56 protein-coding genes (1 of these 56 cut by a window edge) are annotated in these 55,492 nt (G+C 66.6%); 24 read left to right on the top strand and 32 right to left on the bottom strand.

Going from position 1 to position 55,492, the window contains the following annotated elements; all coding sequences use genetic code 11:
- On the top strand, positions 1-531 hold the 3' end of the coding sequence (locus tag GO488_RS15295) for a VWA domain-containing protein (RefSeq protein WP_162318720.1). The gene continues 1,560 nt to the left of window position 1, outside the view; only the last 531 of its 2,091 coding nucleotides appear in the window; its start codon lies beyond the left edge, outside the window; it ends in the stop codon at positions 529-531.
- A gap of 75 nt (positions 532-606) precedes the next feature.
- On the opposite strand, the gene GO488_RS15290 is transcribed toward GO488_RS15295, so the two are convergent.
- From GO488_RS15290 to cbiT, 13 genes are all read right to left on the bottom strand, one after another.
- Complete coding sequence (locus tag GO488_RS15290; protein ID WP_162318719.1) at positions 607-957, bottom strand: (2Fe-2S) ferredoxin domain-containing protein; 351 nt, start codon at positions 955-957, stop codon at positions 607-609.
- Positions 957-1,760, bottom strand: a complete 804-nt coding sequence (locus GO488_RS15285; protein ID WP_162318718.1) for a CbtA family protein — start codon at positions 1,758-1,760, stop codon at positions 957-959. Before GO488_RS15285 ends, GO488_RS15290 begins: the two co-directional genes overlap by 1 nt.
- A 1-nt stretch (position 1,761) precedes the next feature.
- Entirely contained in the window at positions 1,762-1,950 is a 189-nt protein-coding gene (locus GO488_RS15280) for a CbtB domain-containing protein (RefSeq protein ID WP_162318717.1), read from the bottom strand.
- A gap of 105 nt (positions 1,951-2,055) precedes the next feature.
- A complete protein-coding gene (locus tag GO488_RS15275; protein ID WP_162318716.1) occupies positions 2,056-2,427 on the bottom strand; it encodes a DUF3209 family protein in 372 nt (123 codons plus the stop codon).
- A gap of 27 nt (positions 2,428-2,454) precedes the next feature.
- Positions 2,455-3,675: a CbiX/SirB N-terminal domain-containing protein gene (locus GO488_RS15270; RefSeq protein ID WP_162318715.1), complete on the bottom strand. Its 1,221-nt coding sequence runs from the start codon at positions 3,673-3,675 to the stop codon at positions 2,455-2,457.
- Positions 3,672-4,331, bottom strand: a complete 660-nt coding sequence (locus GO488_RS15265) for a cobalamin biosynthesis protein (RefSeq protein ID WP_162318714.1) — start codon at positions 4,329-4,331, stop codon at positions 3,672-3,674. Before GO488_RS15265 ends, GO488_RS15270 begins: the two co-directional genes overlap by 4 nt.
- Positions 4,328-4,642, bottom strand: a complete 315-nt coding sequence (locus tag GO488_RS15260) for a ferredoxin (protein ID WP_162318713.1) — start codon at positions 4,640-4,642, stop codon at positions 4,328-4,330. Before GO488_RS15260 ends, GO488_RS15265 begins: the two co-directional genes overlap by 4 nt.
- A gap of 2 nt (positions 4,643-4,644) precedes the next feature.
- A complete protein-coding gene (cobJ, locus tag GO488_RS15255) occupies positions 4,645-5,619 on the bottom strand; it encodes a precorrin-3B C(17)-methyltransferase (RefSeq protein WP_162318712.1) in 975 nt (324 codons plus the stop codon).
- A gap of 3 nt (positions 5,620-5,622) precedes the next feature.
- Complete coding sequence (locus GO488_RS15250) at positions 5,623-6,555, bottom strand: precorrin-3B C(17)-methyltransferase (RefSeq protein ID WP_162318711.1); 933 nt, start codon at positions 6,553-6,555, stop codon at positions 5,623-5,625.
- A complete protein-coding gene (gene cbiG, locus GO488_RS15245) occupies positions 6,552-7,523 on the bottom strand; it encodes a cobalt-precorrin 5A hydrolase (RefSeq protein ID WP_162318710.1) in 972 nt (323 codons plus the stop codon). Before cbiG ends, GO488_RS15250 begins: the two co-directional genes overlap by 4 nt.
- A 399-nt stretch (positions 7,524-7,922) precedes the next feature.
- Positions 7,923-8,807, bottom strand: a complete 885-nt coding sequence (locus GO488_RS15240; RefSeq protein WP_162318709.1) for a cobalt-precorrin-4/precorrin-4 C(11)-methyltransferase — start codon at positions 8,805-8,807, stop codon at positions 7,923-7,925.
- Positions 8,804-9,640 (bottom strand): cobalt-factor II C(20)-methyltransferase, encoded by an 837-nt coding sequence (locus GO488_RS15235; RefSeq protein ID WP_162318708.1) that lies wholly within the window; start codon positions 9,638-9,640, stop codon positions 8,804-8,806. The genes GO488_RS15240 and GO488_RS15235 overlap by 4 nt, the downstream gene beginning before the upstream one ends.
- Entirely contained in the window at positions 9,637-10,203 is a 567-nt protein-coding gene (cbiT, locus tag GO488_RS15230) for a precorrin-6Y C5,15-methyltransferase (decarboxylating) subunit CbiT (RefSeq protein WP_162318707.1), read from the bottom strand. Before cbiT ends, GO488_RS15235 begins: the two co-directional genes overlap by 4 nt.
- Before the next feature lie 146 nt (positions 10,204-10,349).
- Here cbiT and GO488_RS15225 point away from each other — a divergent pair, with 146 nt between their 5' ends.
- The 3 genes from GO488_RS15225 to GO488_RS15215 all read left to right on the top strand — a co-directional run bounded on the left by GO488_RS15225 (position 10,350) and on the right by GO488_RS15215 (position 13,386).
- Positions 10,350-11,165: a DUF7839 domain-containing protein gene (locus tag GO488_RS15225; protein WP_162318706.1), complete on the top strand. Its 816-nt coding sequence runs from the start codon at positions 10,350-10,352 to the stop codon at positions 11,163-11,165.
- Positions 11,166-11,317: 152 nt separating this feature from the next.
- Positions 11,318-11,902 carry a TetR/AcrR family transcriptional regulator gene (locus GO488_RS15220; protein WP_162318705.1) on the top strand — a complete coding sequence of 195 codons (585 nt, stop codon included), beginning with the start codon at positions 11,318-11,320 and terminating at the stop codon, positions 11,900-11,902.
- Positions 11,899-13,386 (top strand): MATE family efflux transporter, encoded by a 1,488-nt coding sequence (locus GO488_RS15215; protein WP_162318704.1) that lies wholly within the window; start codon positions 11,899-11,901, stop codon positions 13,384-13,386. Before GO488_RS15220 ends, GO488_RS15215 begins: the two co-directional genes overlap by 4 nt.
- 293 nt (positions 13,387-13,679) lie before the next feature.
- Here the strand turns inward: GO488_RS15215 and xacF are convergent, their stop codons facing one another.
- Positions 13,680-15,122: a 2,5-dioxovalerate dehydrogenase gene (xacF, locus tag GO488_RS15210; protein WP_162318703.1), complete on the bottom strand. Its 1,443-nt coding sequence runs from the start codon at positions 15,120-15,122 to the stop codon at positions 13,680-13,682.
- A gap of 92 nt (positions 15,123-15,214) precedes the next feature.
- On the opposite strand from xacF, the gene GO488_RS15205 reads away from it, so the two are divergent.
- Entirely contained in the window at positions 15,215-16,081 is an 867-nt protein-coding gene (locus GO488_RS15205; RefSeq protein ID WP_162318702.1) for a fumarylacetoacetate hydrolase family protein, read from the top strand.
- 261 nt (positions 16,082-16,342) lie between these two features.
- Here GO488_RS15205 and GO488_RS15200 read toward each other — a convergent pair whose 3' ends face one another.
- The 3 genes from GO488_RS15200 to GO488_RS15190 all read right to left on the bottom strand — a co-directional run bounded on the left by GO488_RS15200 (position 16,343) and on the right by GO488_RS15190 (position 18,981).
- Positions 16,343-16,603, bottom strand: a complete 261-nt coding sequence (locus tag GO488_RS15200; RefSeq protein WP_162318701.1) for a DUF7968 family protein — start codon at positions 16,601-16,603, stop codon at positions 16,343-16,345.
- Positions 16,604-16,701: 98 nt separating this feature from the next.
- On the bottom strand, positions 16,702-17,799 hold the full coding sequence (locus GO488_RS15195; protein WP_162318700.1) for a Gfo/Idh/MocA family protein: 1,098 nt from the start codon (positions 17,797-17,799) through the stop codon (positions 16,702-16,704).
- Between the two features lie 6 nt (positions 17,800-17,805).
- The gene (locus GO488_RS15190) at positions 17,806-18,981 is read right to left on the bottom strand and encodes a mandelate racemase family protein (protein WP_162318699.1); all 1,176 of its coding nucleotides are present in this window, start codon (positions 18,979-18,981) and stop codon (positions 17,806-17,808) included.
- Between the two features lie 130 nt (positions 18,982-19,111).
- On the opposite strand from GO488_RS15190, the gene GO488_RS15185 reads away from it, so the two are divergent.
- From GO488_RS15185 to GO488_RS15170, 4 genes are all read left to right on the top strand, one after another.
- Positions 19,112-19,918 (top strand): SDR family NAD(P)-dependent oxidoreductase, encoded by an 807-nt coding sequence (locus GO488_RS15185; protein ID WP_162318698.1) that lies wholly within the window; start codon positions 19,112-19,114, stop codon positions 19,916-19,918.
- 4 nt (positions 19,919-19,922) lie between these two features.
- Positions 19,923-20,795, top strand: coding sequence for an amidohydrolase family protein (locus GO488_RS15180; protein ID WP_162318697.1), 873 nt, complete (start codon positions 19,923-19,925; stop codon positions 20,793-20,795).
- Between the two features lie 71 nt (positions 20,796-20,866).
- A complete protein-coding gene (locus GO488_RS15175) occupies positions 20,867-22,033 on the top strand; it encodes an enolase C-terminal domain-like protein (protein ID WP_162318696.1) in 1,167 nt (388 codons plus the stop codon).
- A 76-nt stretch (positions 22,034-22,109) separates the two neighbouring features.
- On the top strand, positions 22,110-22,565 hold the full coding sequence (locus GO488_RS15170) for a universal stress protein (protein ID WP_162318695.1): 456 nt from the start codon (positions 22,110-22,112) through the stop codon (positions 22,563-22,565).
- Between the two features lie 13 nt (positions 22,566-22,578).
- Here GO488_RS15170 and GO488_RS15165 read toward each other — a convergent pair whose 3' ends face one another.
- A complete protein-coding gene (locus GO488_RS15165; RefSeq protein WP_162318694.1) occupies positions 22,579-23,376 on the bottom strand; it encodes an ATP-binding cassette domain-containing protein in 798 nt (265 codons plus the stop codon).
- A gap of 130 nt (positions 23,377-23,506) precedes the next feature.
- Between GO488_RS15165 and GO488_RS15160 the strand changes: the two genes are divergently transcribed.
- Both GO488_RS15160 and GO488_RS15155 read left to right on the top strand, forming a co-directional pair.
- Entirely contained in the window at positions 23,507-24,493 is a 987-nt protein-coding gene (locus GO488_RS15160) for an ABC transporter permease (protein WP_162318693.1), read from the top strand.
- Between the two features lie 72 nt (positions 24,494-24,565).
- A complete protein-coding gene (locus GO488_RS15155; RefSeq protein WP_162318692.1) occupies positions 24,566-25,651 on the top strand; it encodes a substrate-binding domain-containing protein in 1,086 nt (361 codons plus the stop codon).
- Positions 25,652-25,667: 16 nt separating this feature from the next.
- On the opposite strand, the gene gfo6 is transcribed toward GO488_RS15155, so the two are convergent.
- The 5 genes from gfo6 to GO488_RS15130 all read right to left on the bottom strand — a co-directional run bounded on the left by gfo6 (position 25,668) and on the right by GO488_RS15130 (position 30,530).
- Positions 25,668-26,750: a D-xylose 1-dehydrogenase Gfo6 gene (gene gfo6, locus GO488_RS15150; RefSeq protein ID WP_162318691.1), complete on the bottom strand. Its 1,083-nt coding sequence runs from the start codon at positions 26,748-26,750 to the stop codon at positions 25,668-25,670.
- A gap of 66 nt (positions 26,751-26,816) precedes the next feature.
- The gene (locus GO488_RS15145) at positions 26,817-27,575 is read right to left on the bottom strand and encodes an HpcH/HpaI aldolase family protein (protein WP_162318690.1); all 759 of its coding nucleotides are present in this window, start codon (positions 27,573-27,575) and stop codon (positions 26,817-26,819) included.
- Positions 27,576-28,027: 452 nt separating this feature from the next.
- On the bottom strand, positions 28,028-28,789 hold the full coding sequence (locus GO488_RS15140) for an IclR family transcriptional regulator (RefSeq protein WP_162318689.1): 762 nt from the start codon (positions 28,787-28,789) through the stop codon (positions 28,028-28,030).
- A gap of 72 nt (positions 28,790-28,861) precedes the next feature.
- A complete protein-coding gene (locus GO488_RS15135) occupies positions 28,862-29,833 on the bottom strand; it encodes a carbohydrate kinase family protein (protein WP_162318688.1) in 972 nt (323 codons plus the stop codon).
- 25 nt (positions 29,834-29,858) lie between these two features.
- Positions 29,859-30,530 carry a transaldolase family protein gene (locus GO488_RS15130; protein ID WP_162318687.1) on the bottom strand — a complete coding sequence of 224 codons (672 nt, stop codon included), beginning with the start codon at positions 30,528-30,530 and terminating at the stop codon, positions 29,859-29,861.
- Positions 30,531-30,742: 212 nt separating this feature from the next.
- On the opposite strand from GO488_RS15130, the gene GO488_RS15125 reads away from it, so the two are divergent.
- The 4 genes from GO488_RS15125 (at position 30,743) to GO488_RS15110 (ending at position 34,786) form a co-directional block, all read left to right on the top strand.
- The gene (locus GO488_RS15125) at positions 30,743-31,960 is read left to right on the top strand and encodes a sugar ABC transporter substrate-binding protein (protein WP_162318686.1); all 1,218 of its coding nucleotides are present in this window, start codon (positions 30,743-30,745) and stop codon (positions 31,958-31,960) included.
- Between the two features lie 24 nt (positions 31,961-31,984).
- Positions 31,985-32,992 carry an ABC transporter permease gene (locus GO488_RS15120; protein ID WP_162318685.1) on the top strand — a complete coding sequence of 336 codons (1,008 nt, stop codon included), beginning with the start codon at positions 31,985-31,987 and terminating at the stop codon, positions 32,990-32,992.
- Positions 32,989-33,819 (top strand): ATP-binding cassette domain-containing protein, encoded by an 831-nt coding sequence (locus tag GO488_RS15115; RefSeq protein WP_162318684.1) that lies wholly within the window; start codon positions 32,989-32,991, stop codon positions 33,817-33,819. The genes GO488_RS15120 and GO488_RS15115 overlap by 4 nt, the downstream gene beginning before the upstream one ends.
- Positions 33,820-33,892: 73 nt before the next feature.
- Positions 33,893-34,786, top strand: coding sequence for an SMP-30/gluconolactonase/LRE family protein (locus tag GO488_RS15110; RefSeq protein ID WP_162318683.1), 894 nt, complete (start codon positions 33,893-33,895; stop codon positions 34,784-34,786).
- 20 nt (positions 34,787-34,806) lie between these two features.
- Here the strand turns inward: GO488_RS15110 and GO488_RS15105 are convergent, their stop codons facing one another.
- Positions 34,807-35,772, bottom strand: a complete 966-nt coding sequence (locus GO488_RS15105; protein ID WP_162318682.1) for a mannonate dehydratase — start codon at positions 35,770-35,772, stop codon at positions 34,807-34,809.
- Between the two features lie 106 nt (positions 35,773-35,878).
- Between GO488_RS15105 and GO488_RS15100 the strand changes: the two genes are divergently transcribed.
- A complete protein-coding gene (locus GO488_RS15100; protein WP_162318681.1) occupies positions 35,879-36,223 on the top strand; it encodes an L-rhamnose mutarotase in 345 nt (114 codons plus the stop codon).
- 41 nt (positions 36,224-36,264) lie between these two features.
- Here the strand turns inward: GO488_RS15100 and GO488_RS15095 are convergent, their stop codons facing one another.
- The 3 genes from GO488_RS15095 to GO488_RS15085 all read right to left on the bottom strand — a co-directional run bounded on the left by GO488_RS15095 (position 36,265) and on the right by GO488_RS15085 (position 38,855).
- Positions 36,265-36,723, bottom strand: a complete 459-nt coding sequence (locus tag GO488_RS15095; protein ID WP_162318680.1) for a MaoC family dehydratase — start codon at positions 36,721-36,723, stop codon at positions 36,265-36,267.
- A gap of 76 nt (positions 36,724-36,799) precedes the next feature.
- Entirely contained in the window at positions 36,800-37,810 is a 1,011-nt protein-coding gene (locus GO488_RS15090; protein WP_162318679.1) for an aldose 1-epimerase, read from the bottom strand.
- A 43-nt stretch (positions 37,811-37,853) separates the two neighbouring features.
- A complete protein-coding gene (locus GO488_RS15085; RefSeq protein WP_162318678.1) occupies positions 37,854-38,855 on the bottom strand; it encodes an LLM class flavin-dependent oxidoreductase in 1,002 nt (333 codons plus the stop codon).
- Between the two features lie 90 nt (positions 38,856-38,945).
- On the opposite strand from GO488_RS15085, the gene GO488_RS15080 reads away from it, so the two are divergent.
- A complete protein-coding gene (locus GO488_RS15080; RefSeq protein WP_162318677.1) occupies positions 38,946-39,608 on the top strand; it encodes an RraA family protein in 663 nt (220 codons plus the stop codon).
- Positions 39,609-39,644: 36 nt separating this feature from the next.
- Here the strand turns inward: GO488_RS15080 and GO488_RS15075 are convergent, their stop codons facing one another.
- From GO488_RS15075 to GO488_RS15065, 3 genes are read right to left on the bottom strand one after another with little or no spacing between them, the layout of a single operon-like run.
- Complete coding sequence (locus GO488_RS15075) at positions 39,645-40,433, bottom strand: SDR family NAD(P)-dependent oxidoreductase (RefSeq protein ID WP_162318676.1); 789 nt, start codon at positions 40,431-40,433, stop codon at positions 39,645-39,647.
- A 54-nt stretch (positions 40,434-40,487) separates the two neighbouring features.
- Positions 40,488-41,549, bottom strand: coding sequence for a mannonate dehydratase (locus tag GO488_RS15070; RefSeq protein WP_162318675.1), 1,062 nt, complete (start codon positions 41,547-41,549; stop codon positions 40,488-40,490).
- A 44-nt stretch (positions 41,550-41,593) separates the two neighbouring features.
- On the bottom strand, positions 41,594-42,829 hold the full coding sequence (locus tag GO488_RS15065; RefSeq protein WP_162318674.1) for an ABC transporter substrate-binding protein: 1,236 nt from the start codon (positions 42,827-42,829) through the stop codon (positions 41,594-41,596).
- Between the two features lie 89 nt (positions 42,830-42,918).
- Between GO488_RS15065 and GO488_RS15060 the strand changes: the two genes are divergently transcribed.
- The 3 genes from GO488_RS15060 to GO488_RS15050 all read left to right on the top strand — a co-directional run bounded on the left by GO488_RS15060 (position 42,919) and on the right by GO488_RS15050 (position 47,081).
- Positions 42,919-44,115, top strand: coding sequence for a CaiB/BaiF CoA transferase family protein (locus tag GO488_RS15060; RefSeq protein ID WP_162318673.1), 1,197 nt, complete (start codon positions 42,919-42,921; stop codon positions 44,113-44,115).
- A 69-nt stretch (positions 44,116-44,184) separates the two neighbouring features.
- The gene (locus GO488_RS15055; protein ID WP_162318672.1) at positions 44,185-45,369 is read left to right on the top strand and encodes a glycoside hydrolase family 88 protein; all 1,185 of its coding nucleotides are present in this window, start codon (positions 44,185-44,187) and stop codon (positions 45,367-45,369) included.
- Positions 45,366-47,081, top strand: coding sequence for an AMP-binding protein (locus GO488_RS15050; RefSeq protein ID WP_162318671.1), 1,716 nt, complete (start codon positions 45,366-45,368; stop codon positions 47,079-47,081). Before GO488_RS15055 ends, GO488_RS15050 begins: the two co-directional genes overlap by 4 nt.
- A 20-nt stretch (positions 47,082-47,101) precedes the next feature.
- Here the strand turns inward: GO488_RS15050 and GO488_RS15045 are convergent, their stop codons facing one another.
- Both GO488_RS15045 and GO488_RS15040 read right to left on the bottom strand, forming a co-directional pair.
- Positions 47,102-47,740, bottom strand: coding sequence for a DUF4864 domain-containing protein (locus tag GO488_RS15045; RefSeq protein ID WP_162318670.1), 639 nt, complete (start codon positions 47,738-47,740; stop codon positions 47,102-47,104).
- A gap of 304 nt (positions 47,741-48,044) precedes the next feature.
- Positions 48,045-50,273: an AAA domain-containing protein gene (locus tag GO488_RS15040; protein ID WP_162318669.1), complete on the bottom strand. Its 2,229-nt coding sequence runs from the start codon at positions 50,271-50,273 to the stop codon at positions 48,045-48,047.
- 936 nt (positions 50,274-51,209) lie between these two features.
- Between GO488_RS15040 and GO488_RS15035 the strand changes: the two genes are divergently transcribed.
- The 4 genes from GO488_RS15035 to GO488_RS15020 all read left to right on the top strand — a co-directional run bounded on the left by GO488_RS15035 (position 51,210) and on the right by GO488_RS15020 (position 55,375).
- Positions 51,210-51,992, top strand: coding sequence for an SDR family NAD(P)-dependent oxidoreductase (locus GO488_RS15035; RefSeq protein ID WP_162318668.1), 783 nt, complete (start codon positions 51,210-51,212; stop codon positions 51,990-51,992).
- Positions 51,993-52,053: 61 nt separating this feature from the next.
- Complete coding sequence (locus tag GO488_RS15030) at positions 52,054-52,893, top strand: class I fructose-bisphosphate aldolase (RefSeq protein WP_162318667.1); 840 nt, start codon at positions 52,054-52,056, stop codon at positions 52,891-52,893.
- A 75-nt stretch (positions 52,894-52,968) separates the two neighbouring features.
- The gene (gene glpR, locus GO488_RS15025) at positions 52,969-53,748 is read left to right on the top strand and encodes an HTH-type transcriptional regulator GlpR (protein ID WP_162318666.1); all 780 of its coding nucleotides are present in this window, start codon (positions 52,969-52,971) and stop codon (positions 53,746-53,748) included.
- 202 nt (positions 53,749-53,950) lie between these two features.
- Positions 53,951-55,375 carry an extracellular solute-binding protein gene (locus GO488_RS15020; RefSeq protein ID WP_162318665.1) on the top strand — a complete coding sequence of 475 codons (1,425 nt, stop codon included), beginning with the start codon at positions 53,951-53,953 and terminating at the stop codon, positions 55,373-55,375.
- Positions 55,376-55,492: the final 117 nt, after the last annotated feature.

The following is a 55,492-nucleotide window of genomic DNA, read 5'->3' as shown; positions in this document are numbered from 1 at the left end:
GGCGACGCCGGCACGCTGGTCGTCTTCGCCGTCGACGCCAGCGCGTCGATGCGGCCGGCGATGCGGGCCGCGAAGGGCTGCGTCCTCGAACTGCTGAGAGACGCCTATCAGGCCCGCGACGAGGTGGCCGTCGTCACCTTCGCCGGCGAGGACGCCGACGTGGTCCTCCCGCCGACCGACAGCGTCTCGCTGGCCGCTCGCCACCTGAAGGACCTGCCCACCGGCGACCGGACGCCGCTCCCGGCCGGCCTCTCGACCGCCGCCGAGGTGCTGACCCGAGCGGACCCCGAGGCGGCCGTCGCCGTCGTCGTCACGGACGGCAAGTCCAACACCGCCGAGGGGAGTCCGACGGCGGCGACTCGGGACGCGGCCGACCGACTCGGAGCGGTCGCCGACCGGACGGTCGTCGTCGACGCCGGGGCGGAGACGCGGGCGGGGCTGACCGACGCCGTCGCCTCGGCCACCGACGCCGCCGTCGTCCCGCTCTCGGCGCTGACCGCCGAGCGGATCGACGCGGTCGCCGAGCGGTGACTCGTCGACGCGGTGTCGGACAGTTGGAAGTCCGAAAGCGGGGATAGAGGCGATCAATCGAGCGCTATCGCGCTGTCACTCCCGATTGTTCGCGGTCTCGACGCCGAGTCGGGACGCGTCCTCGCCGAACTCGGCGCGGAGCAGCTCGGGAACTTCGCCGGGACGGACATCGGAGTACCAGCGGTTGCGCGGGTGGACGGCGACGGCGGTGCCGTCGGCGCTGCAGAGCCCGAGGCAGCTCGTCTCCGCGACGTGGACGTGAGACCAGAAGACGTCGCGGTCGCGGAGCCACTCGCGTACCGCGTCGTAGACCGCCGGACCGTGAGCGTCGGCGCAGGCCGCGTACTCGGAGTCCCGGCCGTTCGTACAGACCAGCACGTGGTCGGTGAACCCCCGTTCGCGGACCGCTTTCGTGCGGTCGCGCATCAGTCCGCCGTGACGACCGGCCGAGAGTCCGTCGTCGAGCGGTCCGACCCCGACGGCTCGCCCGACCGCAGCTGCGCGTGTGCGACCGAGAGGATCAGCCACAGCACGACCTGTCCGAAGGCGAACAGCCCGACCAGTCCGTTCCGTAGCGCCGGCGAGAGCGCCCCCTGTACCGCGTTCGCCGGTGCGAGTGCGGCCGGTACCGCGAGCAGGCACAGGGAGAGCGACGCGCCGAGCGTCGCGAGTATGCGTCCGTTCGACTCGGCGAGTCGGTTGTACGCGTAGCCCGCGAGCAGGCAGGCGACCGCACCGGCGACCATCATGCCGGCGTAGAGCGGGAGGCGAGTCGCGACCGCCAGCGACTGCTCTGCGCCCGGCGACGCCGGGGGTAACACCAGCCACGGCGCGCCGGAGACGGTGACGAACCCGGCGGCCCCGAGCAGATAGCTCTTGGTCGCGCCGGTACCGGGGATCGCGGGTTCGAGGAAGTAGAAGGCGAGACCGAAGAAGACGCCGCCGAGCGCGACGGCCCACGCCACGCCGGCGAGGACGCTCACGACTCCGGCGACCGCCGCCGAGACGGCCGTCTCGTGGTGACCGCCTCCCTCGCTACCGTCTGCCCCGTGGCCGTGCGCGTCGGGGTGATGCTCGGCGTCGACGCCGTGGTCCGGTTCGCCCGCGGCGTGGTTCACCGCGTCGGCGTGGGCGACGAGCGGGTTCGCGGCGACCGCCACGAACAGCCCGAAGACCAGTCCGGCGACGACGCCCGCTTTCACCCCCCGCGTCAGGTACTCGGCGAGCATCTCAGTGACAGGCGATGCCCGCCGCGTGGCGGAAGTTGTGCATCGAATCGTGGACGAGCGGGTCCTGCGCGAACAGGAACGTGACGCCCAGCGCGGCGACGAACAGCAGGCCGGCGGCCAGCTGTGTCGGCGTGAGTTCCGTGCGCGCGCTCTCGATACGACCGTGAACGGTGGTGGGTGCGGCAGCCATTGTAACTACACTTGCAAAAGAACAAGATTGGTTGTAAAACTTTCGAGGGCCGTCGCCGGTGACCGGACTGACGGGGCCTCGCCCAGCGACGCAGTCGGGACCCCGCTACTCATCGACGGGAAACGCCTCGTGGAGCACGTCGTGGGCCTCGCCGAGGCCCGAGAGGACGTCCTCGCCCTGCGTCGTGATCCGGCTCACCGCCCGCTCGGCGTCCCGAACGGCGACGAGTCGCCCGCGCATGTAGTCGTACTCGTCGGCGTCCGCGTCCGTCCGCGCGATCTCCTCCTCTAGGTCCACGAGCGCGGCGTCGAGGTGGCGCTCGACGGCCGCGAGCGTCTCCGCGTTCGCCAGCGCCTCGATAGGGCCGCTCTCGTGGCCTTCCAGCTCTCGTTCCGCGTGCCGGCGCGCGTGTTCGTCTTCGGTACCGAGGACGTTCATGAGGCCCAGTCTGAGGGCCTCGATCTCGTAACAGCTCATGTGTCGTGTCAGGGTGGTTGGAACGGCTCACAGCGTCTGGTCGACCAGTTCGCTCACGATGCGGTCGCGGTCGAGGTGCGACGAGACGACGGTCTCGGCGTCCGCCTCGTCGAGGTCGCCGTACCAGACGCCGTCGGGGTAGACGGCGGCCATCGGTCCCTCGCCGCAGCGGCCCAGACAGGACGACCGCGTGATTCGGGCGTCGCACCGGTCGCTGTCGCGGGCGGCCTGCCGCAGTCGTTCGAGGACCGCGGGCGCGCCGTCGGCGGCGCAGGTCTGGTTCGTACAGACGGCGACGTGCTTCTCGGGGGCGTCGTGGACGTGCGGGTCGTCGGCCACGTCCTCGCGGTCCGCGTGTTCGGCCTGGTGGGTCAGCGCCCGGAGCATCGCCCGCGCGCCGCCCTGATCATCCTCGTAGCCGTCGAGTTCCACCTTGTACTTACAGGTGTCACAGGACATCTCGACGCTGCCCGTCCGGGCCTCCTGCCAGCGGTCGCCGAGCACGTCCAGCAGTCGCGAGTCGGTGCCGAGCGGGTCGCCCGGCGCGGCGTCGACGTAGGGGTACTCCCCGTCGAACTCTCGCGCGCCCTCCTTGATTCGCCCGGTCAACACGCCGTCGCCGAGCATGTACGGCAGGACGACGACGGCGTCGGGGCGCGTCTTGGCGACGTCGTGAAGCGTCTCCGAGAGCCGCGGCTCGGTGACGCCGATGAACGACGCCTCGCAGCGGTCGAACTCGCGGCCCTCGTACAGCAGGCGGGCGAGCTTGTGGACGTCGGCGTTGGCGTCCGGATCCGACGACCCCCGCGCACAGACGACGACGGAGATCTCGTCCGTCCCGCGGTCGACGCCCAGTTCCGCTTCGACGGCGGCCGCCCGGTCGTCGAGCAGGTCCAGGAGCGCCGGGTGGATACCCAGATGCGCGCCGTTGTGGATCGTCAGGTCGGGGTTGGACTCACGGGCCTGCGCGACTGCCAGCGGGACGTCGTTCTTGACGTGGCTGGCGGCGAACAGCGAGAGGTGGACGACCGTCACCCGCGAGACGGTCGCGGCGAGTCCGGCGATAGCGTCGTCGATGGCCGGTTCGGCGAGTTCGAGGAACGCCGCGTCGACCGGGACGCCGAGTCTGCCTTCGAGTTCCGCGGCCAACTCGCGAACCTGTTCGTTGGACCGCTCGCGGCGCGACCCGTGGCCGGCCAGTAGGATCGCCTCGTCGTCGAGCGCGGGAGCGGCGGTGGCTTCGCTCATCGGACCCGCTCGATGCTCTTCCGGAGCTTGCGCCGCCGACTGGGCGCGAACAGCCCCGTCTCTTCGCTCCCCTCGTACAGCCAATCGCCCACGGCCGGGACCGCCGCGTCGTCGACGCCGAACCAGTGGCCCGACGACGCCTCGGACGGCTCGCCGTACGGCGCGGTCACGGGAATCCCGTCGAGCAGCGACTGTACCGTCGAGAGGAGAGACCCGTCCTCGTGGACGAACGAGAGGCCGACGGCGTCGTCGTCCGATTTGAAACACACCGTCCCGCAGGCCTCGACGAGGCCCCGGAGCAGCTCCCGGTCGTACTCGGTCAGCGGGTCGAGTCGATACCCCCCGGACTCGCCGTCGAACGGAAGGCCGAGCGCCCCGCTGGCGCGTTCGGCGAGCGGACCGAGGATTTGGACGGTGTATTCGTCTTCGCGACGCGTTATCGACGTGTCGTGGGCGTAGTTCCGCTCGACCGTCCGGCGGTCGGTCCGCTCGGCTCCCGCGATCGCCGCGAGCCGGTCGGCCGCCGCCTCGTCGGTCGTCCGCACGGTGACACAGCCGTCCTCGCAGTCGCCGTCGCCGGCGACGCGCCCCCAGAAGTACGCCGTCTCGGGGTGGGCCGCGAGCATGTCGTTCGGCGCGTCGGTCTCGGCGCTCACGGCTCGCCCTCCTCGACGCCGACGGTGGCGGTGTGGTCGTCCGTCGCGTCCTCGACGCTGATGGCGTCGAGCGGACAGGCCGCGGCCGCCCCCTCGGCGTCCGCTCGCCGGTCGTCGTCGAACGTCGCCGCGAGGGTCAGTTCGTCGTCCACTTCGAGGGCAGCCAGCCCCTCGCTGGCTTCTCGCGGGCGCTGCCCGCTCGAGTGGTCCGCGGGGCTTCGCTCCGCGCTGCCCTCCACGAACCGGTCGTCGCGGACGAGACAGGCGAAGACGCCGTCACAGGCCTCGCGGTCGATGGTGACTCGATACATCGTCAGTAATCGTATTTCGTCTCGTACCCGCGCGGGGTCACCATGCGGTCGTCCCAGACGTACGTGTCCTCGTTGCCGACCAGCAGCGTCGTCGTCATGTCCACGAGGTCGGTCTCGCCCAGCTCGGGCAGGTCGCCGAGTTCGACGATCTCGACGCGCTCGTCCTCGCGGCCGGCGGCGTGGACGACGCCGACCGGCGTCTCGGGGTCGCGGTGTTCCAGCAGGATCTCGCAGCACTTCGCGTAGTTGTCCCGTCGCTTGCGGCTCCAGGGGTTGTAGACGCTGATGGTGAATCCCTCCTTGGCCGCGGCGTGGAGCCGCGACTCGATGGTCGGCATGTCCGTGAGGTGGTCCGACAGCGAGATCGAGACGGTGTCGTTGACCAGCGGCGCGCCGACGCGGGCCGCGCACGACTGGGCTGCCGGGACGCCCGGAACCACGTCGAAGTCGAGCATCGACGCGGTCGCGCCCTTCGACTCGACGATCTCGAGGGCGAGCCCGGCCAGCGCGTAGACGTTCGGGTCGCCGCTGCCGATGATGGCGACGCTGTTGCCCGCGAGCGCCCGATCGATGGCCTCCTCGGTGCGGGAGACCTCGCCGCACATCGGCGTGTCGTATATGTCCTCGGCCCCCTCGACGATCTCGTCGGGGAGCAGTTCGACGTAGGTGGTGTAGCCGACGATGTGCTCGGCGTCGGAAAGCGCCGAGCGGGCCTTCGCGGTCATCCCCTCGGGCTGGCCCGGGCCGAGTCCGACGGCGACGAGTCGACCGGGGTCCGCGTCGAAGTCGTCGACGGTGGCCCCGACTTCCTCCTCGTCGGACCGGTCGTCGGTCGCACCACAGGACCCGGTGCTCGAAGAGGGGGACGAAGCCGAGGCCCCGCACTTCGACTCGGATTCGGTACTCGCGTCGTCGGTCGCGCCGCCGCAGTTCGATTCGCTCCCTGTGCTCGCGTCAGTAGTGTCGTCCGTGCTCATGATTCAGAAATCCTCCACGTCACGCCCGCCGCGCGGGGTGACGAGAAACTCGCGGTAGTCGTTCTTCCAGACATCGGTCTCGTGGGTGCCGACGACGATGGACGAGCCCATGCCGCCGACCTCCTCGCTGTGCTCGGGCAGCTCGCCGAGCGTCGTGATTGTCTCCGTCTCGTCGTCGAGATTCCGGCCGGCCGCGCCGCGGCCGGCGTCGTTGACGATGGCGGCGGGCGCGTCGTCGGTCCGCTCCTCGCGCAACACCGCGACCGCCCGTTCGTAGTCGCGCCAGCAGTTGTACAGCACGACGACGAAGCCGCTGACGGCCGCCGCTCGGAGCTTCTCCTCGATTTCCTCCCAGCCGCGCCACTTATCGGACAGCGAGATCGTACAGAAGTCGTTCGACAGCGGCGCGCCGAGGTTCGCCGCGCCCGAGAGCGCGGCGGTGACGCCGGGGACGATCTCGATGGGGACGTCGGCGGCGTCCTCGGCGTCGGCCATCGTGAACAGCAGGTCCGACTTCCCGTAGACGTTCGGGTCGCCGCCGGAGACGTGCGCCACGTCTTCCCCGGCGCGGACTCGCTCGAACGCCTCGCGGGCGAGTTCGACCTGCTTGCCCATCGAGGAGCGGACGAGCGTCTGTCGCGCGCCGTCGGGTCGCTCCAGAACGGTCCCCACCTCGCCGGCGATCTCGCCGTCGTCGTCCGCGCCCTCGACGGCGGCCGATTCCGGCGGGAGCGTCCCGTCTTTCCGCAGGAACTCCTGATATAGGTTCGACGCGATGACGGTGTCGGCGCGTCGGATGACCTCGCCCGCCCGCTGGGTCATGTCGTGGGGGAGTCCAGGGCCGATGCCGACGACGTACAGCGTCCCGTAGTCGGCTCGCTCGCCCGTCGCGTCCGCGGTCGAGGCCGTTTCGCCGTCGTCGTTCGCTCGACTCATCGGCCGACCGCCACCGTCACGGCCTCGTCGTAGCGCGCCTTCTCGGCCAGTAGCTCGTGCTCCCGGCCGCCGGCGATGGCCGACGACTCCGCGACGCCCGGCCAGCCGATGAGCTCCTTCGAGCGCGAGGGCGAGGGGCCTTCGAACTCCGTCAGCGTCTCCTTCTCGAAGGCGACGACGCCGAGTCCCCACTCCTCGGCGGCTTCGAGCATCCCCGCCTCGTCGGCTTTTCTGGTGCCCGTCGCGACGAACTCGACGTCCTCGCGGTCGCAGTCGGCCGCGTCGAGCGCGCTGTCCCACGCGGCGTGGAACTGCTCGACGTCCGTGCCTGCGACGCTGCCGCAGCCGAGGACGACGCCGTCGTCCCCGTTGCGCTTGAGCACGCTCACGTCGTCGTCGACGAGCACCGCTCTCGGCCCGTCGAGTCGCTCCACGGGGCCGAGTTCGTCGTCGAGCACCGCGAGGTTCGTGGCGACCGTCGAGTCCCCGTTGACGACGTGGGCGTCGAGCGCCTTCGCCTGCTTCTCGACGCCCCGCTTGCCGGCCGCCTCGCTGGCGGTGGTCATCGCCGGCACCGCGCCCATCCTCGCCAGGTCGTCGGCGACCTGATTCGCGCCGTGGTGGCCGCCGGTGATGGGGATCGCCCACGTCAGCTCCTCGTCGACGACGCAGATGGCGGGGTCGTCCCACTTGTCGTCGAGCAGATGGGCGGTCTTGCGCATGGCGATGCCGCTGGCCATCAACCCCACGAAACAGTCGTACTCGCCCCAGTGCTCCTCGAAGACGTCGCCGTGGTACGCCAGGATCTCGACCGACTCGTAGCGGTCGCCGATGCCGTCGACGATCTCCTCTGCGGTGTCCATCTTCCGCTCGAAGGCGACGATGGCGATGTCATCGGCCACCTCGCCGTCCGAGTCGGGCGCTTTGCAACTGTTCGAACCGGAGTCTGTGTCGTTGTCCGTGCTCATGGTGATCTCCCGGCCGGAGACTCGTCCGCGCGTGACTGCCGGCCGGTCAGCCGCGCGGGTCCGTCGCGTTGATTCGGCTGTTGCCCCGAGTCCACCGTCGTCCCCGGTTGCTGTCGGCGCGCGCTGGCGCGCTCGGATGGCGCGCTAACGCTGTGCGAGGGATGCGCAGCACAGCGAGTCCAACGAGCGAGCAGCGCAATCGGTTGGGGAGGCGTGTGGTTCGCGGTGGAACGCGGTGCTGCAGGGTGGACCGAAAGGGGCCGGGCGCTGGCGGATGCACGACGACGAAAGCACGCGAGCGACGCGAGCGCGCGCAGCGAGGCACGCGACGCCAGCGCCCGGGGGCTTTCTGGCGGTTCGCAGTCGCATCCGAAACGTCGAGAACGCTTGCGGACCATCCTAGTCGTCGGCCTCCCCCGTCGAATCAGCGGACTCGTCCGAGGAGCGGTTCGCCCACTCGCCGTAGAGGAACGAGCGCTCGTACTCCTCGCCGCCGACCGCGTCGCCGATGACGACCATCGCCGAGGCGCGATAGCCGGCCGCTTCCAGTTTCTCACCGATGGTCTCGATCGTCCCCTCGACGACGTCCTCGTCGGGCCACGAGGCGTGATACACCGCGGCCACGGGCGTCTCGGGGTCGTGACCATCGTCCAGCAGGCGGTCCATCGTCTCGCTCACGGCGTGAGTCCCGAGATAGATGCACGTCGTCACGTCGCCCATCCCGACGAACTCCGAGATGTGGTCCTCGTCTTCGTCCAGCGTCTTCCCCTGCGGACGGGTGAAGGCGACGTGGTTGGCGACCTCGTTCAGCGTCAGTTGGGTTCTGAGAGTGGCGCTGGCGGCGAACGCCGAGGTGACGCCGGGGACGATGTAGGTGGGGACGCCCTCGTGTTCCAGCGCGTCCATCTGTTCGAGCGCCGCGCCGTAGATGGCCGGGTCGCCGCTGTGCAGGCGGACGACCGTCTCGCCGCGCTCGTAAGCGTCCCGCATCAGCGGGATCAGTTCTTCGAGGTCCTTGCCGATGGAGGAGACCGTCTCGGCGTCCACGCAGTACTCCGCCAGCAGTTCGCTGTTGACCAGCGACCCGGCGTGGACGACGAGGTCGGCGTCGGCGAGCAGTTCCCGACCGGCGACGGTCAGCAGGCGCGGGTCGCCCGGTCCAGCGCCGACGAAGGGGATGCCCTCCCGTTCGTCGCCGGCGCTGTGTTCGTACACCCGTTCGTCCTGGTCGTTCGTCACGGCGTCGATGGCCGTCTGCGGGTCCGTCTCGGCGTCGCCGCTCATCGCCGCACCTCGTCGCCGCAAAGCGCGCTCTCGGAGCGCTCCTGTCGGGCGATATCCGATTCGCCCCCGTCGGGACGCCGTCCCGTCGAGGCCCGCCTCGGTCCCGTCGTCTCGCCCCCGTCGGAGACGACGCCGTTCTCGTCGGCCGATTCGAGGAAGGCGTCGGTGGCCTGTTCGACGCGGGCTTCGGGCCGCTCCGCGTACGCCAGCGTGTAGTAATCCCGCTCGTCGATCCCGGTCGGGTCGTCGGTGACGAGCGTCTCGCCCTGCTCCATGAACAGGCGGCGGCCGTAGACGACGTCGTAGCCGGCCTCGACCAGCCCCTCGTGGGTCGCCGGCGCGTCGGTCACCTTGAATAGCACCATCCGGTCGGGACCGGTCGGCGAGATACCGCCGTCGGCCTCCCGCAGCGCGAGACTCGACCCGGCGGTGATCTCGACGCCCAGCGCGGTCGCGAAGGCCGTCACGGCGCTGACGCCGGGGACGACTTCGAGTTCGACGTCGGGATGGAACGCCGCCATCGTCCGCCGGAGGTGGCCGAACGTCGAGTAGACGTTCGGGTCGCCGAGCGTGACGAACGCAGCGGTGCCGTCGCGGGCGGTCGGCGCTATCTCCGCCGCCGCCGCTTTCCACGCTGACCGGAGCTTCTCGGCGTCGCGCGTCATCGGAAAATCGAGGTCGCCGATGCGGGCTTCGGGGACGTGCTCGGTGGCGACCGACCGCGAGAGCCGTCCGGGGGAGTAGACCACGTCCGCGTCTTCCAGGACTCGCCGTCCGCGAACCGTCATCAGGTCCGACTGACCCGGGCCGAGACCGACGCCGTACAGCGTCATCGACTCCCCCCGTCCGTCGCGCGCGCGGTGGACCCGACCAGCATGTACACCGGGTTCTGCGAGTCGAAGCTCGTGGCCCCGGCGAGTTCGTACCCGTGGCTCACCTGGAACTGGACGACCTCGTCGAGCAGGTCCCGTTCGCGGAACGCCGTCGTCGCCTCGCCGGCGACTTCGAGGCGGGAGACGTTCATCACGACCCGGTTCACGCCGGTCTCGACCGCGTGGTCCAGAACGCCCTCGTAGTTCCGACTGCCGCCGAGAAACAGGGCGTCGGCGTCGTCGGGTAGCCCGTCCGGCGCTTCCGCCTCGCGGAGGGTCACGTCCGCGTCGGTGTCGTTCGCTTCCAGGTTTCTCTCGGTGACCTGCAGTCGTTCGGCCTTGCGTTCGAGCGCGGTGACTCGGCTGACCCGGCGCGCCGCCTCGACGGTGACGGCACCCGTACAGGAACCGACCTCGACGAAGTGGTCGGTCGGTCCGAGGGCGAGTTTGCCGAGGAGGACCGCCCTGACTTCCGACTTCGTCGGGCCGGCCTTCGCGTCGTGTGGGAGCGAGACGTCTGCCATCGACTTGAACAACTCACTTGGGCCGTAAAACAATTTTGGTTGTATTACACCAAATTCATCTTCCCTTCAGCCGGAGAGCGGGCTCTGTAGCCAACCTGAAGCGTGCTAAGAAAAAGTTACTTGAGTTTCGGTGTGAATACGAGGGTATGACCGAGGGAACGGACGAGTCCGAGGAGTTCGGAGTACTCCGGAGCAAGCGCAACGCCACGCGATACCAGATCCTGGTGGAGATCGCCGAGCGACAGCCCGCCGTGAGTCAGCAGGAGATCGCGGACGCCATCGGCGTCACCTCACAGGCGGTGAGCGACTATCTCCAGGACCTCAGCGCGCAGGGATACGTCACCAAACACGGTCGGGGGCGATACGAAGTCACCAAAGAGGGCGTCAACTGGCTGATCTCACAGACCGACGAGCTCCGACGCTTCGTCGAACACGTCTCCGAGGACGTCATCGGACAGGTGGAGATAGAGACCGTCGTCGCCGCGACGGACATCGCCGAAGGGGACCTGGTCTCCCTGACGATGCGGGACGGGGTACTCCGGGCGGTTCCGGGGGACTCGGGAAGTGCAACTGCAGTTGCGGTGACGGACGCGTCCGCCGGGACGGACCTCGGAGTCACGGACGTCACGGGCGTCGTCGAATACGAGCGCGGCGCGGTGACGGTCGTCTCGATACCGATGGTGCAAAACGGGGGGAGTTCGGTGGTCGATTCCCGGCGAATCGAGGAGTTAGCCGGGGAGTACGCGGCGGTCGCGACAGCGGGCGTCGAAGCCGTCGTTGCCGCACAAACGGCGGGGGTCGAAGCGGACATCCGATTCGGAAGCGCCGCGGCAGTGCGAGAAGCCGCTACCAAGGGAGTCGACGTCCTCCTGCTGGCTGCGGCCGACCAGGTAGCCGCCCACGCGGACAGCCTGAACCAGCACAACATCAACTACGAAGTCATCGACGCCGCCGAGACGTAGGGACGGCTCACCGAGCCGAATCGGCCGCTCGCGTACGCTCACGCGGCGTCCGATCGTCCCGGTGCGAGTCGGCGCTATCGCCCAGCGACCGCGGAGTTGACTGACCAGTCAGTAAGCCTTTTGACTGACCGGTCAGTAAGTTCGGGCAAGAGATGGAAACGGACACGCGAAACGAGATCATGCGGGCGACCCGCCGCGCCCTCTGTACGCACGGCTACGCCGAGCTGACGATTCAGCGGATAGCGGACGAATCCTCGCTCTCGACGGCCGCGATTCACTATCACTTCGATACGAAGGAAGGGCTGTTGCGGGCGTTTCTGGGCGAGACGTTGGACGGGTTCGAGGGGAAGTTGGCCGCTCGCGCGAGCGACCCGCGCGAGCGCCTCGAGACGTTCCTGAACGTCGTCTTCTCACCGCCGCAGGACGACGACGGCGAGTTCGCCGTCGCGCTCATGGAACTCAAGGCACAGGCCCCCTTCCACGAGGCGTACCGCGACCGTCTCGTCGAGATGGACGAACTGATGCGCGGCGTCGTCGCCGACGCCGTCCGCGACGGTATCGAGAGCGATCACTTCCGCGATGCCGACCCGGAGACGGTCGCGCGGCTCGTCGTCACCGCCATCAACGCCACGCACGCGCGGCAGGTCGCGCTGGGCGAAGACCCCGAGGAGACCCGCCGGCTCATCGAAGCCGACCTGCGGGAGCGACTCGGGTGGTCGCCGGAGGTGGCGGCGTGAGCCTCTTCAAGGGGCAGGACGAGTTAGACCTGACCGAGGGCGGCATCGTCAAGCCGCTCCTGTTCCTGTCGCTGCCCATCGTCGTGACGAACCTGATGCAGACGGCGTACAACCTCGCGGACACGTTCTGGCTCGGCCAGTACTCGACCGAGGCGCTCGCGGCCGTCTCCTTCGCCTTCCCGATGGTGTTCCTGCTCATCTCGCTGGGGATGGGCCTGTCGGTGGCCGGCAGCGTCCTCGTCGCCCAGCACACCGGTGCGGACGAGACCGAGGAGGCGGAGTACGCCGCCTCGCAGACGGTGACGTTCGCCTTTCTCGCCTCGGCGCTGTTGGGTGGGCTCGGCTACCTCGTCGTCAGACCGTTCCTCTCGTTCCTCGGTGCGTCGCCGGACGTGCTTCCGGGTGCGACGGCCTACATGGAGGTCGTCGCGCTGGGGCTTCCGTTCATGTTCGGCTTCTTCGTGTTCATCTCGCTGATGCGCGGCGCGGGCGACACGCTGACCCCCATGTTCGTCATGTTCGGGACCGTCGTGGTCAACGTCGTCCTCGACCCGTTCCTCATCAACGGCTGGACGCTCCTCGAGAACGCTCCGGTGGTCGGCACCGTCGCCTTCCCCGAGATGGGCATCCAGGGGGCGGCCATCGCCACCGTCTTCTCGCGCAGTCTGGCGATGGTCGTCGGCGTCGCCATCATGCTCTCGGGGAGTCGCGGGATTCAGATCCATCTCCGAGATATGGCGCCCGACACGCAGTACCTGCGGCGGATCCTGGAGATCGGTATCCCGGCGAGCGTCGAGGGGACCGGCCGCGCGCTCTCGATCAACGCCCTGTTGCTCGTCGTGGGGCTGTTCTCCACCTCCGTCGTCGCCGCGTTCGGTATCGGCACCCGCGTCTTCTCTGTCGTCTTCCTGCCCGCCATCGCCGTCGCCCGCGGGGTGGAGACGATGACCGGTCAGAACATCGGCGCCGGGAAGTACGACCGTGCGGCGACGGCGAACTACGTCGCCGCGAAGTTCCTGTTCGCCGTCCTCGGCGCGGCCGGCGTCCTCGTCTTCCTCGTCCCCGAACCCATCGTCGCCGCGTTCACTAACGACGCCGCCGTCCTGGCCCACGGGACGACCTTCCTCCGCTACGTCGCGCTCTCCTTCGGCTTCATCGGCATCATGCGCGCGTTCTCCGGCGGCTTCCGCGGTGCGGGCAAGACGCTGTACGCGGCGGCTATTTCCGTGCTCACGCTCGCCGTCATACGGCTCCCGATCGCGTGGGTCGCCTCCCGCGGCGTGGTACCGACGGACCTCTGGTTCCTCTCCCGGCCCGACCCGCGCGGCATCTGGTTCGCGTTCTTCGTCTCGAACGTCGTCGGCGCGCTCGTCGCGTGGGCGTGGTTCAGCCGCGAGACGTGGCGCGGCGGGGACGTACGTGACGCGCCGGGCCCCAGCGGCTTCGACGCGGAAGACGGCGAGACCGCGGCTTCCGGCGACTGAGGGCGAGAAGCGCGATCGGAGCGATAGGGCGGTTCCAAGTAGCCGGCTGATACCGTCGTTCGGTGTCGAGAAGGGCCCTCGAAGTGTCGTTCTTCGCCAGATAGGAGTGGAACACTCGAAATAGATTCGTATCTCGGATTGTGATTTTATTTGTCCGATTATATAGACAATCCCCCGATATCCGATATTATATAGAGCGGTCTTAGCGTTAGTCGTGCTGACCGAACTACCGGGCGAACGGAAGAACGGAGAAGCGGAAAAACGCCGGAGAAACGGCGAGCTACGGCGACGGCTCAGTAGTTGAGGTAGACCGTCTTCGAGAGGGTGTAGAAGTCCAGTCCCGCGTCGCCCTGCTCGCGGTAGGTCTCGCTGGAGGAGTCCTTCATGCCGCCGAAGGGCACGTGCAGTTCGAGACCGGTCGTCTTCTCGTTCACTTTGACGACGCCGGACTCGGAGTCCTCGACGAAGTTGTGCGCCTCCGAGAGGTCCTGCGTGACGATGCTGGCCGAGAGGCCGTAGCGGACGCCGTTCGAGACCTCCAGCGCCTCGTCGTAGCTACTGACCGGGATGACCGACAGCACCGGCCCGAAGATCTCCTCCTGGGCGATTCGCATGTCCGGTTCCACGTCGGAGAACACCGCCGGGGAGACGAAGAAGCCGTCGCCGGCGTCGACTTCCTCGCCGCCGGTCTCCAGCGTCGCGCCTTCGTTGCTGCCGATGTCGATGTATTCGAGCGTCCCGTCGAGTTCGCTCTCGCTGACGTGCGGCCCCATGTCGGCCCCGTCGAGTCCGGGGCCGATGTCGATGGACTCGGCGGCCTCGACGACGCCCTCGACGAACTCGTCGTAGAGGTCCTCGTGGACGATGGCCCGCGAGCAGGCGGTACAGGCCTGGCCCGTGACGCCGAACGCGCCCGAGGCCGCGATGTCGACGGCCTCGTCCACGTCCGCGCTGTCCATGACGACGACGGGGTTCTTCCCGCCCATCTCCAGTTGGACGCGCTTGCCCGTCTCGTTGGCCTGGTCGCCGACGGTCTCGCCGACGGCCGAGCTCCCGGTGAAGGAGACGGCGTCGACCTCCTCGTGGGTGGAGAGCGTCGCCCCGACGGAGCTGCCGGGACCGGTCACGAAGTTGAGCGCGCCGTCGGGGAGGCCGGCCTCGTCGAGACACTCGACGAGTTTCCGGGCGACGTTCGGCGCGAGCGAGGCGGGCTTGAAGGCGATAGTCGTCCCAGTCGCCAGCGCGGGGGCGATCTTCCACGCCGGGATGGCGATGGGGTAGTTCCACGGCGTGATGAGGCCGGCGACGCCGATGGGCTCGTTCTTCGTGTACAGCGTCGTGTCCTGACTGCTGGAGGACTTGACGTCTCCGCCGATGTCGCTGGCCTTCGCGCCGTAGTACGAGAAGATATCGATGGCGCGCTGGACCTCGCCGGCCGCCTCGGGGCGGGCCTTCCCCTCCTCGCGGACGAGCGTCTCGGTCAGTTCGTCCTTGCGCGCTTCGAGGTTCTTCGAGGCCTCGCGCAGAATGGCTCCGCGCTCCGGGCCGGGCGTGTTCGCCCACTCGTCGGTCGCCGCGGCCGCGGCCTCGACGGCCGCTTCGGCGTCCGCCTCGCTGGACTGCTGGAACTCGCCGATGACGTCGCTCCGGTCGGCCGGGTTCCTGTTCTCGAAGGTCTCCCCGGTCTCCGATTCTACCCACTCGCCGTCTACGTAGTTGTGGTATGTCTCGCTCATCGTTTGATGGGATGGGGTCCCCCTACGAGAAAGTTTTGGTGACGGCCGAATCACCGGAACCGACAAGAGCCTCCGGCGTGCAGTACCACGGTATGCGATACTACTGCACAGTCGAGGACGGGAAGCGGCGGCTCGTCGCTCGGGAGGGCGACGACGCGTACGATCTGACCGCCGCCCGCCCGAGCGTAACCGCCTTCGACGACCTGGCGCACGTCGCGGACGTGGCGAGCGAGACGGTGGACGAAGTGGCCCACCGACTCGTCGCGGAGGCGGCGTCGGTTCCGGTCCCCGACGAGACCGACGCGGCGATGCCGCTCGACGTGGACGAAGTGTGGGCCGCCGGCGTCACCTACGAGATCAGCGAACAGGCCCGCGAGGCCGAGAGCGGGATGCCCGAGATGTACCTGGACGTCTACGAGGCCGACCGCCCGGAGATCTTCTTCAAGGCGACGCCCTCTCGCGTCGTCGGCCCCGACGAAGCCGTCGGCGTCCGCGGCGATTCGAAGTGGGACGTCCCCGAGCCGGAACTGGGCATCGTTCTCCACGACGGCGACATCGTCGGCTACACCGTCGGCAACGACGTGAGCAGTCGCTCCATCGAGGGCGAGAACCCGCTCTATCTCCCGCAGGCGAAGGTGTACGACAGGGCGTGTTCGCTCGGCCCCTGCGTCGCCACGCCCGACGCGGTCGGCGACCCCCACGACTTAGAGATGACGATGACCATCGACCGAGACGGTGAGCGGCTGTACGAGGAGGGGACCTCGACCGGCGAGATGGTCCGGACCTGCGAGGAGCTCGTCTCCTACCTCACGAGACACAACACCGTTCCGGAGACGACGGTGTTGCTGACCGGCACGTCGCTCGTCCCCGAGGAGGGGTTCACGCTCGAAGCGGGCGACCGGGTCGACATCGACATCGAGCGCGTCGGCCGCCTCTCGAACCCGGTGACGACCGTCTGAATTGGTACACTTTCGCGACGGTACCGTCCGAGTTGTCGAGACGGGCGTTCAGTATTGTGCAACTCATCGCTCGGGGACCGGTACCGTTACGGGCCGTCGCTAACGGCCGTCTCGCCGTCCCACTCGACGTTCGCTGCCGTTTTACGCCCGCGAGAGTCGAGATGCTGGGGTTTGAACGAGTTACTGTGGCTGAACGGGTCGCCGCTCGCTCGGCTCACCGCGAGCGAACGCGAGCAGGAACTTCCGACCGGGTACGGCCACTCACTCGGCCGTTGCGGCGTGAAATTCGAACCGCGTCCGTTCGCCGACCGTCGAGCCGCCCACTACCGATTCGACGCGGAGCGTGACGGGCTTGGTCCGTCCGCAGCCGTCGTTGACGACTTCCTCCCACTCGTCGCCGGACTCGACGGGTCCCGTTTTGGAGCGACGGAGGTACAGTTCGAACGTCTCGCCCCGGAGCGCGGAAGCGATGGCGTCGTCGTCGGGCGCATAGCGGAGCCGGACGCGTTCGGCGTCGGACATATCGGTACGTGGGTCGCCGAGTAGATAAAAAGCGCGTCCCGAGAGCGCGATCGGCCGTTTCGTCATGTGGAACGAACCGTCGCGTCGACGGCGGCGGTTCACCAGGACGTGATAGTCACGTCGCGCAGCGGCCGGTCCAGCGGAATCGACACCTGACCGCCGGTGTAGTGGGAGATGTAGAAGCCGGCGATGATCTCGAGTGAGCGCGTGGCCTCCTCGCCCGTCGATGGGTTCGCCATCTCGCCGTCTAGCACCGAGACGATATCCGACGCGGCGTTGGCGAAGGCGTCGCGGTAGTCCTCGTCCCAGGTCCACGCGCCCTCGATGCCGGGCAGCGGTTCCTCGACGTGGTCGCCGTCTTCGAGCCGCCAGTAGCGCCACTCGCCGTCGTCGTTGTTCAGGTAGAGTTTCCCCTCGCTCCCGATGAAGTTCAGCGTCATCGAGGACTCAGCGCGGGGGATCGTGCAGTCGATGGTCACGAAGGCGCCGTCGTCCATCACGACGAACCCGCCGCCGCCCGCGTCGTCGACGCGCTCGGCCGCTTGCAGGGAGTCGACCGCCTCGTTCTCGCCGGTGATGTACCCCGAGACCTGCGCCGCTCTGTCGTCCAAGAGGTAGACGAGCGTATCGAGCAGGTGCGTCGAGTTGCGAAGTAACTCCATGCGGAACTGCGTAGCCACCGACTGCACCTCGCCGATGATTTCGTCCTCGCGAACGAGCTCTCGGAGCCGACGGAGTTTGCTCGTGAAGCGAAACGAGTGGTTGACGAGCAGTTCGGTCTCCGTCTCCGCACAGGTCTCGACCATCGTCTCCGCGTCGCTGACCGAGGAGGCGATAGGTTTCTCACACCAGACCAGCGCCGGGTCGGCTGCCGACCGGGCGGCGTCGACGACGTGGTCCGCGTGGAGATACGACGGCGTACACACCGAGACCACGTCGAGGTCCTCGGCGTCGAGCATGGCCGCGTGACCGACGTACCGACCCGATTCGGGGATGTCCCACGCCTCGCCGAAGCGGTCGAGTTTCTCCTCGTCCACGTCGGCCACCGCGACCAGTTCGACGCCGTCGGCCGCGTCGTAACCGCCCGCGTGACTCGCTCGAACCTTCTTCTGTCCGATCTCGTCCTCGTCGTGCATTCCGAGGATGCCCATTCCGGCGATACCGCCCGTTCCGATGATACCGGCGCTGTAGGTCATGTCAGCTCACTCGTACGTGTGGACGCTCCCGGTCTGGTTGTCCTCGATGTAGTCCCAGTCGTACTCGACGCCCAGTCCCGGACCGTCGGGAACCGACACCATCCCGTCGCTATCGACGGTGTCGAGCATGTCGGAGTAGTCGCCCTCGTAGACCGGCGGTTGCGTGTTGGGACAGTCGGGGTGGACCAGCGCGAGCTCGTAGTAGTTGGTGTTGCGGATGGCCGCGATACACTGTCGCTGGGCGGGGCCGGGCGCGTGGAACTCCACGTCCAGGCCGAAACCCTCCGCGACCTTCGCGCGCTTCATCGCGCCGGTGATGCCGCCGTCGTACTCGGGGTCCGCCCGCAGGAAGTCCGTCGCTTCGTTGGCGATGAAGTCCGTCGCCGGCTCCAGTCCGCGGACGTGCTCGGTCTGGAGGATGGGCGTATCGAGCGCCTGGCGGAGCTTCCGGTGGCCGTGCTGGGAGACGCCGCCGTCCCGGTAGGGGTCCTCGTACCAGAAGAAGCCGACCTCGTCGAGCGCCCGCCCGAGTTTGAGCGCGTCGGCGAACGTCTCCAGCTCGCAGGCCGGGTCGTGCATCAGGTCCATCTCCTCGCCCACCCGGTCGCCGACGGCGTGGACCGCGTCGATCTCCCGGTCGAGGTCGCGCGAGCCCTCGCTGCCGCCCCAGCCGTGGATCTTGAACGCCTGATACCCCATCTCCCGGCACTCCTCGGCGAAGTCTGCGAACGCCTCGGGCGTGTCGAGGCCGCCGTTCTCGTCGCCGTGGTACGTCGAGGCGTACGCCGGAAACTCAGTCTGGTACGTCCCCAGAAGCTCGTGGATCGCGGCGTCGTGGTACTTGCCGGCGAAGTCCCAGAGCGCGATGTCGATGGGGCCGATCCCCATCCGGTCGTACTTCCGGAGCGCGCGTTTCATCTCGCTCCAGTGGCGCTCTCGTTCGAGCGGGTTCTTCCCGAGGAGGTAGTCGGCGAACATGTTGACCTGCGCCGCGCCGGGGGAGTTCCCGCCGACGTACTCGCCGGTGATGCCGGTGTCCGTCTCGACCTTGAGCGCGAACAGTTTTCGCTCGGTCACCGAACCGGGTTCGTAGACGAGGTTGAACCCGTGTTGGTCGGTCCCCACGTCCTCGATGGGGTAGGAAAACTCTACGGACTCGATGCTGGTGATCTCCGGAGCCATACGGATACCATGAGACACCAGCGCAATAAACGTGTGTGCTCCCCGGCGGTGTTGCCGAGAGCGGGGGACAGTTCCGGACGGCCCGCGGGTCACCGGAGGATTCTTCATCGCACGGCGAGACGAATATGCTATGGTAGGGCATACCGAATACGACTACAGCGGCGAGTCCGCGATCGTCACCGGCTCTACGAAGGGCATCGGTCGCGGTATCGCCGCGGGGCTGGCCGAGGCAGACGCGAACGTCGTCGTCAACGCCCGGGACGAGGCCGAAGTCGAAGCCGTCGCCGAGGAATTGGGCGAAGCGGGGGCGGGCGAGGTCGTCGGCGTCGCCGCGGACGTGGGCGACCCGAAGAGCGTCGAACGCCTCGTCGAACGCGCTATCGACACCTTCGGCGAGATAGACCTGCTCGTGAACAACGCCGCCGTCTGGCCCGACGAACCGTCGCTCGTCGACGCCCCGCTGGGGGACTGGGACGCGACGATGGACGTCAACGTCCGCGCGCAGTACTACGCGTCGAAGCTCGTCGCCGCCCACATGATAGAGCGCGGCATCGAGGGGAGCATCGTCAATCACACCAGTCAGGCCGGCGACCGGCGCACCGGCCCGTTCGGCTTCTACGGCATCTCGAAGACGTCGATCAACGGCCTGACCTGGCGGATGGCACAGGAACTCGCCGAACACGGCATCCGGATGAACGCGATCTCGACGGACGTGACCGAGACGGCCCAGACCCGCCACGAGGCCGAGATGGAAGCGAAGGAGCACCCGGAGAAGACGGCCGAGGAGATACTGCGCGAACGCGGCGAGAAGCGGCCCATCGGCCGCCTTGGTCAGCCCTCGGACCTCGCCGACGCGGTGCTGTTCCTCGCCAGCGACAGGGCCTCGTACGTCGTCGGCGACATCCTCAGAGTCAGCGGCGGGGGGAACCTGGAGTGAGTCCATGCGATTCGTAGACACGCACACCCACACGTGGGGAGCCGACACCGAGGAGCTGCCGTGGCCCGCCGAGATCCTGCCGCCGGGGTGGGACGGGGCGTACACCGCTCGCGACTTGATCGCCGACATGGACGCCGCCGGCGTCGAGGAGAGCGTCATGGTCACGACGCCGATGTACGGCCGCGGGGTCCGCGCCAACGAGTACGCGATGCGCGCCATCGAGGCCTACCCCGACCGGCTGTGGGGCGTCGGCCTCATGGACTTCTATGGGGACGACCCGGAGGCGGTGCGGGCCGACCTCCGCCGCGTCGTCGGCCACGACCGGATGCTCGGCGTCCGAATGCACGCCTGCCTGCGCTACGAGGAACACTCCACGGAACTCGACCGAACGGCGGACTGGATCCTGGACGACGAACTCGAACCGGTCTGGGAGGAGGCGGCAGCGCAGGACACTTCGATATTCGTCTTCCCGAAGGCGGAGCAACTGTCGATGATCGAGACGCTGGCGGGGCGCTACCCCGACGTGCAACTCGTCGTCGACCACATGGCGTTTCCCGACGAGACCACCGACCCCGACGCGGAGCCGTGGACCGACTTCGAATCGCTCGCGGACCACGAGAACGTCGCGGTCAAGGTGAGTTCGCTCCCGCGGTCCAGCGAGTCGGGGTGGCCCTACGAGGACCTCTGGGACTACGTCCGCCATCTCGCCGACTGGTTCGGCGCCGAGCGGCTCATGCTCGGCTCCGACTACCCGTGGATGGACGACTGGGCCGATTACGAAGAATGTCTCTCGTGGGTCGAGGAGGTCCCGTTCCTCTCCGCGCGGGACTACTCGTATCTCGCTCATCGAACGTTCGAATCGGTTCACGAGTCCTGACGGCGACGGGCGGCGTCTGCGGGTGCAGCGCTCACCCACAGCGATTTACCTCGGCGCGTTGATACGCTGTTATGGCGGCGACTATCGACCGAATCGAAACGACCGAGTTCAGCTATCCGCTCGAAGACGTGGGAACGCCGCCCGGCGGGTTCGACGTCGTCTACGACCCCGGGAACGCGATGGATCGGAGCCTCTTCGCCGTCCGGGTCGAGGTGAGCGACGGGCTGGTCGGCGAGTACGTCGGGAGTAACTCGCCGGGGACGGCCCAGATAAATATGATCGCCGATTACCTCGTCGGCAGAGACCCGCTTCGGCGGGAACGCCACTGGAGCGAGATGAAACGCGCGCTCCGGAAGTACGATCGGATGGGCATCGGTCCCATCGACATCGCGCTCTGGGACTTCGCCGGCAAGTACCACGACGCGCCGATTCACGAACTGCTCGGGAGCTACCGCGAGCGGTTGCCGACCTACGCCTCGACGTATCAGGGCGACCGGAGCGGCGGGCTCGACTCGCCGGCGGCGTACGCCGACTTCGCCGAGGAGTGTCTGGAACGTGGATATCCCGGGTACAAAGTACACGGCTGGGACGGCGACTGGCGCGACCCCGACCTGCTGGAAGCGACCGTTCGCGCCGTCGGCGACCGGGTGGGCGAGGAGATGGACCTGATGGTCGACCCGGCCTGTGACCTCGATACGTGGGCCGAAGCATTACAGGTCGGTCGGGCCTGCGACGACTACGGCTATCTCTGGTACGAGGACCCGTACCGCGACGGCGGAATCTCTCAGCACGGCCACCGGAAGTTACGACAGGCGCTGGACACGCCGATCCTCCAGACCGAACACGTCCGCGGGCTCGAACCGCATACGGATTTCGTCGCCGCGGAAGCCACCGACTTCGTCCGCGCCGATCCAGAGTACGACGGGGGCATCACGGGCGCGATGAAGATCGCGAGCGCCGCCGAGGGGTTCGGCCTCGACGTGGAGTTCCACGCGCCCGGCCCCGCCCAGCGGCAGTGTCTGGCCGCCGCGCGAAACGCGAACTACTACGAGATGGCGCTCGTTCACCCCGACGCCCCGAACACGACGCCGCCGGTGTACGCGGGCGACTACCGCGATTCGCTGGACGCGATAGACGACGACGGCACGGTGCCGGTTCCAGACGGCCCGGGGCTGGGCGTCGAGTACGACTGGGACTACATCGAGGACAACCGACTCGGCACTCGGGAGTACCAGTAGCGCCGCCGAGTGCCGCGCTTCCCGAGCGACGAGCGCCGCCCAAAACAATTAATTGAGACAGCGGTGAATCGGACGCATGGCACTCGAACGAATCCTGTTGTCGGTCGGACCGGACGACTGGGACTCCCTCGACGGCCTCGTCGACGCCGCCGCGGACATCGCCGAGCCGGCGGGCGCGACGGTGTACGTCCTGTACGTGTTCCCGCGCGACGAGTACGACGACCTGCTGGACCAGATGGGCGTCGACCAGACCAGCGGCGGCCTCTCGCCGGACGAGGTCGCGGAGCGCCACGACAGCGTGCGCGTCCCCGCGGACCGATTCGAGGACCGGGGCATCGACTTCGAGATCCGCGGCGTCGCCGGCGGACAGCCCTCGGACCAGGTCGTCCGCAAAGTCGACGAGTTTGACGCGGACGTGGTCGTCGTCAGCGGGACGAAGCGGTCGCCGGCGGGGAAGGCGATGTTCGGCGACCACGCCCAGCAGGTGCTGTTGAACGCGCCGGTTCCGGTCCTGTACGTCAAGCAGGAGTAGCGGGGAGTCCCACTCAGACGTCGGCGGGCCGTTCGCCCCGTTCCTCGTCGGGCATGCCGCCGACCATCCGACTGACGATGTCGTCCCGGTCCGCGGTCGGGCCGTCGATGACGCCCGCGCTGTGGCCCTGATGGAGGATATGGATGCGGTCTGCCGCCCGCTGGACATAATCTAGGTTGTGCGAGATGAGGATTATCGAGATGCCCTGGTTCTGCATCTGCGAGATGAGTTCGAGGACGCGCTCGGCCCCCTCGACGGAGAGGGCGCTCGTCGGTTCGTCCATGATGACGATCTTCGGGTCCGAGAGCAGCGTCCGCGAGATGCTCACCAGCTGCCGCTCGCCGCCCGAGAGGTTCGCGACCTTCTCGTCTACGTCGACGCGGATCTCCAAGTCCTCTAAGAGTTCGCGGGCGCGTTCGCGCATCGCGCGCTTGTCGAGGACGCCCAACATCGTGTTCGGCCCCGTGACTTCCTCGCGTCCCAGGAAGATGTTCTGCGCGACGGTGAGGTTCCCCGCGACCGCGAGGTCCTGAAACGTCGTCTCGATGCCCAGTTCCTTCGCCTGTCGCGGATTCCGTATCTCGACGACCTCGCCGTCCACGCGGATCGTCCCCGAGTCCGGTCTGAGCGCGCCGGCCAGACACTTGATGAGCGTCGACTTCCCGGCCCCGTTGTCGCCCGCCAGCGCGAGCACCTCGTTCCGCCGGAGTTCGAACGTCACGTCCCGCAGCGCGACCACTTCGCCGAAGGTCTTGGTGATTCCCTCCATCTCGACGATGTGGTCCGCGTCGCTCTGAGTGGGCTGCGTCATGTGCGGTACGTGTTCACGTACCAGTAAAAGCGTTCGGTCTAGCCGTCTCCGGGGAACGAGGCGCATCGGCCCATGTTGAGAGTTCACAACCCCCAAAGATATAATATCTCGCCGTCGAAACGAACCTCGCATGTCGCAATCGGTAGCCGACGTCTCGCCCTTTCGGGACCGACTGACGATCAGCGCCATCAGTCAGTACGGGCCGATCATCGGGCTCGTGGGGTTGTACGTGGCGTTCGCGCTCCTGAACGACCGATTTCTCACGGTCGGCAACCAGGTGAACGTCCTCCAGCAAGTGTCGATAATCGGAATCATGGCCATCGGCGTGACGTTTCCCATCCTCTGTGCCGAGATCGACCTGAGCATCGCGCAGGTGATGGAAGTCTCGGGACTGACCATCGCGACGCTCGCGGTCGGCGCGCGGCTCTTTGAGGGGTTCGCCGTCCCGGTGCCGCTCGCCATCCTCGCCGGACTGGCCCTCGGCGCGGCGTTCGGGACCGTCTCGGGATACGTCACCGCCCGCTTCGGCGTCCCCTCCTTCATGACGACGCTGGCGATGCTCTTCCTCGCGGACGGCTTCGGCCTCATCGTCTCCAACAACCGTCCCATCATCGGCCTGCCGGAGTCGATAACGGCCATCGGCGGCTCCAGCGTCTTCGGCTTCCCGAGCATCGTCCTCGTCTTCCTCTCCCTGCTCGTCGTCTCGCAGTTGATACTCTCCTACACGAAGTTCGGCCTCTACATCTACGCCGTCGGCGGCGACCGCACCGCCGCCGAGCGCATGGGTATCAACGTCATGGCGGTCCGGATGGGCACGCTCGTCATCTCGGGCATCTTCGCGGCCATCGCCGGGCTGGTGACGCTCGGTCGCCTCGGCAGCGCCGTCCCAACGATGGGCGCGAGCCTCTTGCTCCCGCCCATCGCCGCGGTCATCCTCGGCGGTGCCAACCTCTTCGGCGGGTCGGGCAACATGGTCGGGACGCTCATCGGCGTCCTCATCCTCGGTGTCCTCGGGAACGGGTTGAACCTCATGGGCGTCGACCCCTCCGGGCGACTGGTCGCACAGGGCATCGTCCTGATGCTCGCCGTCCTCGCGAACGTCGTCGGGCAGGACTGAGAATCGATAACTGAGAAATACGTCGTATTTACCGATACTTCTTTTAATCGACGGCGCGAAACACGCTAGCGTATGTCACGAGACATCCGTAGACGGACGTTCATCCGCAGCGGCGCGATCGCCGGAACAGCCCTGCTCGCCGGGTGCGGTGGTGACGGCGGCGACGGCGGTGATGGCGGCGATGGAACCGCCGGTGACGGCGGTACCGAAACGACCGGCGACGGCGGTGACGGTGGTACCGGGACCACCGAGGGGACCGAAGAGGGGACGACCGGCGGTGGGTCCACACCGACCGTCGCGCTCTCGGTGCCGTCGCTCGAGTTCACGTTCTTCGCGCGGATGGAGAACGCCTTCAACCAGGCCAAGAGCGACGGAATGATATCCAACGAGTCGGCGTTCTACGACGCCGGCAACTCCCAGAGCCAACAGGTCTCGGACGTCGAGGCCGCCATCTCGAACGAGGTTGACTTCCTGATGATCTCGGCGATCACGGCCGAGGGCGTCATCAACGCCATCCGGCAGGCCAACGAGGCGGGCATCCCCGTCGTCGCCATCGACCGCAACGTCGCACAGGGAGAGACGGTCACGTACGTCGCCTCCGACAACGTCCAGCTCGGCCAGCGCTCGACCGAGCTCTGCCTCTCGTTCATGCAGGAGAGCGGCGACGCCGACACTTACAACGTCGTCCAGCTGGAGGGGACCCCGGGCGCGAGCGTGACGAACGAGCGCGGCGAGGGGTTCCAGCAGGCCGTCGACGACAACGACAGCCTGAACCGCCTCGCCAGTCAGACCGGCGAGTTCTCGACGCAGAACGCCCTGAGCGTGATGGAGGACTTCATCACGCAGTACGGCGACGAGATCGACGGCGTGTTCTGCCAGAACGACCTGATGGCCCTCGGCGCGCATCAGGCGCTCAACAACGCCGACATGTCGGTGCCCGTCACCGGCATCGACGGCACCGAGGCGTGGGTACAACTGTTCGCCGACAACCAGTACTACGGCACCATCGCCCAACTCCCCGAGGAGATGGTCAACACGGCCATCGAGAGCGGGAAGGCCCACCTCGCCGGCGAGTCCGTCGAGGACACTATCGTCATCGAGGGGCTGGAGGTCACGCAGGACAACGCCTCGAACTACCTCAGCGAGTACTTCGGCTGACCGCTCGGTCGCCGCCTCAGTCGAGGTCGACCGCGCGTCCCGACTCAGCGGCGTGGTAGACGGCCTTTATCGTCCGGATATCGGTCAGCCCGTGTTCGCCGTCCGGGTGGGGGTCGGTGTCGGTCAGGAGACAGTGCGCGAAGTACTCGAACTCCTCCTCCATCTGGTCGATCTGCTCGAACTCGATCTCGGTGTCGGTGTCGCCGACGGAGACGTGGAGCTTCCGGTCGTCCCACGGGTAGAAGGCCGGTTCGACGCGGACCTGTCCCTCGGTGCCGGTGACGCGGATATGACTCGCCATCGCCGCGTTCTGGCTGGCGGTACAGAGCGCGAAGACGTGGTCGGGGAACGTGACCTGAAAGGCGGCGTGTTCGTCGGGCACGTCCTCGAACTCCTCTTGGACGGACGCAACGGAACCCTGAACTCGGAGGGGGTCAGCGTCCAACAGGAAGCGAGCGGTGTTGAGCGAGTAGATGCCGATGTCCATCGCCGCACAGCCGCCCGAGGCGTCCCAGTCGAGCCGCCACTGGTCGGGGTCGGGGACCAGCTCCAGAATCGGCTCGGTCATGTTGCCGTGGACGAACACCGGGTCGCCGATGTACCCCCCGTCGATCAGGTCTTTCGCGCGACGGACCGCGGGTTCGGTCTGCATCCGGTAGGCGATCATCAGCGTCGCGTCGCGGTCCGCACAGACCTCGACCATCCGCTCCGCGCGTTCGATGGTCGCCTCCATCGGCTTCTCGCAGAGGATCGCCTTGCCGAGTTCGGCCGCCGTCTCGACGTATTCGAGGTGGTAGGCGTTCGGCGTCACGACGTAAACGGCGTCGTAGGCGTCGCTGGCCTCGCCAGCGTGGAACTCTTCGTAGGTGATGGCGTGCTCGACGGTTTCGGAACCGGCCGCCACGTCCTCGGCTTTCTCCCGGTCGCCGCTGACCAGCACGGTCGTCTCACAGAGGGCGCTCGACTCGACGGCCGGCATCGCCTGCTCGCGGGTCCACCAGCCGACGCCGATCATGGCGAAGCGGATCGGGTCGTCCGTCTCGGTCACGTCCTGCCAGTCGCGGTGGTCGAAGTCGCCGAGTAGCGCCGATAGGTCCATATCGGTCAATCGGTCGCGGGGCTAAAAGAAATGTCGGGCAGTTGCTATCGAGCACGACCCCGGATCCTACTCCCCGAGCGCGTCCGCGATGCCCTCGAAGGCGCGGGTGAGGAGCGTCCCGTCGACGCTGACGGCGACGTACTGCGCGCCCGCGTCCATCCACTGACGGGCCATCTCGGCATCGTCGGCGTACGTCCCGACGACCTTCCCCGCGTCGGCGGCGCGGTCACAGACCTCGACCATGAGCGACTCGACGCGCTCGTCTCGCACCTGTCCGGGAATCCCGATGGACTGAGAGATATCGTAGGGGCCGAGGAACAGCACGTCGATACCCTCGACTCCGACGATATCCCCGATATTCTCGACGCCGCGTTCTCCCTCGATGTGGACGATGACGGCCGTCTCCTCGTTCTGTCGCTCGGTGAAGTCGTCGCTTCCGGTGTAGCCGCCGGCGCGGACCTTCGGAGAGAGCCCCCGCGACCCGAGGGGGTCGAAACGGGCGTGCTCGACGGCCGCGCGGGCGTGCTCGACGGTCTCTATCTGCGGGATCTCGACCCCGGCGGCCCCGATGTCGAGGGCGCGTTGGACCTCCGACTCGGAGTTGTTCCGGACGCGGACGACCGGTTCGGCACCGCCCCCCTGTGCGGCCGCACACATCGCGACGCACGTCTCGGCGGTCAGCGGTCCGTGTTCCTGATCGAGAATCGTGAAGTCCAGCCCCGCGACGCCGGCCATCTCGGCGGCCATCGGCGAGTCCAGCAACTGGAACGTGCCGACGACCGTCTCCCCGTCGAGTAACCGCCGTCTGAGCGATGGAGACACCATGTAGTGTAAATTGGTAGCACTCAGCATCAAGATACCGTTTATCGCGTGTGATCGGAACGGTGTTCAGTTCTGCTGAACACGAAATCCGTCGTGCGGAACGGCGGATCGATTTCCTAATAACTTGCGTACTATTGTTATCCCGACTGCAGCAACCGTAACTATTTATTGCATAGGACTGTGTTCACTCGTACTGAACGGACGGTTAGTGAAAGCGAACGCAGCGGCCGATACCGATGGAGTTCGCGATCGCGATCCGCGAAATAATCACAGGATAACTGCGAAGAAACATCTCGTAAGCGTCTCTAGGTCTAAATATCATCGTCTCGTGGCACGCTCGGTGGGTTCTCCGTGTTCGCGGGGCCGTCTCTGACGGGTCACTCGGAGTCGAGGGTGAGACAGGCCAAACGGGAGGCGAGACCGAGCCGTTCAGTTCTGCGGAACGTGGTAGCACGTCACGAATAGGCGAGGTTTATCTCGATGACGTTTGCCGAGGACCGAAGTAGCTCCGGGATCTCCTCGTGGAAGCGGTCGCCCTTGATCCGGGTCGTCGGCCCCGAGACGGAGAGCGCCGCGATGAGGTTCCCGTCGTCGGCCACGACGGGAGCGGCCACGCACCGGAGGCCGGGCAGTCGCTCCTCGCGGTCGTATGCGTACCCCCGGTCGCGGATCTCGTCGAGTTCGGCTTTCAGTTCGTCGGCGTCGGTGATGGTGTTCTCCGTCCGTCGGGGCAGCCCGTGCGTCTCGAGGATCGCGTCGACCCGTTGTTCGGGAAGTTGGGCCAGAATCGTCTTGCCGAGCGCCGTGCAGTGCAGTTTCACCCGTTTGCCGGCGTACGTGTCGACGCTGACCGCCTGCGTTCCCTCCGCGCGCGTGATGTAGACGCCCTCGCCGTGCTCTTCGACGGCGGCGTTCGCCATCTCGCCCGTCTCCTCGGCAAGCGAGTCGACCTCCGGGCGGGCCTTCTCGTAGATGTCCATCCGGTTTCTGGTGTACTCACCGAGTTCGAGAAACCGGAGGCTGACCCGGTAGGTCCCGTCCTCGCAGGTGACGTAGCCCTCGTCTTCGAGCGTCCGCAGGTGATTGTGGACGGTGCTCTTCGCGGTGTCCAGTTCGGTCGCCACGGCCGTCACGCCCGCCCCGTCGAGGCGTTTGAGCGCCTCGAGCACCCGGAACGACGTTCTGGTCGCAGTTATCGTGTTCTCCTGCGGTGGCATACCGCGGCTACGACGCCCTAGGATATAGGTCTGTTCACCAGAACGGAACGGTCGTCCGCCTCGGCCAGACGGCTATTCGACCCAGGGAATCTCGTCGTGGAACCGCCGGATCCGGTCGAAACCGGTCAGCGCCGACACCGCACCTGCTTGGGTCGTGGCGACGGCACCCGCGGCGTTCGCGAGCGCGAGCGCGGACTCGGCGTCGGTCACGCCGTGGGTCAGCGCGGCGATAAACCCCGCGAGGAAGGCGTCGCCCGCGCCCGTCGTATCGACGACGTCCACGTCGTATCCCCCGTGTCGCCCCCATCCCGAAACGGGGCTCTCCTCGGTACCGTAACACAGCGCGCCCTCGCCGCCGAGCGTCAGCACGACCGTGTGCGGGCCGTAGTCGGCGACGGCCCGCGCGAGCGTCTCGGGGTCGTCCGTCTCGAAGCCCGCGGCTTCGAGGTCCTCCGGCGTCGCCTTGACCACATCGACGGTATCCAGCGCGCCGCGGACGACGGCCCCGAACTCGTAGTGACTCTCCCACATCTCCGGTCGCCAGTTCGGGTCCAGCGACACCGTCGCGCGGTCGCCGGCGCGGGACTGGAGTTCGAGCGTGGCCGTCCGACTCGGTTCGACGCTCATCGTCACGCCGGTCGTGTGGACCCACGACACCGAGCCGAGCGTCGTATCGCTGACGCTCCCCGGTTCGAAGCGCGTGTCCGCGCCGTCCTCGCGGTAGAACGAGAAGGAGCGGTCGCCGCCCTCGTCGTGCGTGACGACGGCGAGCGTCGTCCGCGCGTCCGCGTCGGTCACGAGCAGGTCGTCGGGAATCGCAGAGTCATCCAGGTGTGAGCGCAGGAACGCGCCGAAGTCGTCGGCGGCGAGGCGCGTCCAGAACAGCGGCGGAACGCCGATGCGGTCGAGGGCGAGCGCGACGTTCGCGCCCGAGCCGCCGAACTTCGGCGCGTAGCCGCCGGCCGCTCCGGGCGGTCCCGCTCGCTCGGGGACGAAGTCGACCAGCGTGTCGCCTGCGACCAGCACGGTTGGGTCGTCGGTCATGGCGAGTCGTTCACCGGCCCGGTACTTAGCTGCTGTCGCCCCGTTCGTCGAGTGGGCTGCCGCGGTCGCCCCACGCCGCCTCGAACCCGGCGACGCCCTCGTCGGTCTTCGGATGGGGAACGTGCGCTTCGAGGACATCCGGCGACATCGTCACCGCGTCGACGCCGGCTTCGTACAGCGCGACGGCCTGCGTCGTGTTTCGGATGCTCGCCGCCAGCAGCTCCGTCTCGAACCCGTAGGTGTCGTATATCTCCTGCATCCGCCGGACGGTCCCGACCCCGTCCTCGCCGGCGTCGTCGAGGCGGCCGACGTAGGGCGCGACGAACGTGGCGTCGTTCTTCGCCGCCAGCACCGCCTGCTCGATCGAGAAGACGACCGTCGCGCCCGCCGGGATCCCCTCGGTGCGGAGGCGGGAGAGTGCCTCGAACCCCTCGCGGGTGGCGGGGATCTTCGCCACCACGTCGGCGGCCCACTCCTGATAGCGCCGCGCTTCGCGGACCATCTCGTCGGCCGCGGCGGCGATGACCTGTGCGAACACCGGGCCGTCCACTATCTCGGCGACGTCTTCGACCGCGTTTCGATACGACTTCTCCGCGTCGGCGACGATGGCCGGATTCGTCGTGACGCCGTCGAGGACGCCGAGCCGAGACAGCTCGCGGATCTGTCCGAGGTCCGCCGTATCGAGATAGAGCCTCATATCTCAGCGATGGGCGTCCCGCCGGCAAGAAGCTACCGGCAGAAGCGCCGGGATAACGCCGATCGCCGGCGATCGTATTATTGAAAACCTCCCGACATTAAGCCGAGTTCGCGAAGCGCGACCGCCGGGTCGATCCGCCGGACTCGATAGGTCAACGGGGCGTCTGACGTTCAACAACATTTATGTACGAACGTTCGCTACTACGAGTAGGTATGCCTGACAATACCAGACGTAAATTTTTAAAGGCGACCGGGGCGACGATCACGACAGTTTCGCTCGCCGGCTGTGGCGGGGACGGCGGTGACGGCGGCGACGGTGGTACGGGCGGCGACGGCGGCACCGGGACCGGCGGTGACGGCGGAACCACCGGCACGAGTAGCGGGGGCGGCGGCAGCGGTTCCCTGCAGAAGGTCGGCATGAGCGCGTACGTCCGCGGCGGGGCCTGGATCACGGCGTACATCGAGGCCGCGCGCTTCTACGCCGAAGACCAGGGTATCCAACTGGACGTTCGCCCGAACCAACAGAGCGCTCAGAAGCAGGTGCAGGACATCCGCGAGTTCGCCAACGGCGACTACGACGGCATCCTCGTCGGCGTCTGGCAGACCGGCGCTGCCGAGGGGGCCATCAACCAGGCGATTCAGGGCGGGACGCCGGTGTTCGCGACGAACGCCGACACGTCCAGTTCGGAGATCCCGCTCTACGTCGGCTTCAGCAACTACGACGGCGGGGCCAGTTCGGCCGAACAGATGATCAAGGCCCTCGAATCGCAGTACCCCGATAAAGACACGTGGCGCGTGCTGAACGTGCGGGGCGTCCAGGGGAACCAGTCGGCGAACCAGCGCTCGCAGGGGTTCCTCGACGTGATGGCAGAGAACGACCGGGCCGAAGTGGTCACGACCCTCAACGGCGAGTACGCTCGTGACGTCGCCCAGCGGACCGTCCAAGAGTGGATCAACTCCAACGGGCGCGTCGACGGCATCTACTCGGGGAACCTCTCGATGGGACTCGGCGTCGTGCAGGCGCTCCGCAATCTCGATATGTTGGTTCCGACCGGCGAAGAGGGCCACATCTGTCTCACACAGATGGACGGAAGCCCCGAAGTCAACCCGCTCGTCGGGGACGGAACGATCGACGCCGCCGTCGACCAGCCCAACTACTTCTACAACCCCATCGCGCTGAAGTACATGAAGATGTACGTCGAGGCGGGCAACGACCCGAGCGTCATCCCCGAAGTGGAGAGCGAAGTCACGTCCGATCAGTTCAGCGTGGAGCCCGGACAGCACAAGGGCGTCAACATGTGGTCCGAACCCATCTGGGAGCCGGGCATCATGCGCGAGCAGAACGGCCACCCGTGGTTCAGGACGAACAGCGTCGTGATCACCCAAGAGAACTACGACGAGCCGTACCTCTGGGGTAACATCTGGGGCTGACGACCTCGGCTCTCCTCTCAAAAAATGTCTACTGAACAAGGTTTCATCGGCAGGACGTTCGGTGATAGAGACGACGTAGCGCTGACGCTGCTCGACAACATGATCTGGCCGATTCTGGGCGTCGTCATCCTCGGTATCTTGCTGACGGTTCCCCAGACTTTCCGGTCCATGCAGTTGATACTGTGGGGCGCAGTTCCGATCGGCTTGTTGGTCCTCGCCGAAAGCCTCTGTCTCCTCTCTGGGCACTTCGACCTCTCGATCGGCTCCATCGCCGGCTTCTCGGCGATGTTCACCGGGATGTTGCTTGGGACGTGTCCGAGTTGCTGGGCCGTCACGACCAGCCCGTGGGTCGGGTTCGGTGTCATCCTGATCACCGGCGCGGTCATCGGATTAGCCAACGGCGTGATGATAGCGAAGGTCGGGCTGAATCCGTTCCTCCAGACGCTCGCGTTCCTCATCATCTTCGAGGGCGCGAAGACGGCCATGCAGACCCAACCCGTGACCGGGCTCCCGCGGTTGTACGTCCAGGTCGGCGGCACGCCCGACCTCGCCATCGGCATCATGCTGGCGGCGTTCCTCGTCTTCGGGCTCGTGCTTCGGTACACCTCGTTCGGGCAGTCGGTGTACGCGCTCGGGAGCTCCGAGGTCTCGGCCCGCGAAGTGGGCATCGACACCGAGCGGCTCATCATCGTCATCTACACCATCAGCGGTCTGCTGTCGGCCATCGCCGGGCTGATGCTGACCGGCTTCGTCGGCGTCGTCCCGCCGCTCATCGGCGAGGGGCTGGTGTTCCAGGCGTTCGCCGGGGCCGTCATCGGCGGCATCAGCCTGTTCGGCGGCCGCGGGAAGATCACCGGCGCGCTGGGCGGGGTCATCCTCATCCAGCTCGTCCAGTCCGCGCTGAACAACAGCCCCGTCGTCGGGGCCACTCAGATACAGATGATAAACGGCATCGTCCTGCTCGTCGCCATCCTGTTGTACAGCACGCAGAGCAAGATCCGCTCTCGCATCCTCGCGAGTGGTGCGGTATGAGCGTCGAGGACAGCCCAGCGAGCGAGGAGGAGTCGGCTCCAGAGGCCGACGGCGAACGGACAACGGAGCCGAAGATCCGCGTCGAAAACGTCACGAAGCAGTTCGGCCGCATCGTCGCCCTCGAAGACGTCTCGCTCGAGGTCGAACCGGGCGAGATCTACGCGCTCGTCGGCGACAACGGGGCGGGGAAGTCGACGCTGATGAACGTCCTCAGCGGCGTCCACGAGCCGACGAGCGGCCAGATCTACAAGGACGGCCGCGAGGTCCACTTCGGCAACCCGTCGGACGCCCGGGACAACGGCATCGAGACCGTCTATCAGGACCTGGCGCTGATGAACGACCTCGACATCGCGACGAACATCTTCATGGGCCAGTTCCCGCGGAAGGGCGGCTGGCCGTTACAGATCATCGACTGGGACGAGACCTACGAGCGCACCGAGCAGATAATGATGGACCAGCTCGGCCGCGACCTGGACATCAGGACGGAAGTCGAATTCCTCTCGGGCGGCCAGCGCCAGCTCGTCGCCATCGGCCGCGCGCTGGCGTTCGACCCGGACGTCATCATCTTAGACGAGCCGACGAGCGCGCTGTCGGTCGACGCGACTCGACTCGTCCAAGATACCATCGACAAACTCGCCGACGAGGGCATCACCATCATCATCGTCAGTCACAACATCGAGTCCGTCCTCGAACACGCCGATCGCATCGGCGTGCTGTTTCGGGGATCGCTCGTCGGCACGCTCGAACCGAGCGAGACGGACCTCGAAGAGCTGAACGAACTGATGACGACCGGGACGCTCGAGTCCGGACTGTTGGACGACGACTGAGTCGAGGGCCGAACGGCGAATTCGGTTTTCGCTGGGAGACACGTTTACGGTCCACTGGGTCGATACCGTTGGTATGACGCGACCGGAACTCGTCGTCGACATCGAGTGTGAGACCGGCGAAGGGCCGCTGTGGCACCCCGACGAGGAACTGCTCTACTGGGCCGACATCCCGCGGGGGCGCATCTATCGGTACGACCCGGCGGCCGACGACCACGACCTCGTCTACGAGGACGACGAGGAGCGAATCGGCGGGTTCACCTTCCAGACCGACGGCTCGCTGTTGCTGTTTCAGGAGGCGGGCGCAGTCCGCCGGCTCGACCAGTCGTCGGGAACCGTCGATACCGTCGTCGAACGCGACCCGGAGCGCTTTCACGAGCGGTTCAACGACGTCATCGCGGACCCCGAGGGCCGCGTCTTCGCCGGCGTCATGCCCGACACGGAACGCGACGTGCCCGGCCGACTCTACAGGCTGGACACCGACGGGACGTTCGAGCTCGTCCGGGAGTGCGTCCTCCCGAACGGGATGGGCTTCACCGGCGACCGCTCGGGGTTCTACTTCACCGACACCGGCGAGGTCGACCCCGACTGCCCGGGATACATCTACCGCTACGACTACGACCGGGACAGCGGCGAGATATCGAACGTCGAGACGTTCCTCGACGCGAGCGGGATCGAGGGGTTCCCGGACGGGATGACCGTCGACAGCGAGGACCACGTCTGGTCGGCGTTCTGGGACGGCGGCAAACTGATTCGCTTCGCCCCGGACGGCACCCGCGAGACGACCGTCGAGTTCGACCCGCGAAAGGTGTCCTCGGTCACCTTCGCCGGTGAGGGCTACGAGACGGCCTACGTGACGACGGCCTGCGTGGAGACGAGAGAGACCGAGGGCGAGGGGGCCGGAAGCCTCTACCGCCTCGATCTCGGCGTGACCGGCCGCGAGGAGTTCCGGTCGGACATCGAGGTCTGAAGCCCGATGGGGCAGCTGACCTATCGGTCCGCGTGAGCCTGCTCTCGCAGCCCGCGCATGTAGCCGATGGCGAACAGTCTCCCCTTCGTGTGGTAGCCGGGGTTGGAGTTGTCCTCGCCCGCCATCGTCGGGACGTGGTCGGGCCGCATCGGCACGTCGTCGCCGACGTGTTCCTCGTAGGCGCGCATCGCCGCTAGCATGTCCGTCGGGCCGTCGTCGTGCCACGTCTCGACGAAGCGGTCGGCGTCGCCCTCGACGTCCCGGAAGTGGACGAAGTTGATCCGCTCGCCGAAGCGCTCGATGGCCTCGGGGATGTCCGCCCCCATCGCGGCGAAGTTGCCCTGACAGAAGGTGATCCCGTTGTGCTCGCTCTCGTAGGCCGAGAGCACGCGGTCGTACGCCTCGACGCTCCCGACGACTCGGGGCGTCCCGCGCAGCGACTCGCGCGGCGGGTCGTCGGGGTGGAGCGCGAGTTTCACGCCCGCCTCCTCGGCGACCGGCGTCACCTCCTGCAGGAAATACTCCAGCGCCTCCCAGACGTCTTCGCGGGTCACGTCGGGAAACGGCTCGGGGCCGCCTCGCGCCTTCTCGACGTCGAACTCGGTGACGTAGGAGCCGCCGCGGGACTCGACGTGGGCCGCGGTGCGCGCCCAGCGGACGCCGGCCATCCAGTCGTAGGCGACGACCGGGATCCCGACCTCCCCGCAGTGGCGCAGGAACTGCGTGAACATTTCGATGTCCTCGTCCCGTCCCTCCGCACCGACGCGAACCCGATCGGAGATGGGGACCGACCCCTCGAGGACGGAGAATTCGAGGCCAGCGTCCGCGAGCCAGTTGTCGAGTCCCTGCAGGTCGTCGTAGCTCCAGTAGGTTCGGCCGTCGCCGATCTCCAGCGGGTGGATGACCGTCTTCTCGACGCCCATCTGTTTGGCCAACTGCCACCGTTCGTCGGGCTCCGGGGGGAGGATAAGTGCTGGCGAAACCATAGGCGAGTAGGCGTCGGCGCGGTACTAATACCCACGGGTCTTCTCGGCGGGCGCGCGTATAGTGGCCGGCGTAACACTCATTGGCTCCGCGAGAGTCCTCTCGGCCATGTCTGAGACAGAGCGAGCGGTCTACGTCCAGCGACTCGATCCCGACCAGCGCGAGGCCTACGTCGAGGCCCACGACGACGTGCCCGAGGCGGTGACCGACGCGATGGAACGGGGCGGCGTCGAGGAGTTCGAACTGTACGTCCGCGACGACATCGCCGTCTGTATCTTAGAGTGTGAAGACCTCGACGCCTATCTCGACGCCGTCGACGGCGACGAGGAAGTCGCCGAGTGGGAGCGCTACACGGGCCAGTTCAAGCAGTCGGGCGTCGACGCCGACGCGGACCCCAAATCGGGGATCCCGTTCATGGACCGTATCTGGCGGTTCGAACCCGACGGGGAGTAGCGAGTACGGACTACGCAGACGCGTCGTCGACGCGTACCGACCTACGCCCCGGCGTCCCGTCGCTCGACGAGCGTGATGTGCTCACAGACCAACAGCGTCTCCTCGCCGTCGGTCACTTCGTACTGATAGACGACGCGTCCCAGCGAGTCGTTGTACTCCTCGGTCTCGACGACTTCCCGGTGGACGGACAGCGTCGTCCCGATGGGCACCGGGTTGACGAACCGGAGCGAGTCGTACCCGTAGGAGAACGACCGCGGGTTCATGTCGGCGACGAGCGCCTCCGCGACCGAGAAGACGAGGTTGCCGTGGGCGATTCGCTCGCCGAAATCGGACTCGTCTGCCGCGGTTTCGCTCATGTGTAACGGGTGGAAATCGCCCGAGAGCCCGGCGAAGTTGACGATGTCCGCCTCGGTGATCGTCCGGGCGTCCTCGACGCTGTAGGTCTCTCCTTCTTCGATCTCCTCGAAGTACCGGTGGGTGTCCTTCGACGGCGCTGACATGCGTTACCGTTCGGCGGAGCGGTAGATAAAGACACCCGCCGAATCAAGTCCGCTCGGGTCCGCCGACCGGGACCGGTCATTTGGCGGGGTGCGTCGACAGGCGGACCGTCGATTCGACGGTCTCGCCGGGCTCCAGTTCGTTCGCCGTTCCGTTCTCGACGGCGGCGTCGAGTCCGGCGTTGGGAATCGACGTGCAGGGCTCCAGCCCGACGTTGTAGTTCCGCCCGAAGAAGGGAGCCTCTTCGAACCCGCCGAGCGGTCGCCAGTACCAGAGGAACTCGTACAGCGATTCGGGAAATTCGGCGGTCACGCCGAGGTCGAGTTCCGGGTTCGAGAGCGTGTAGCGGCCTTCCGAGAGATCCGCGAGCGCCACGAGGTCGTGGACTCGCTCGTCCGCCGGCGGGAACTCCCGGAGGTCGACCGGGCCGTCGTCCGTCTCACAGATCGGCCACTCGAACGTCTCGCCGGGCGGGAGCCGAGCGGTGTCGTTCGTCTGGTCCGGATCGACGTACACCGTCTCGCAGGGCACCGACAGCGACGCTTCGGGGGCGACGAGCGGTTCCCCCAGCGCGACGTGCTGGAGCCACGAATATTCGACCGAGACCCGCCCCGTATTGGTGACCCGTTCGGTCACTTCGATGGCCGACTCGCCCGCGGCGAGCGAGATCTCGCGTTCGAGGTCGAAGGGGTAGCGAGTGAGCGACGCCGTGAGCTCGACCGCGACGCGCTCCGGTCCCGAATCGAGAATCCGCGTCTCGAAGGGGACGAGACTCGACTCGCCGTGGAGCGCGAGCGGCGCGCCGCGGGCCGACGACGGGCCGCCCGCGCCCGGCAGGACGCTCTGCCACCCGCCGGGGTAGTGGTCGAGGAAGGCGTACGCGCCGTCCGGCGCGCCGACAGTGCCGGTCGCCGGCGCGCGCCACTCGTGGGGCGCTTCGAACAGCACGTTCGCGTCCGTGCGCTTGTCGCGTATCTCCGTGATGTCGCCGCCTTTCCCCGGTAGCAGTTCGACGCGGAGGCGATCGTTCTCCAGAAAGACGGCGTCGAGACCCCGCCGCTCGTACTCGTCCGTGATAGTGCAGGCCATACCGGGATTTCGACGGTTCGCCACATAACTCTCCGGCTCGCGCCTATCGGAACTCGGGCATGACCTCGTCGCTGAACAGCTCCATCCCCCGCGTGTCGGGGAAGTCGAGGAACATCAACTGGAGCTTTCCGAACCCGAGGTTTCGAATCGACTCTATCTGAGTCGCCACCTGCGAGGGCGTGCCGATGAGCATGCTCCCCTTCTCGCGGGCGTCCTCGGCGTCGTCGAGCGTCTCGTCCATGTCCGACTCCTCGCCCCACGGCAGCGGGAAGATGTCGTCGACGGCCGATTCGACGGCGGCCTCGTCCTCGCGCACGAGGACGTGGGCCAGCCACGACCGCTCCACGTCTCCGGGGTCGCGACCCTCGTCTTCCAGGTACTCGTCGAACTTCTCGACCTTGAAGTCGATGGGCTTGCCCCGCGCTCTCGCGCTTATCTCGACGTTCCACTCGTCGGCGTGGCGGGCGATGAGTCGCAACATCCGCGGACCCGCTCCACCGATGACGATCGGGGGGTGCGGCTCGCTCACCGGCTTGGGGTTGTTCAGGGCGTCGTCGATGGCGTAGTGGTCGCCCGCGAAGTTCGGTTCTTCGTCGGTGAACATCGCCTTGATCAACTGAACGCCCTCCTCCAGCATCTCGATGCGCGTGTCGATGTCGGGGAAGTCGAAGCCGTAGGCGCGGTGTTCCTCCTCGTGCCAGCCGGCTCCCAGACCGAGGCGGAGGCGGCCCTCCGAGAGGATGTCCACGGTCGTCGCCATCTTCGCCAATAGCGCCGGGTTCCGATAGGTGATCGAGCCGACGAGCGGCCCGATATCTACGTCGTCGGTCCGCTCGGCCAGCGCCGAGAGGAGCGTCCACACCTCGTACTCCTCGGCCTTCGGACCGAGCATGAAGTGATCGGGTGCCCACAGGCCCGACAGGCCCGCGTCCACCGCGGCGTCTACGCCGTGCAATACCGTCTCTCGTTCGACAGTGTCGAGCATCGGGGTGTCCCGGTGGACCCCAGCGCCTGCGTAACACTGCACCATCCAGTCGAACTGCATAGGCCGACTGCGGCCGCAGAGAGAATAATTGTTGGGGCGGGCCCGCTCGTTCGAAGGTACCTTCTTGTGCGTTCCGACCGGACCGTTCGTATGAGCGAGCCGTCACTCGGCGAGATATGCGACCGCTACGAACAACTGTACCCCGGTGCCGTCGTCGACGTCCTCGACGACCGAGGGCTGGCCGACCAGACGCTCTCTCCGGAGATCGCCCCCCTTAGAGACGGGATGACCACGGCCGGCGTCGCCTACCCCGTCGAGGGACGGCCGAACCGGAGCGTCGACCCCGACGAGAACATGCGGAACATCCTCCGGATGCTCGGCGACGCGCCCGAACACGCCGTCCTCGCGTATCAGACCAACGACGACCGGGCGGCCCACCTCGGCGAGCTCTCGGTCGTCTCGCTGAAGGCTCAGGGCGCTCGCGGCGCGGTCATCGACGGCGGCGTCCGCGACGTGGCGTACATCCTCGAAGAAGAGTTCCCCGTCTTCTCGCGCTATCGGACTCCCGCCGACGCGGTGCCGCGCTGGGAGATCCTCGACTGGGGTGGCGAGGCGGTGGTAGGAGGGGTCGCCGTCTCCGCCGGCGACGTGATTCTTGGCGACGTAGACGGCGTCGTGGTCGTCCCCGAGCGCGTCCGGGTCTCGGTCCTCGAAGAAGCGGAGGAACTCGCAGACACCGAGAACGAGGTCCGCGAGGCGGTCAGAGGCGGAACCGCGCCGATAGACGCCTACGACGAGTATGACGTGTTCTGAGATGCGATATGGGGAATTCTCGGCCGCTGTGGGGGTTCAGAGACCGCTGTGGGCCAGCCATCCGCCGTCGACGGCGAGGTTCGCGCCCGTGATGAACGAGGCCTCGTCGCTGGCGAGGAAGACGGCGGCGTCGCCGATGTCCTCCGGCGTGCCGAAGTGCGGGAGGAGCGTCTGTTCCGTGGACTTCTCGACGTCTTCGTCCGTGTTGATGTCCTGTAACGGCGTCTCGATGTAGCCCGGATTGACGCAGTTCACCCGAACGTTGGCCTCGCCCAGTTCCATCGCCAAGTCACGGGTCATGTTGACGACGCCGCCCTTCGCCGCGGCGTAGGGCGGGCCGCCGCCGCCCTCGAACCCCCGAACCGAGCCGATGTTGACGATCTGTCCCTCGCTCTCTTTCAGATAGGGGACCGCGTACTTCACGCAGTAGAACGCGCCGCTCAGGTCCACGTCGATGGAGCGTTGCCACTCTTCGATGGAGGTTGTCTGCGAGTCGCCGACGATCTGGATGCCGGCGTTGTTGACGAGCACGCTGATTCCGTCGTAGGTATCGGTTGTCGTCTCGACCATCGCTTCGACGCTTTCGGGGTCGCCCACGTCCGTCTCGACGAACGTCCCGTCGCCGGGCGTCTCCTCGGTGAGAAGTTCGTCCGTCGGCGTCGTCACGTCGGTGTCGTAGCGCTCGCCCTGCTTCGGGTCGCGGCGCACGTCCGCGACGACGACGTTCGCGCCCTCCTCGCCGAAACGCTTGGCGATGCCGCGTCCGATACCGCTGGCCGCGCCGGTCACGATCACTGTCCGGTCGCTGTGTCTCTCGCCCGCCATAGCGGGTCGTCGGCGGCCACGGACTTAACGTTGATTCCGCCGGGAAGCGGGCGATCACTCGCCGCGCTCATGGCGAATCGCCGTTAGCATTCCGTTCAGGTAGCCGACAGCGTGGGCGCGTCCGCGGTGGTCCCAGTCGGTGTCACCCTCGACGTGGGGCGTGTGGTCGGGGATGACCAGCCCCGAGAAGCCCACGTCGTAGAGCAGGGAGAGGATCTCGTAGGCGTCGTAGTTCCCCTGGTCGATGAACGTCTCGTTGAACTTCGGGACCGTGCCCTCGACGTCGCGGAAGTGGACGTAGAACAGTTTGCCGCGCTCGCCGAAGTAGCGGACGACTTCGGACAGGTCTTCGCCCATCTCGGACCAACAGCCGAGACAGAACTCCAGCCCGTGGTTCTCGCTGGGAACCAGTTCCATCGCCCGCTTGAAGTTCTCGAAGTTCCGAAATAGCTGTGGGACGCCGCCGAGCGACGGCACGGGCGGGTCGTTGGGGTGGAGGCACATCTTCACGCCCGCATCCTCGGCCACGGGGAGGAGTTCTTCGAGGAAATACTCGTAGTTGTCCCACAGCTCGTCCTCGGTGTACTCTCGGCCGTGGGTGAGTTCGTCGTCGACGGCGTCGCCGTCGAACCCGGAGGCTCCCGCGCCGCCGCGGACGGCGACCTCGGTGTTCCGCCAGACGCCGCTCGGCATCCAGTGGTAGCCGAACATCGGGATGCCAGCGCGACCGATGTTGCGAACCGTCGTCTTGACGTGTTCTATCTGCTCCTCTCGGCCCTCCTCACCGAGCATGATCTTGTCGTAGAAGGAGATGGGAATGTTCTCGATGGCGTTCAGACGGAGGTCGGCCGCCTCGATTCGCTCGCGGAGTTCGACCAGATTCTCGTAGGACCACTCCGCGTCGCCTTCGAGGGGGATTCGCTCGTTGTCCGGCATGTGCGGATAGTCCGGCGAGTACCGATACATATTGAGCAAGACGTCGTCACAGCCGAGTTGCTTGACGAACCGCAGTTTCTCCTCAGTGGGGTCCATGAACTGCCCGAGACCCACGCGCATCGGGAGGGCGTCGAAGTCCACGGGCTCGCCGTCGCTATCGCTCGCGCTGGGCTGGTTCATACCTAATCCAGCCCGGAAGCGGGCATAAGCGTTGCCCGAAGGAATCACTCCAGCAGGTCGCTCGCCCGTTCGGCCGCCGCAGCGAGGCCGTCCTCGACGGAGATCGACCGCTCGACGACGACCGCCTCGACCATCTCGTTGAGTATCTCGTTCAGTTCGAGGTAGGCCGGAATCCGCGGGAGCGTGTTCACCGGGCCCGTGTTGACCTCTTCGACGATCGAGTAGAACGAGTTCGTCCGGAGGATTTCGGGGTCGCGCCACGTCGAGAATCGCGTGCCGGAGGCCCCTTCGAGCGTCGTGATCTCGTCGTTCTCGGCGGACGCGGCGTGGCGAACGAAGTCGTAGGCGAGGTCGGGGTGTTCGCTCCCCTTCGGGACGGTCAGGCCGTAACAGACCGTCAGCGAGGTGTGTTCGCCAGCTGGAGCCTCGGCCCGCGGGATGAGTCCGTAGTTCGTCCGGCCGAACACCGCCGACTCCGGGTCCTCGGCCATCGCGCCGAACCCCGACCAGTTCCACATCATCGCGGCCTCTCCGTCGGCGTAGAACTGGCCCGTCTCGACGCTCTCCATCTCGATGGACTCAGGCGGCACGACCTCGTGTTCGTGAATCAGGTCGTGGTAGTACCGGAGCGCCTCACGTCCTTCGGGACTGTCGAAGGCAGGTCGGCCGTCTTCGTCGAGCAACCGCCCGCCGCGACTCCACAGGTGGATGCAGAAGTCGTAGACGTCGTTGTGGCCGTCGGGTTTCGCCGCGACGACGGTCCCCCAGAGGTCCTCGTCGGGGCGCGTGAAGAACTCCGCCACCTCCAGAAACTCGTCCCACGTGCGGGGCACTGAGAGCGGGCGGCCGTATTCCTCGCGGAACGCGCGTTGCTCGGCAACGCTCTCGAAGAGGTCCTCGCGGTAGTGGAAAATCTCCGGGCCGTCGTGGTAGGGGACGCCGTAGGCGATGCCCTCGTAGGTCATCAGCCCCCGGAGGCTCTCGGCCCACCCATCCGGCCAGTCGTCGGGCGGCGAGTCGGCGAGGCGGTCGTCCAACGAGTGGACGTAGCCGGCCTCGGCGACCATCGGCAGCCAGTCGCTCAAACAGAGAAAGAGGTCGTAGGTGCCGTCGGTGATGTCGCCGGTCGCGAGTAGTTCCTCGTGAATCTCGGGAAGCGGGCGGTGGTCGCGTTCGAACGTCACGTCGGCGTCGGCCGTCGCCGCGAAGGAGTCCATCTGTCGCTGTAAGGCGTTCTCGAATCCCTCGAACGGGCGGCCGACGAGTCGGAGCGTCGGCATGGTGAGAGTGACGCGAGTGTTCGCATTAATCCTGTCGGCGTGTGACACACTCGCGAACGTTTATGGCCGTCGACGGGCGTATGGATGGCATGGAGCGCGCACTCGAAGACGTGACTATCGCGGATTTCACGCAGATGATGCAGGGGCCGTGGGCGACCCAGAAGCTCGGCGACATGGGCGCGGACGTGATCAAGATCGAACGCCTCGGCGGCGAGTGGGAGCGGGACTTGGCGGCCGGGGGCCAGTTGCTCGACGGCGTCAGCCCCTTCTTCTTGGCGATGAACCGCAACAAGCGCAGCATCACGCTCGATCTGAAGTCCGACGAGGGCCGCGAGGTGGCGCTCGATGTCGCCGCGGCGGCCGACGTGCTGGTCGAGAACTTCCGCCCCGGCGTCATGGAGAAGTTCGGCCTCGGTTACGACGACGTGACCGAGGTCAACGAGGATATCATCTACGTCTCGGGGTCGGGATTCGGGAGCGACGGGCCGTACGCCAAACGGCCCGGACAGGACCTCCTCTTGCAGTCGATGAGCGGGCTGGCGAACTACACCGGGCGAAAGGACGACCCGCCGACGCCGGCCGGAACCGCCGTCGTCGACGAGCACTCGGCGATGCTCATCGCTCTGCACACGATGTTCGCGCTGTTCCACAGGGAGCGCACCGGTGAGGGTCAACACGTCGAGGCGAATCTGCTGAACGCCGCTCTCGACTTCCAGTGCCAGGAGATGACGGCAGCCCTGAACATGGGCGTCGAGTTCGAGCGCAGCGAGGAGGGGATCGCCCAGGCGTGGCTCGGCGGTCCCTACGGCGTCTACGAGACGACCGACGGTTACGTCGCTATCGCGATGGCATCGATGGGGGCGATCGCCGAGACGCTCGACCTGCCGTCGCTCGCGCAGTACGACACCGCCGAGGCGACGTTCGAGCACCGCGACGAGATAAAGCGGACACTGGAGGCGTACACCCGCGAGCAGGCGGCCGACGAACTGCTTGAGACCCTCCTCGAAGCCGACGTGTGGGCCGCCGAGGTCAACGACTTCCAGGACGTGGCCGCGGACCCGCAGGTCGAACACAACGAGATGTTGGTGGAACTCGACCACCCCGAGACTGGAACGTTCACCACTGTCGGTATCCCCGTCGAAATGTCGGAGACCCCCGGCGACATCCGGTCGCCGCCGCCGACACCCGGCCAGCACACCGGCGAGATACTCGCCGAACTCGGGTACGACGCCGCCGAGCGGGAGCGGTTAGCGAGCGACGGCGTCGTCGGCGGCAGCATCGAGTGACCCGGATGAGCGAGTGCGAACGATGCCGTCGGGGGTAGTTTCAAGAGCGCCGCCCGTCAAACGTGATATATGTCAATAAACGCCAGCGGCGAGCGAAGCGGCGGCGACGAGTACCGTCGCGCGCTGGCGGCACTGTGTCACCGCGTCGGGACGACGCTCGACGCCACGGGCGAGCGGTTTCCCTACGTCTACGACCGAGAGAACGACGCGTGGGAGACGACGGAAGACGGAAACTGGTGCGGCGGTCACTGGATCGGCCTGCTCTGGCGCGCCGCGGCGTTCGCCGAAGGCCAGGCTTCGATGGACAGCGAGCGGTTCGAGCGGGCCGCACGCGACCACACCGAGATGATGCGGACGTACATGCCGCGAGACTCCATGTTCTGCGGGATGAACTTCCTGTACGCCGGCTTCCGCGGCTACGACCACAGCGGCGACCGAGGGTTGTTCGGTCTCGGGCTGGAAGGAGCCGACGCGATGCGAGCGGCGTTTCACGAGGGCGCGCGCCAGATACCCCTCGGGAAGCTAGCCATCGAAGGCCCGGAACAGTTCCGCGGTCCCGACTCCGAGCACGGGCCGCCGGGTGACCGCATCGGCGCGGTGGATAACCTCTACACGGCGGTATCAGTACTGTGGCGCGCCTACGAAGAAACCGACGACCCGCGCTTTCGCGACACCGCGGTCTCCCACGCCGACCGGCACCTCGACTGGTACGTCCGCCCGGACGGGAAGACGTGGCACCACGCCGTCTTCGACGAGTCCGGGGCGCTCGAACGACAGTACAACGAACTGGCCCACGGCGACGACACCTGCTGGGCGCGCGGACAGGCCTGGAGCGTCGCCGGCCTCGCAAACGCCTACCGAGCGACCGGCGCGGCCCGCTATCGCCGCGCCCTCGAATCGCACGTCGGGTACTACCGCGAGCACGCGCCGGCCGACGGCGTCCCCCGTTGGGACTTCGAAGTACCGAATCCGGACGAGGAACCCAGAGACACCAGCGCGGCGGCGATCGCGGCGTACGGTCTCCTCTCGTTTCTCCCGGAGAGCGACGACGCCGTCGCCGACCTCCGCGCGTTCGGGCGGGATATACTCGATTCGCTCGTGGGAAATTATCTGGTTACGGACTCGGAAGACGACGCCTACGGGCGCGTCACGCAGGGCTGTTTCAACCGGCCCGGTGACTACGCCGTCGACACCGAACTCGTCTGGACGAACTACTACCTGGCCGAGACGCTGGTGACGGTACTGGAGCCATGAGCAGCCCCTGGACCGGCTACGAGCTGCCGGCCGAGCCGGAGAGCTACGAGGAACTGGTCGAGGGGTTCGACTGGCGGATTCCATCGACCTACAACGTCGCGGACCACGTTCTGTCGGGCGATCGCGAGGCCGTCGCGCTGCGACACGTCCCGGAAACCGACGGTGGCGACACCCACGACGGCGACGGGGAGCCGGCATCGGTCCGCACGCTCAGCTACGGCGACCTGGCGGCAGCGTCGACGGCACTCGCGGGCCGATTTCGTCGTGCCGGAATCGAGGCGGGCGACCGCGTCGCCGTCTGTCTGCCGCAGTGTCCGGAACTCGTCGTGAGCCACCTCGCCGTCCTCCGACTCGGCGGCGTCGTCGTCCCGGCGTCCATGCTGCTCGGCGACGAGGCGGTCGCTCACCTGCTGAAACACAGCGATGCGGCAGCACTCGTCGTGGACGAGCGACGGTGGGAAGCGGCCGATGGCGTTCGAGACGCGGCTCCCGAGGCGACGGTGCCCGTGCGTGTCGACGGCGGCGACGGTCCGCTGGGCGGGTTGAGTGCGTTCGTCGAGAACCGGGAGTGGGCGGCCGACTCGTCGATCGTCGAGACCGCGCCCGACGACCCCGCGTTCGTCCTGTACACGTCGGGGACGTCGAGCGACCCGAAGGGCGTGGTACAGGGCCATCAGTACCTGCTCGGGTCGCTGCCGGGCTATCACTGCTGGTTCGGCCTGTTCGAGGCGAAAGCGGCCCGCGCCGCTCGCGTCTGGACGCCCTCGGAGTGGGCGTGGGCGGGCGCGCTGTTCGACGTGGTGTTCCCGACGCTCGCCCTCGGCGGCACCGTCGTCTCGTCAGTGAGACGGAGCGGGTTCGATCCCGAAGCGGCGCTCTCGGTCGCGGGAGCGCAGTCGGTGACCCACACCTTCCTGCCGCCGACGGCGCTGCGGGCGATACGCCGAGAGACGGACCCGTCGCCGGCGGACCTTCCCGACCTCGATACGGTGATGTGCGGCGGGGAGCACCTGCCGCCGGCGCTCGCCGACTGGGCCGAGGAGCGCCTCGGCGCGACGGTCAACGAGTCGTACGGCCAGACCGAGGCCAACGCGCTGGTCGGCGAGTGCAAGCGCGTCTCTCCCGGCACCGACGACGGGCTCGGACGACCCTATCCCGGCCACGAGGTACGCGTCGTCGACGAGTCGGGCGCGGCGGTGCCGATCGGCGAAATCGGCGAGATCGCCGTCGCGCACCCCGACCCCGTGGTCATGCGGGAATACCTCGACGACCCGGCGGCGACCGCGGCCGTTCTCGACGGCGACCTATTGTGGACTGGCGACGTGGGCCGATTTCGCGACGACGGGACGCTCGTCCACCTCGGTCGAGCGGACGACCTCGTTCTCAGCGCGGGCTACCGCGTCAGTCCGCTCGAAGTCGAGGCCGCCCTGGAAGCGCATCCCGCCGTCGCGGGCGCACTCGTCGGGAGCGAACCCGACCCGAAGCGGGGCGAGCGAGTCGTCGCCACCGTGGTTCCGGTAGAGAGTGCGGCGGGAGACGACGACCTCTCGGCCGAACTGCAGTCGTTCGTCGCGAAGAGATTGGGAAAGCACAAGCGTCCCCGGCGAGTCGAGTTCGTCGACGCGCTGCCGACCACCAGAACCGACAAGACCGACCGCTCCGGCGGGAGCGACGAACCCGACTGCTCCGGTCCGGTCGACGGCCGAGACTGAACCGCCGTCCGAGCGACGCGTCACTCGGCGACGACGCCGGTCGTCATCCAACAGCCGCCGTACGGCTCCGTCGTCTGGATCGTCTGGAGTTCGAGGTACCACGTGTACGCCGCCGTCCCGTTTCCGTCGCTCACGACGACGCGCTGAGAGGCGCGGCCGCCCCGCCGTTCGAGCGCCTCGTAGGTGACCGTCGACGCGTTCAGTAGCGGGCGATACTGGTCGGTGACGATCTCGACGAAGTCCGCGTACGAACCGATAGCCTCTCGGTTCGACGGCGCTGCGAACTGCCACGTCGTGTTGATCCCCTCGTCGGTCGCCGGGTCGTTGTTCCGGAGCGCGTTGACCTGGATGTGGACGACCAGTCCGGGCGGGCGCTTACAGTTCGGACGGAGCGAGAGATAGCGGGGCTGTGCGAGGGTGCGCTCGGTCGTGATCGTCGTTCCGTTCGGCCCCGTCTCCGCGTTCATGCCCCCGGCCAACGCTCGTCCGTTGGCGTCAACCGCGGGCGCGCGGGCCGTCGAGGTTTCGACGTCCGGAACCGGCGCTGGCGTCACGCCCGCCGTCGTCGAGCCCGCGCCCCCGTCGAACAGCGACCCGCACCCGGCTAAGCAGACGAGGGCGACGAGAGCGACCGACGGGAGCCAGCCAGCGGATGCCATACTGTACCAAGGTCGCGCGGAGACTTCGGTGTTGGCATCGTCTCGCTCGGCGGACGGTCGATCGACGACTGAGCGATATACGATCCCGTCATGCAGGATCGGCCTTGTAATCGCCAATCGCAGATATGCAACAGCAGTTTCGGCTATCTATCGTTCTATTGGTTCCTTTGTACCTAATTTTGCTATTTAGCCACTATATATAGCTTTCTTCTGCATATTTACTCTCATTTTGAGTTGTTTTACATCCATACCCACCATCATCTGTTTCAATGAGAAATATATCGGCAGAACGGTCAGCGAACGTCTAAATCGGGATAAACTCAGGGTCGACGGCGTTCAGCCGGTCGGTGTTCTCGAAGAACTGGTAGAACTCGTCGTAGAGGGCCGTACACTTCCCGTCGGCGTCGTATCGAAGCGTGTGCCAGTCGGCGACGATGGCGCAGTAGCGTTTCGCGCGCGTGAGCGCGACGTTCAAGCGACGCGGGCCGTCCGTCGGTCGACCCAGAAAGCCGACGTCGCCGTCGGCGTTGCTCCGGACGAGCGAGAGAACGATAGCGGTTCGCTCCCCGCCCTGAAAGGAGTCGATGGTGTCGACCGTGATGCAGTCGGCGGGGGCGACGGCGTCGCCGAGCACCTCGCGAATTCGAGCCACCTGTGCGGTGTAAGGCGTGATGACGCCGATCTCGTTGGCCGGGACGTCTTCCAGTAACTCGCTCACGACGTGCGCGACGAGGCGAGCCTCGGTCGGATTCGCCTTCGAGTGCTCGACCGTCTCGACGCGGCCGCCGACGTTGTACCCCTCGATCGCCGGTCTGTCGGGCAGCGCGTCGATACTGCGGCCGTTGCGTAGCGTCCGCTCGTAGAACCGCCGGTTCGAGAAGTACGCGATGTCTCGATGCATCCGGTACTGGGTCTGTAACTGGAGGCCGACGCCGTCGTAGACGCCGCCGTCGGCGTAGAGGTGTTCGAACAGCGAGTGGCCGTAACTGGATTCCGGCGGCTCCTCGCTGGCGCTGTACGGCGGGAGCTGGCGGTGGTCCCCCGCGAGGACGACGCGATTCGCCCGAGCCAGCGGGATGCACGACGCCGTACAGGTCGACTGGGTCGCCTCGTCGAGGACGAGGAGATCGAACTCCCGGGCGAGCGTCGCGGCGCTGTTGTTCGTCGCCGCGACGACCTCGGCTCGCCCGGGAACGTCGGCGTAGCTACGCGAGACGACGGCGTTCGCCGACTTCTCCGCGTTCAGTCGATCGAGCGTGAACTCCTCGGTACCGTGCTGCCCGTAAGCGTGCAGCGACCGCGGGTCCGGGTCGCCGGCCGTCGAGGACCCGGCGAGGAGGTTGTCGACGGCCTGGTTCGAATCGGCACAGACGAGAACGCTCTCGCCGGACTGGGCGGCGCGGCGGACGATCTCGACGAGCGTGCGCGTCTTCCCCGTTCCGGGCGGCCCGTGGATACACAGCAGGTCGTCGGCCAGCAGCGCGTGTTCGACCGCCAGTTGCTGTTCCTGGTTCAGTTCGTCGTCGAAGGGGTCGCTTCGGGCGGCCGCGCCGTTGGTGAACGTGATCGGGCGCTCGCCGGCCAATACGGCCCGGAACGGGTGGTCCCGCAGCTCCTCGATCGCGTCTCGCTCGCGGTCGAACGGGACCGGGTTCAACAGCGCCGTGAGGCCGTACGTCCCGTCGCCGTTCGAGAGTTCGTTCCCCGCGTTGGTCGCCCCGTCCACGTCGGCCCAGTCGACGGTCACCCAGAGGTTCAGTCCCCGGATCCGCTTCACCGTCGCCTCGATAGGGAAGGGGTCGTCACGGTCGTCGGACCCGTCGACGCGGTGAACCAGAACCTCGTTGCCCTCGTAGACGCCGAACTCCGACTCGACGAAGTACGCCCAGTCGCCGTCGCGGCGGTTTTCGAGACGTTCGGGAAGTTCGACTCGGAACCGGTACTCGCCGTCACCGTCGGCACCGACCGAGCGGAGTTCGGGCACGGCGTCGCCGCCGCCGTCGTAGATGGCCGCCGGCGACTGACGCACCGTTCGTTCTCGGTTCTCGTCTCGGGTCGCCGTGCGTTCGCGCTCGACGTGTTCGAGCAAGTCCTCGACGAGCGTTCCGTCGGTCGGGTTCCGCGGCGGTTCGCTGTCGTCTATCGGGGAGTCGTACGTCGGCGGGTACGTCTCCGGCACGAAATCGGAGTGCCAGAAGCGGATGCGGTCGGCCAGCCGCGTCGCACCGAAGTCGTCGGCCTCGACGAAGTCCCGTTCCCCACCGCGTTCGAAGACGAAGATCGGGCCGTGTATCGAGTGATCGGTGAAGGCCACGAACGACCCCGCGGGGATCGCCGAATCGTCGCCGTGGAGGGGGATACACGTCCACTCCTCGTCGGGATGAGAGAGGCCCGTGTGGTTGTCAGCGAACTCGGCGACGGGACGCGCGGGGACGACCGGACCGCCCTCGTCGAGTTCGGCCTCGGTAGCCGCGTGTAGCGTGGCTTCGCCGAGTTCGAACTCCCCGATGACGTGGTCGAACAGGAGCGACATCTGTCATCCCGTTTGCCCTTATGGCGTAAAACTGTACGTACTTCACTTAACCCCAACATCCTCGACCACGTTCTCCCGGTCGTTACGGTATGGAGAGAAGTCGTGAGTTCGCAATTCTCTCTCGGCTTGTAAGTAAGCAAACCGTCGATATCATCAGGTATATCGTTTTGCCCCCATCTCCTGTGATTATACATTTTAAATAGAAGTGAATGTCCACTATACATCCGATATTTCACCAATTGTGACCTATATAGATAAAAATGCGCCTATTTCAGGATTTTATCGTCCTATTTGCTCTAATTCGAGACTGATTTTCATCTAGTGCCAGATTAGGTCCGTAGAAGATGCCATCTCTGTAGTATTCCCTCGAAATTCGATATCGGTCGACGGCTGAGCCGGAGAGAGTAAATAACAACCGTACGTACGTTATCCGAATTTGAGACAGGGAGTATGGATGGAAGTACGAGGTCGTGACGTCTCATTCCGCGGAGACAAGTGTATATCTGTTATCGCTACGGCCGTTGACGGGGATCGCTCCGCTGGTCAGAATAGGCACGGGAAGATCAATTGCGAGCGGGCGCAGAGCCATGCAGCGGTCGACGCGGCTCTTAGCACTGGCAGACTGTCATCGAACGACACGAGATGACCGGAAGTGCTACCTGATGCTTCACACTATTTATTAAACCAATACAAAATCAGTCAAAAGATTCCTCGGCTGCTGCGAATTGTCCATGATTAAACCGGCTGATGCCACTATCACAGAGAGCGTGCCGTGTTACCAAGGAACTATGTGGGGGTTGGTTTTGGTCACTTTCCGGGCTAATCAGCCGAAAACGAGGAGAAATAATAGAGTGGGTTGGGACTCCGCATTTCGAGGGGCTCGCGGTTCGCCGTTCACCCAAATGTTTAACCTGTATCTCGACCGAGTATGTGCCGATGCCCGACTACAGTTCAGACTTCGACGGAGACACCGTCGTCGTTACCGGAGCGAGTTCCGGAATCGGACGAGAGATCGCCAGTAGATTCGCGGACGCGGGAGCGACGGTCCTCAACGCGGACATCGAACCCGAACCCAAGGGCGCAGAGACGCCGACCCACGAGGCCATCCGTGAGCGAGGCGGTACCGCCGAGTTCGTACGGACGGACGTCTCGGACGCCGACGACGTTCGTGCGGTCGTCGAACGCGCCCGAGAGCACGGCGGCGTCGACGTGATGGTGAACAACGCGGGCCTGTTCATCGGCGGGGGACTGCTAGACATCAGCGAGGAGGAGTTCGAGAAGATACACCAGGTCAACGCCAAAGGAGTGTTCTTCGGGTGTCAGGCCGCCGCACAGGATATGATCGATCGCGGGACCGATGGGGCGATCGTCAATACGGCCTCGATCAGTTCGTTCGTCGCCCAGCGCGACCAGATACAGTACGACTCGACGAAGGCCGCGGTCAAGATGATTACCCGTGGTGCGGCGCTGGAGCTGGCCGATCACGACATCCGGGTAAACGCGGTCGGTCCCGGGCAGATCGCGACCGAGTTCATCGACGGCTGGTCCGAGACGGCTCCGGAAGCGGCCGCGAAGGACGACCTCATCAAGCCGGTTCCCGCCGGACGCGCCGGCACACCGGAGGACGTCGCCGGTGCGGCCCTCTTCCTCGCCAGCGACGACGCCGACTACGTGACCGGCGAGATACTGATGGTCGACGGAGGGTGGCGAATAATCTGATTGTCGTCGCCCGGTAGGAGAATAGTTATGTGGATGGGTTCATACTGAGTAACTGGAGCCAATGAGTACAGAGACCCTCCTCGACACGCCGTCGGGGAACGCAGTCGTCGTAGCGCTAGATCACGGACTCAGCCTCGGTGCGCCCGACGGATTCAAGAACCCGATAGAGACTATCGACAAGGTCCTCGCGGGCGAACCGGACGGCGTCCTCGTCGGGCCGCACATGGCCCGTCACTACCAGGACCGCTTCGCGGAGGCTGACGTCGACATCGTCCTCACCGCGGACGTCGTGACGTGGTCGACCAGCCCAGGCCGAGACCACGATAAGGACCTCTGGACGCCGGCGTTCGACGCCGAGTTCCTCGCGGAACTCGACCCCGTCGGCGTCAAGACGGTGCTCGTGTTCGGCCGTGACGACACCGAGACGTTCCGCCGGAACGTCGAGTACATCGCCGAGCTCGCCGAGGACCTCCGCGGGACCGGCATCCCGCTGGTCGTCGAGCCGGTCATGTGGGGCCGACGCGTCCCGGACAAGCTGGAGACGGACGTAGAGTTCGTCGAAGACGCGATGCGAATGGGCTGGGAGTTCGGCGCGGACATCCTCAAAGCGCCCTACACCGGCAGCGTCGAGACGTTCGAGCCGCTCGTCGAGAACTCGCCGGTCCCCGTGATGATTCTCGGCGGCCCGGCCACCGGCACCACCCGCGCGATGCTGGAATCCGTCGAGGGAGCCATGGAATCCGGTGCCCGCGGCCTGATGATCGGTCGGACGATCTGGAAGTCCGACGATCCGGAACGGACGGTCTCCGCGCTCAACGAGATCGTCCACGAGGGCGCGTCCGTCGAGGAAGTGTGGGACGAAGCGGAGCAGGCGGCCATCGCGAGCGGGCGAGAAACGTAAATACGACTCGCTGTTACGCTTAGGCATGCTAACCGCATCGACGCGACGAACGAACCGGCCTCGGGGTGCTGCCCTGTGACGACGCCCGAAGAGCGCCGCCGGTCCATCACAGAGTTAGTCACGAAGCACGGCGGCCTCTCGGTCGAGGAGTTGGCCACCCGCCTCGACGTATCTGAGTCGACCATCAGACGCGATCTCCGTGACCTCGCCGAGCGGAACCTCGTCGAGCGGACGCACGGCGGCGTCGTCCCGATGACGAACGTGGGTATCGAACGGTCGTTCAATCGACGTCTCATCCAGCACCTAGAGCGCAAACAGGCGATCGCCGACCGAGCCGTCGAGGAGATCTCGGAGGGCCACGTCGTCTACTTCGATGCCGGGACGACCACGATGCAGGTCGCCAAGGCCGCTCCGGACGACAGCTCGATCATCGCGGTCACGAGCTCTCCCATGTTGCTGCTCGAACTGTCGAAATCGGAGGGCACGGTGAAGATGACCGGTGGAGAGTACCGCAGCGAGACGAAAGCGCTGATCGGGCCGACGACGGAGGACTACATCGGCAACTCCAACTTCGATATCGCGTTCATCGGCGTCAACGGTATCGGAACCGACGGCACGCTGTCGGCACCGAACGAGTCCGAAGCGAAGATCAAACAGCTCGTCGTGGAGCACTCGGCGCGGACCGTCGTGGTCACCGTCGCACAGAAGTTCGGTGAGCAGAGCTTCCGCCGGTTCGGGTCGATCGAGGACGTCGACCTCCTGGTCACTGACGAGCGCGTGCCCGAAGACTACCGTGAACTGTTCGAGGAGACGGAGCTCATCGAAGACGTATTCGAGTCGGGAGCGCGCGGCTGAAATACGGGAACCTTTAGGCGCTTTCCACTGCGACGGGTGTCGCCGAGCTGAAAATGAAGCGTCACGCCGGTCTCGGTCAGGGCAATGACGCAAAATCTCCTCGTCGTTCACGGGATTCGGGCGTCTGTGACGGCGTAGCGGTCATATTCGATGACAAGGATTAAATATTATAATACCATTGTCCCCCATGTGGTAGCTGAACATGCCAATTGACAATACCAGGCGGAAGTTCATCAAAGCGACAGGTGTGGGGATACTCGGCGGCCTCGCCGGGTGTACGCGAGGTGGCGACGGTTCGAGTGGCGGTGGATCGACCGGCGACGGTTCGGGCAACGGGTCCACCGGTGGCAGTTCAGACGACCTCGCGATTCCCCTGAGCAAGTACGACGCGGACATCGACTGGAAGCAGTTCGACGGTGACCAGATCAACATCGGTGCCGTCCAGCACCCGTGGGTGGACGCCATCAAGCCCGCGATCCCAGTGTTCGAGGAACTCACGGGAATCGACGTCCAGTGGAATATCCTGCCCGAACAGCAGTTCCGGACCAAGCGACAGACCGACGTGAGCACCGGAGCCGGGCAGTTCGACGTCTTCTTCATGGACCAGGTCGTCAACCAGTTCCGCGACGAGGGGTGGCTTCAGCCTCTCGACCCGTACTTCGACGACGGCAGCCTCTACGACGAGGGCTGGTACAAACCCGACGACCTCTTCGAGGCGTCCCGGTGGCAGGCCCACGGCGGCGGCTACAGCGACAACTGGACCGGACTGCCGATCACGGTCGAGGTCCAGACCCAGTTCTACCGGAAGGACCTCTACGACAAGCACGGTCTCGAGGTCGCCGAAACGTGGGCGCAGCATCGAGAGAACGCGAAGGTCATCCACGAGAACGAGTCCGACATCGTCGGTACGGCCGGCCGCGGGCAGAAGGGCTACGGGATGAACATCTACATCCTGAACACGCTGCTCCGACAGAAGGGGACCAAGCTCTGGACCGAGTTCCCGACCGACTCCGGTCTCGACACCCAGGGCGTCATCGAAGCGGCGGACTGGTACAGCAAACTGCTCCAGGACTACGGTCCGGAAGGCGCGTCGACCCAGACGTGGTCGGACGTCCAAGCGACGATGGCGGAGGGCAATACTGGACACATCGTCGCCGACGCCAACATGTTCTGGGGCGGGCTGACCAACGACGAGTCGAACGTCGCCGACACCGTCCGAATCGCGAAGGTGCCCAAGCCGGAGGGCGGCGAGCTCAACCCGAACGCGTTCAACTGGCAGATCTCCACCTCGAAGAACGCCTCGAACTCCGAGCAGGCGTTCCTGTTCATGCTGTGGGCGACCTCCCAGCCGACCGACCTCTGGATGCACACGGAGAGCAGCGGCGTGTTCTCGGTGCGTCAGTCCGTCTGGGAGAACGAGGACTACCGCTCGAAAGTCGGCGAGGACTACGCGCAGATCTCGCTCGAATCGCTGCAGGTCGCAGCGCCGGACCCGTTCGACCGGAAGTACCCCGAGTGGGGCCAGCGCTACTCCGAGGAACTGCAGCGCACCATCGCCGGGCAGAAGTCCGCCGAGGAGGCGATGACTCAGGCGGCGAAAGTCGCCGAAGACATCTACAGCGGATAACGGAACGCCCCATACGACACACTATTTTCCCACACTTCCCATGAGTACACCAACGAAAACGGAAACGACGAACGACACGGCCCTCGGGAGCCTCCGGGACGTCTGGAACGACTACCT

This window comes from Haloarcula limicola (assembly GCF_010119205.1).
Classification (GTDB): Archaea; Halobacteriota; Halobacteria; order Halobacteriales; family Haloarculaceae; genus Haloarcula; species Haloarcula limicola.
This window is presented reverse-complemented; position numbering and strand designations above follow the sequence as displayed.

Coding starts and splice junctions, on each gene's coding strand:
- GO488_RS15290 (WP_162318719.1), bottom strand. CDS start 957: ATGCGCGACCGCACGAAAGCGGTCCGCGAACGGGGGTTCACCGACCAC.
- GO488_RS15285 (WP_162318718.1), bottom strand. CDS start 1,760: ATGCTCGCCGAGTACCTGACGCGGGGGGTGAAAGCGGGCGTCGTCGCC.
- GO488_RS15280 (WP_162318717.1), bottom strand. CDS start 1,950: ATGGCTGCCGCACCCACCACCGTTCACGGTCGTATCGAGAGCGCGCGC.
- GO488_RS15275 (WP_162318716.1), bottom strand. CDS start 2,427: ATGAGCTGTTACGAGATCGAGGCCCTCAGACTGGGCCTCATGAACGTC.
- GO488_RS15270 (WP_162318715.1), bottom strand. CDS start 3,675: ATGAGCGAAGCCACCGCCGCTCCCGCGCTCGACGACGAGGCGATCCTA.
- GO488_RS15260 (WP_162318713.1), bottom strand. CDS start 4,642: ATGTATCGAGTCACCATCGACCGCGAGGCCTGTGACGGCGTCTTCGCC.
- cobJ (WP_162318712.1), bottom strand. CDS start 5,619: ATGAGCACGGACGACACTACTGACGCGAGCACAGGGAGCGAATCGAAC.
- GO488_RS15250 (WP_162318711.1), bottom strand. CDS start 6,555: ATGAGTCGAGCGAACGACGACGGCGAAACGGCCTCGACCGCGGACGCG.
- cbiG (WP_162318710.1), bottom strand. CDS start 7,523: ATGAGCACGGACAACGACACAGACTCCGGTTCGAACAGTTGCAAAGCG.
- GO488_RS15240 (WP_162318709.1), bottom strand. CDS start 8,807: ATGAGCGGCGACGCCGAGACGGACCCGCAGACGGCCATCGACGCCGTG.
- GO488_RS15235 (WP_162318708.1), bottom strand. CDS start 9,640: ATGACGCTGTACGGCGTCGGTCTCGGCCCGGGTCAGTCGGACCTGATG.
- cbiT (WP_162318707.1), bottom strand. CDS start 10,203: ATGGCAGACGTCTCGCTCCCACACGACGCGAAGGCCGGCCCGACGAAG.
- GO488_RS15225 (WP_162318706.1), top strand. CDS start 10,350: ATGACCGAGGGAACGGACGAGTCCGAGGAGTTCGGAGTACTCCGGAGC.
- GO488_RS15220 (WP_162318705.1), top strand. CDS start 11,318: ATGGAAACGGACACGCGAAACGAGATCATGCGGGCGACCCGCCGCGCC.
- xacF (WP_162318703.1), bottom strand. CDS start 15,122: ATGAGCGAGACATACCACAACTACGTAGACGGCGAGTGGGTAGAATCG.
- GO488_RS15205 (WP_162318702.1), top strand. CDS start 15,215: ATGCGATACTACTGCACAGTCGAGGACGGGAAGCGGCGGCTCGTCGCT.
- GO488_RS15200 (WP_162318701.1), bottom strand. CDS start 16,603: ATGTCCGACGCCGAACGCGTCCGGCTCCGCTATGCGCCCGACGACGAC.
- GO488_RS15195 (WP_162318700.1), bottom strand. CDS start 17,799: ATGACCTACAGCGCCGGTATCATCGGAACGGGCGGTATCGCCGGAATG.
- GO488_RS15190 (WP_162318699.1), bottom strand. CDS start 18,981: ATGGCTCCGGAGATCACCAGCATCGAGTCCGTAGAGTTTTCCTACCCC.
- GO488_RS15185 (WP_162318698.1), top strand. CDS start 19,112: ATGGTAGGGCATACCGAATACGACTACAGCGGCGAGTCCGCGATCGTC.
- GO488_RS15180 (WP_162318697.1), top strand. CDS start 19,923: ATGCGATTCGTAGACACGCACACCCACACGTGGGGAGCCGACACCGAG.
- GO488_RS15175 (WP_162318696.1), top strand. CDS start 20,867: ATGGCGGCGACTATCGACCGAATCGAAACGACCGAGTTCAGCTATCCG.
- GO488_RS15170 (WP_162318695.1), top strand. CDS start 22,110: ATGGCACTCGAACGAATCCTGTTGTCGGTCGGACCGGACGACTGGGAC.
- GO488_RS15165 (WP_162318694.1), bottom strand. CDS start 23,376: ATGACGCAGCCCACTCAGAGCGACGCGGACCACATCGTCGAGATGGAG.
- GO488_RS15160 (WP_162318693.1), top strand. CDS start 23,507: ATGTCGCAATCGGTAGCCGACGTCTCGCCCTTTCGGGACCGACTGACG.
- GO488_RS15155 (WP_162318692.1), top strand. CDS start 24,566: ATGTCACGAGACATCCGTAGACGGACGTTCATCCGCAGCGGCGCGATC.
- gfo6 (WP_162318691.1), bottom strand. CDS start 26,750: ATGGACCTATCGGCGCTACTCGGCGACTTCGACCACCGCGACTGGCAG.
- GO488_RS15145 (WP_162318690.1), bottom strand. CDS start 27,575: ATGGTGTCTCCATCGCTCAGACGGCGGTTACTCGACGGGGAGACGGTC.
- GO488_RS15140 (WP_162318689.1), bottom strand. CDS start 28,789: ATGCCACCGCAGGAGAACACGATAACTGCGACCAGAACGTCGTTCCGG.
- GO488_RS15135 (WP_162318688.1), bottom strand. CDS start 29,833: ATGACCGACGACCCAACCGTGCTGGTCGCAGGCGACACGCTGGTCGAC.
- GO488_RS15130 (WP_162318687.1), bottom strand. CDS start 30,530: ATGAGGCTCTATCTCGATACGGCGGACCTCGGACAGATCCGCGAGCTG.
- GO488_RS15125 (WP_162318686.1), top strand. CDS start 30,743: ATGCCTGACAATACCAGACGTAAATTTTTAAAGGCGACCGGGGCGACG.
- GO488_RS15120 (WP_162318685.1), top strand. CDS start 31,985: ATGTCTACTGAACAAGGTTTCATCGGCAGGACGTTCGGTGATAGAGAC.
- GO488_RS15115 (WP_162318684.1), top strand. CDS start 32,989: ATGAGCGTCGAGGACAGCCCAGCGAGCGAGGAGGAGTCGGCTCCAGAG.
- GO488_RS15110 (WP_162318683.1), top strand. CDS start 33,893: ATGACGCGACCGGAACTCGTCGTCGACATCGAGTGTGAGACCGGCGAA.
- GO488_RS15105 (WP_162318682.1), bottom strand. CDS start 35,772: ATGGTTTCGCCAGCACTTATCCTCCCCCCGGAGCCCGACGAACGGTGG.
- GO488_RS15100 (WP_162318681.1), top strand. CDS start 35,879: ATGTCTGAGACAGAGCGAGCGGTCTACGTCCAGCGACTCGATCCCGAC.
- GO488_RS15095 (WP_162318680.1), bottom strand. CDS start 36,723: ATGTCAGCGCCGTCGAAGGACACCCACCGGTACTTCGAGGAGATCGAA.
- GO488_RS15090 (WP_162318679.1), bottom strand. CDS start 37,810: ATGGCCTGCACTATCACGGACGAGTACGAGCGGCGGGGTCTCGACGCC.
- GO488_RS15085 (WP_162318678.1), bottom strand. CDS start 38,855: ATGCAGTTCGACTGGATGGTGCAGTGTTACGCAGGCGCTGGGGTCCAC.
- GO488_RS15080 (WP_162318677.1), top strand. CDS start 38,946: ATGAGCGAGCCGTCACTCGGCGAGATATGCGACCGCTACGAACAACTG.
- GO488_RS15075 (WP_162318676.1), bottom strand. CDS start 40,433: ATGGCGGGCGAGAGACACAGCGACCGGACAGTGATCGTGACCGGCGCG.
- GO488_RS15070 (WP_162318675.1), bottom strand. CDS start 41,549: ATGAACCAGCCCAGCGCGAGCGATAGCGACGGCGAGCCCGTGGACTTC.
- GO488_RS15065 (WP_162318674.1), bottom strand. CDS start 42,829: ATGCCGACGCTCCGACTCGTCGGCCGCCCGTTCGAGGGATTCGAGAAC.
- GO488_RS15060 (WP_162318673.1), top strand. CDS start 42,919: ATGGAGCGCGCACTCGAAGACGTGACTATCGCGGATTTCACGCAGATG.
- GO488_RS15055 (WP_162318672.1), top strand. CDS start 44,185: ATGTCAATAAACGCCAGCGGCGAGCGAAGCGGCGGCGACGAGTACCGT.
- GO488_RS15050 (WP_162318671.1), top strand. CDS start 45,366: ATGAGCAGCCCCTGGACCGGCTACGAGCTGCCGGCCGAGCCGGAGAGC.
- GO488_RS15045 (WP_162318670.1), bottom strand. CDS start 47,740: ATGGCATCCGCTGGCTGGCTCCCGTCGGTCGCTCTCGTCGCCCTCGTC.
- GO488_RS15040 (WP_162318669.1), bottom strand. CDS start 50,273: ATGTCGCTCCTGTTCGACCACGTCATCGGGGAGTTCGAACTCGGCGAA.
- GO488_RS15035 (WP_162318668.1), top strand. CDS start 51,210: ATGCCCGACTACAGTTCAGACTTCGACGGAGACACCGTCGTCGTTACC.
- GO488_RS15030 (WP_162318667.1), top strand. CDS start 52,054: ATGAGTACAGAGACCCTCCTCGACACGCCGTCGGGGAACGCAGTCGTC.
- GO488_RS15020 (WP_162318665.1), top strand. CDS start 53,951: ATGCCAATTGACAATACCAGGCGGAAGTTCATCAAAGCGACAGGTGTG.